Origin of the sequence: Streptomyces sp. NPDC014891, from assembly GCF_043081085.1 — a bacterium.
In the GTDB taxonomy this organism is placed as follows: Bacteria; Actinomycetota; Actinomycetes; order Streptomycetales; family Streptomycetaceae; genus Streptomyces.
Genome location: NZ_JBIBWF010000012.1, coordinates 173,015 through 228,755, shown reverse-complemented (window position 1 = coordinate 228,755; position 55,741 = coordinate 173,015). Strand labels below are relative to the sequence as shown.

Below are 55,741 nucleotides of genomic sequence, written 5' to 3'. Positions count from 1 at the left end.
CGGTCGGACTCGGCCGCGCCGAGCAGCGTCCGCAGGGCGAACTCCTCCGGATCGGCCGTCCCCGGGGACCGGACGCCGGGCCGGGCGGCCACCTCGGCGGCGAGTCCGGGCGCCGCGCCGAGGCGCTCGGCGACGGCGTACGGGTCGGCGTCCAGGTCGAAGAGGCGGCGCAGCCGGTGCACGGCGGTGGTCAGGTCGCGCAGCTCGGTGAGGTGGATCCGGGCCTCCAGCCAGCGCCCGGCGGAGCGCTCGTCGACGGAGACGATCCCGGTGCCGTACGGGAGGCGGAGGGTCCGCCGGTAGGTGCGGGCGCCGGCGGCGCCGACGACCTCCTCCACCCGGGGCAGGGCCTCGGCCGCGAGCAGGTCGAAGACCTCGCCCGCGGCGTACGGGCCGCGGTGGGCGAGCCGCAGCGGCACCCCGGCGGCGAGCGCGGTGCGGGCTCCGGTTCCGCTGCCCGCCTCGGCGCGCAGTGCGCTGGGGGTGCGGGCGTACACGGTGCGGATCGTCTCGTTGAACTGGCGGACGCTGGCGAAGCCGGCCGCGAAGGCGATCTCGGTCACCGGCAGCCCGGTGGTCTGGAGGAGCAGTCGCGCGGTGTGGGCGCGCTGGGCGCGGGCGAGCGCGACGGGCCCGGCGCCGAGCTCGGCGTTGAGCTGGCGCTGCACCTGGCGGGTGCTGTAGCCGAGGCGTCCGGCGAGGCCGGGGACGCCCTCGCGGTCGACGACGCCGTCGCCGATCATGCGCATGGCGCGCCCCACGACGTCGGCGCGCACGTCCCAGGCCGCGGAGCCGGGCACCGCGTCGGGGCGGCAGCGGCGGCAGGCCCGGAAGCCGTGGCCCTGGGCCGCCGCCGCGGTGGGGAAGAAGGCGACGTTCTGCCGTTTGGGGGTGACGGCGGGGCAGCTGGGACGGCAGTAGATGCCGGTGGTGCGGACGGCGAAGAAGAACTCTCCGTCGAACCGCGCGTCCCTGCTGCTGACCGCCTCGTAGCGGGTGTCGTCGTCCTTCACGTCTCCAGTGTGCGACGGCCGGCGACCCCCGGCTCGCGGTTTTCGGACACGGCGCTCGCGCGGGGAGGGCGGGGAGGGCGGCCCTCCCCGCCCTCCCCGCCCTCGCTCCGGCTACCGGATGCGTCCTCGCTTCATCTCCATGGCCTGGCGGCCCTCGGCGCCCTTGCGCTTCCAGTCCTTGAGGATCTCGCTGCGTACCCGGGCGTCGGTCTTGGCGACGATCCGCTGGTTCTCGCGGAGCAGCTTGCGGTAGCTCTCCAGTCGGCGCACCGGCAGTGAGCCGTCCTCGATCGCCGCGGCCACCGCGCAGCCGGGCTCGGACTCGTGGGCGCAGTCGTGGAAGCGGCAGTCCGCGGCGAGTTCCTCGATCTCCGAGAAGACCTGGCCGACGCCGGTCTCCGCGTCCCAGAGGCCGACTCCGCGCAGCCCGGGCGTGTCGATGAGGACTCCTCCGGCCGGGAGGACGAAGAGGTTGCGGGTGGTGGTGGTGTGCCGGCCCTTGCCGTCGATGTCGCGGGCGGCCTGGACGTCCATGACGTCCTCGCCGACGAGGGCGTTGGCGAGGGTCGACTTGCCGGCGCCGGAGACGCCGAGCAGCACGGTCGTCCCGCCCGTGACGATCGCGGAGAGGACGTCGAGCCCCTCCCCCGTGGTCGAGCTCAGGGGCACGACCTGGACGCCGGGGGCGACCGTCTCGACGTCCTCGACGAGGTACGAGAGGCCGACGGGGTCGGGTACGAGGTCGGCCTTGCTGAGGACGACGGTCGGCTGGGCGCCGGACTCCCAGGCCAGGGCGAGGAAGCGCTCGACGCGGCCGAGGTCGAGTTCGACGGCGAGGGAGACGGTGATGACGGCGTGGTCGACGTTGGCCGCGAGGATCTGGCCCTCGGAGCGCTTGGAGGAGGTCGACCGCGCGAAGGCGGTACGGCGCGGCAGGCAGGCGCGCACGTAGCGGGGGTCGCTCGCTCCCTCGGGGTCGACGGCGGCCCAGTCGCCGGTGCAGACGACGCGGAGCGGGTCGTGCGGGGTCACGAAGGCGGTGTCGGCGCGGACGAGCCCGTCGGCGGTGGCGACGTCGCACTGGCCGCGGTCGACGCGGATCACCCGGCCGGGGACGAGTCCCCGGGCGGCGTACGGGGCGAACGCGGCGGCCCAGCCGGAGTCCCAGCCGTGCGCGTCGAGCGTCGGGGAGGAAGCGGAGGAGGTGACGTGGGAAAGCGGGAGAGACAAGGGGGACCCTTCACAGGGGTGGCCCCGGCGGCGCGCTCCGGGAGCGCGGAGGTCGAGCGGTTGTCAGCCGGTGGCCACGGAGGTGGTGTGGATGAACTTCTGCGTGGGGGCAAGGCCCGTCGTGACGACAGCCATCGGTCACACCTCCTGTGGGTCTTCTCGCGTGGATCTTCGCGATCTCGGGGAACACGGTAGCCGCACCGCTTCGGCGGGCGCCACCGGTTTTCTCGCCGGGTGCCGGCGGGGGCGGTCGGCCGTCCCCGCCGGCACCCGTGGGGGTCAGCAGGCCCGGTAGCGGTACGAGCCGCCCGGGGCGCTCACGTCGAGGTCGCGCTGGACGATCGAGAGCGTGCCGCCCCAGTCCGCGCACGCCCGGCCGTAGCCGGTGCCGGTGTACTCGATGACGTAGACGCGGTTCGCGTACGCCGTCGCGTACGCCTCGCACTCCTCGTACTGGCCGCACTCCTCGGCCACCGCGAAGTCGAAGCCGATCGTCCCGCGCTCGGGCAGCAGCTCCGTGGTGTTCTTCTGGCCGATGGCGAGTCCGGCGACGTGCGCCCGCTGGGCCAGGAGCCGGGCGAACGCCGCGTTGTGCTGCTTCGTCAGCCGGCCGCCCGAGCGCTCGTACGAGTCGAGGTTGTCGGGCTCCACCGCCTGGAAGCCGCTCTTCGCGCAGCCGTCGATCCATCCGCCGACGATCTTCGCCAGCCGCTCGCGGCGGTCCGCGGTCGAGGTGTCCAGCAGCACCTCGCCCCAGTCCTCGTCCTGCACGGGCGCACCGGAGCGGTCGCGGAGCAGCAGGTCCGGCTGGTTCGTCTCCCACCAGTCCAGCGCGTCCGGCTGGGTCTGGAAGGCGTTGACGTAGCAGATGTTGTAGAGCCCGGCGGCGGGCTTCGCCGTACGGTCGCGGGAGACGACCCCGACGTTCTTCGGCGGGGTGTAGGCGCCGCCGATCTGGTAGTCGAACGGCGCGTTCGCGGTGGGCAGCGCCACCTTCGCGGTCGTCGGCCCGGCGGGTGCGGTCGCCTTCGGGGCGGTCGTCGCCTTCGGGGCGGTGGTCGCCCGCCGGGTGGTGGTCGGCTTGGGAGCGGTGGTCGGTTTCGCCTGGGCGGGAGCCGCCGTCTTGGGAGCGGTGGTCGGCCTCGCCTTGGCGGGGGGCGTCGGCCCGGCCGTTGCGGGGGTCGTCACGTTCCGCGCGGCGCGCGGCCGGGTGTCGCCCGACGACGCGACGGCCTGGGTGAACAGGACACCGGCGCCGAGCGCCGCGACGACGCCCGCGGCGAGCGCCGCCCGCGTCGACTTCCTGCGGCGGAACGGGGTGGGGGCATGCTTCGGCACACGTTCTCCAGCACGAGGGGGGAAAGGATGTCCGTAGCCTCCTCGTTCGATCGTGAGGAATTCATGAGGCGCCCGCCCGCGCGTGCCGGGCCTGGCCCGCCGGTCCGAGCGCGAGCAGGAAGACCGCGCCTCCCCCGGGCCTCGCCCGCGCGGTGAGCGTTCCCCCGTGCGCCGCCGCGATCTCCCGGACCAGGGATAGACCGATCCCCGCCCCGCCGCCGCGCGAACGGAACCGTTCGGTCAGATCCGGCAGTTCCTCCGCCGCCACGCCCGGCCCCCGGTCCGCCACCGACACCGTGTGGCCCCGCACGCTGACGTCGATCTCCGCCCCGCCGTGCGGATCGCCCGGCGTGCGTCCGTGGCGCAGCGCGTTGTCCAGGAGGTTCCGCACGGCCACGCGCGTCAGGGCGGGATCGGCGTCCACCACCGACTCGTCGAGCCGCAGGGTGAGGGTGAGCCGACCGGGCGGCAGTTCCCCGCACGCGTCCTCCACCAGCTGGTCGAGGCGGAGCGCCACCGGGCTGAACGAGGCCGCCGAGTCCTGGAGCCGCCCCCGTGTCAGGACGTTCTCCACGACGTCGGTCAGCCGGTCGGTGGCCCGCCGGATCCGCGGCAGATGGGTGGGCAGCTTCCCCGGGTCGGTCCCCGCCACGTCCATCGAGCTCCGCATGATCGCCACCGGGGTGCGCAGTTCGTGCGCGGCGTCGGCGAGCAGCCGCTCCTGGGCTTCGAGCGCCTGCCACGCGGGCCGCAGGCTGCGCCCCGAGAGGAGGTGGCCGGTGAAGGCGGCGAGCAGGGTCAGGAGCCCGGAGCCGGTGAGGACCGCGTACGTCAGGCGGGTGTGTTCGGCCATCCGCAGTCCCGGGTCGCCGATGACGACGACGGCGCCGGTCGTCTCCTGGGTCTCGTCGTGGTAGAACGGCCGCGCCACGGCGTAGGCGGTCCGGTCCCCGGCCGGGACCTCCTCGCGCACCGTGACGTCCTCGTCCATGGCGGTACGGGCCAGGGCGGCGATCCGTTCGCCGGAGACGGGGACGGAACGGCTCCCGGAGGTGAAGACCCGGTCGAGCCCGCCGGGCCCGGCCGGACGCACCGCTCCGGTCGGACGGCCCGCACCGGGCGTGCGCGCCTCACCGCCCGCCCGTCCGGCGGCCGGTCTCCCCGTCGCGTCCTTCCCCGCGCCGTCCGCCACGCCCTTCGCGGGCGTGCCGATCCTCGTCCGGCTCAGCAGGACGGAGACCTGGTGGCGGCCCCGCGTGGACTCGTCGTCGCGCAGGCCGTCGAGCTGGACTCCCGCGTCCGTGTAGTAGATCAGCGAGGTGCTGACCGCCGCGTGCCGGAGCATCTCGTCGAACTCCGCGTTCCGCCAGGAGCGGCCGTCCGTGTGGATCACCAGCCAGGAGAGCACGCTCACCCCGACCAGCGTGGTGAGCGTGTACGCGAGGGTGAGCCGCCGTTGCAGACGGCGCAGTCGGCGGCGCGGCCCGGCGGCGCGGTCCCGGTCGGTCACGCGCCGTCCCCGGTCGGACCGCCGAGGAGGAACCCGTGGCCCCGCACGGTCCGGATGAGCTGCGGCGAGCCGAGCTTGCGGCGGAGTCCGGCCATCACGGCGTCGACCACGTTGGACACCGGGTCGGCCATCTCGTCCCAGCAGTGCTCCACGAGCGCGGTGCGGGTGACGACGTTCTCCCGGTGGACCAGGAGGTGGTGCAGGACGGCGTACTCCTTGGGCGTCAGCGAGAGCAGGACGCCGGCCCGGCGGACCTCCCGGCGGGCCGCGTCCAGCTCGATGTCCGCGTGCGCCAGGTGGACGGACAGCCGGCCCGGCGCGCGCCGGGTGAGGCTGCCGACCCGCATGACCAGTTCGACCATGGCGAAGGGTTTGGCGAGGTAGTCGTCGGCTCCCGCGCGGAAGCCCTCGACCCGGTCGGGCAGGGCGTGGAGGGCGGTCAGGCAGAGGACCGGCGTGGACCAGCCCGCGCGGCGGCGGCCGTCGAGCGCGCGCAGGGTGTCGCCGGAGGGGACCATCCGGTCCAGGACCACGCAGTCGTACTCCGTGAGGTCGAGCAGGTAGTCGGCGTGGGGCCAGTCGGCGACCGCGTCGACGGCGTACCCGGCGTCCTTGAGACCCGCCTCGATGAGCTCGCGGAGGTCGGTCTCGTCCTCGACGAGGAGTACGCGCATCTGGTGCCGCCTTGCGGTGTCGCGCCGACGCCCCGGGGGCGCGGACGGGAGGAGGGGCCCCGCGGTGGGGCGGCCTCGGCGACCGTGAGAGCGGGACGGGAAAGTCATATTAATCAGGCCAGTCGGGCGGATCCCGACGAGGAGTGGCCGGATCCGTACGGACGATCCGCCGGAGGCCGCCTCGCCGGACCTCGGGTGCCGCGTCCGATTCGTACAAGACCGGCGGAGGGCGCCCTGCCTACCGTGCCCCCATGGACACAGCACCTGACCTCAGCCCCCGTCTGGACATGATCGGCGTCGTCGTCTCCGACATGGCCGCCTCGCTCGCCTTCTACCGCCGTCTCGGCCTGGACATCCCGGACGGGGCCGAGTCGGCCCCGCACGTGGAGGCCGCGCTGCCCGGCGGGCTGCGGATCGCCTGGGACACGGAGGACGTCGTGCGCTCCCTGGACCCGGAATGGCGGCGTCCCGAGGGCGGCAACCGAATCGAGCTCGCCTTCCGGTGCGCCACGCCCCGGGCCGTGGACGCGGCGTACGAGGAGCTGGTCGCCGCCGGGTACCGGGGGCATCTGAAGCCCTGGGACGCCTTCTGGGGGCAGCGCTACGCCGTGGTCCTCGACCCGGACGGTTCCGGCGTCTCGCTGTTCGCCGATGCCGCCGCCGACGCCGTGTAGGCGCCGAGCGTCATGCCGGCCAGCGCCCTCGTCTCGCGTGCGAGGTGGGCCTGGTCGGCGCAGCCCGCGCGGACGGCCGCCTCCGCGTACGGCACCCCGGACAGCACCAGCGCGAGGGCCCGCTGGAGCCGGAGGATACGGGCGAGGGTCTTGGGGCCGTAGCCGAAGGCGTCGAGGGAGCGCCGGTGGAGCTGCCGGGCACCGAGGCCGACCGCGTCGGCCGTCTCGGCGACCGCCCGGCCGGCCGCGAGGCGGTCCGCGACGGCCCGGAGCAGCGGGTCGGGCGCGGGGAGGTCGGCGGCCCGGCGCCGGACGGCCTCGTCCAGGGCCGCGGCCGGGTCGGGGGCGTCGGTGATCCGTTCGCCGAGCCGTCGCGTCCCGGCGGCGCCCCACAGGTCGGCGAGCGGGACCCGCCGGTCGCGCAGCTCGTGGGCCGGTACGCCGAAGAAGGCGGGGGCGTCACCGGGGGCGAAGCGGACTCCCGCGTACCGTTCGGCGGACTCCGCCGGTACGTGCGCGCGTGTGTCGGGTCCGGCGACGAGGAGGTGTCCGCCGGCCCAGATCAGGTCCATGCAGCCGTCGGGCAGGACGGGCCGGGAGCCGCCCGTGCCGGGGCCGGCGGCGGTCCGGGTCCACAGGACGGCTCCGTCGAGCAGGGCGGGGCGTTCCTCGTACACGCCCCCAACGTAGCCCCACGCCGGTGGGTCAGTCCTTCTCCCAGCCGGAGTGGAGGCGGGACTTCACGTCGTCCGGGGGCAGGAACCGGGACCAGCGCTCGGGGAACTCGGACGGCATGTCGGGGTCGTCCTCGTCGACGTCCTCGGCCTCCGCGCGCACCCGGGCGACGAGTTCCGCCGCCTGGACGGCGCGGGCCCGCTCGTTGGCCTCGCGGGCCGCCGCGGTGGCGACCGAGGGCCAGACGCGGTCGATGGCGGCGTTCACCGCGGCGCCGACGAGGACGGCGAAGGCCGAGATGCCGATCCAGAGGAGGACGGCGATGGGGGCCGCGAGGGAGCCGTAGATCGTCGGCCCCTCGACCTGGCTGGTCAGGTAGATGCGGAGCAGGAAGCTGCCGAGGACCCACATCCCGAGGGCAACGAGGGCGCCCGGGATGTCCTCGATCCAGGGCGATCTGACGGGCACGGACACGTGGTAGAGCGTGGTGAGGAAGGCGATGGAGAGCAGGATGACGGCCGGCCAGTAGAGCACCGAGACGACCTCGGTGCCCCAGGGGACGAGTTCGACGACCCGGTCGGGGCCGACGACCGCGAGGGGCAGCACCACCGCGCCGATGAGCAGGGCCACGAGGTAGAGCAGGAAGGCCAGGAGGCGGGTCTTCACGATCCCGCGGTGGCCGTCGAGCCCGTACATGACGGTGATGGTGTCGATGAAGACGTTCACGGCGCGCGAGCCGGACCAGAGGGCGATGGCGAAGCCGAGGGAGATCAGGTCGGGCCGCTTGCCCTGGGTCACGTCGTCGAGGATGGGCTTGGCGATGTCCTCCACGCCCCGGTCGGAGAGGACCGTTCCGGCGGCGCGGAGGATGTTCTCCTGGATGCTCGCCACGGTGTCCGTGTTGGTCCAGTCGTCGGCGTAGCCGAGGAGGGCGATCAGGCCGAGGAGCAGCGGCGGCAGGGACAGCAGGGTGAAGAAGGCGGCTTCGGCGGCGAGGCCGAGGATCCGGTACTCGATGCACGAGTTGACGGTGTCCTTCAGGAGCAGCCAGGCCATCTTCCGCTTCGAGACGTTGCGGTAGAGGACGCGCGCGCGGTGGAGCCTGCTCCAGGGCCGCCGCTCGGGCCGTTCGGGTGTTTCGCTTGCTGCCTGCACCTGCTTACCGTATCGGCATGGCACCGCGCTCCCACACCGTGACCAACCAGCCTCCGCCCCTGGTCGGGTACGACGTCTTCACGACCGATGCCGTCCTGACGGAGGCGGTGGAACGGCACCTGGCGCCGGATCTCCACGCGGAGGTCCGGGAGGACCTCGTCGTGCTGGGCCGGGCGGCGGGTTCGGCCCAGGTCCGGGAGTGGGGGGAGCTGGCGAACGCGAACCCGCCGCGGCTGCGGACCCACGACCGGTACGGCCGCCGGATCGACGAGGTCGCGTTCGATCCGGCCTGGCACCGGCTCCTCGGCAAGTCGGTGGGGGCCGGGCTGACGGACGCGTGGGGCCGGCCGGGCGGCCATGTGCGGCGGGCCGCCGGGTTCCTGGTGGTGTCGCAGGCGGAGGCCGGGCACGGCTGCCCCGTGTCGATGACGCACGCGTCCGTGCCCGCGCTGCGCGCCGAGCCGGAGCTGGCCGAGGTGTGGGTGCCGGCGGCGACCTCGCACGTGTACGAGCGGGAGCTCCGCCCGGTGGCGGAGAAGCCCGGCGCGCTGCTCGGGATGGCCATGACGGAGAAGCAGGGCGGCAGCGACGTCCGGGCGAACACGACGGAGGCGCGGCCGCTGGCCGCCGACGGCGAGTACGTCCTGACGGGGCACAAGTGGTTCTGCTCGGCGCCCATGTCGGACGCCTTCCTGGTCCTCGCGCAGGCTCCGGCGGGGCTCACCTGTTTCCTGGTGCCCCGGGTGCTCGCGGACGGTTCGCGGAACGCCTTCGCGCTGCAGCGGCTGAAGGACAAGCTGGGCAACCGCTCGAACGCCTCCGCCGAGGTGGAGTTCGACGGGACGACCTGGGCGCGCCGGGTGGGCGCTGAGGGGCGCGGGCTCACCACGATCATGGGCATGGTCGCGGCGACCCGGGTGGACTGCGTCCTCGGCTCGGCCGCGCTGATGCGGCAGGCGGTCGCGCAGGCCGTGCACCACTGCACGTACCGCGAGGCCTTCGGCGGGCCGCTCGCCGACAAGCCGCTGATGCGGAACGTGCTCGCGGACCTCGCCCTGGAGTCGGAGGCGGCCACGGTGCTGGGCATGCGTCTCGCGGCCGCCTACGACGCGGCCGACGCGGGCGGCGACCACGCCGAGCGGGAGCGGGCCCTGCTCCGCATCACCGTTCCGGCGGCGAAGTACTGGGTCGCGAAGCGGTGCACGCCGATGGTGGCGGAGGCGCTGGAGTGCCTGGGCGGCAACGGCTACGTGGAGGAGTCCGGGATGCCCCGGCTGCTGCGGGAGTCGCCGCTCAACTCGGTCTGGGAGGGCTCGGGGAACGTGCAGGCGCTGGACGTGGTCCGGGCGCTGCGGACGGAGCCCGCCGCGCTGGACGCGTTCCTGCGGGAGGTCGGGGCGGCGCGGGGCGCGGACCACCGGCTCGACCGGGCGATCCGGGGGCTGCTCGTGGAACTGGCGGACCTGGACGGGATCGAGGCGCGGGCGCGGCGGCTCGCGGAGCGCCTCGCGCTGGTCCTCCAGGGGGCCCTGCTGGTGCGGTGGGCGCCGCCGGAGGTCGCCGACGCGTTCTGCGCGGCGCGGCTGGGCGGGGACGGGGGCGCGGCGTTCGGGACGCTGCCGCACACGCTGGACCTGCGGGCGCTGGTGGAGCGGGCGCGCGTGGAGGTCTGAGACGGCGCGGCGCGGGCGGCGCGGGCGGGCGGCGCGGCGGGGCGCGGCGGGGGAAGTCTGCCGCGCGCGCCAGGGGTGGACCCGTGAGGGTCGGCGCGCGCGGAAAAGCGGGGGTGGTGCTGCGCCGACACGGCACCACCCGCCGCTCGCACCAGCTTCACCCGGGGGGCCGGTCGCCGACCAGAGTTGCAAAGGGTTGCAGGATTACCCGAACCGGGCCTCGCGGGGCGGTTCCGAACGGCACGATGGGCACCGACACTCCGGACATCTGCCCCGTGCAGAACCGATACAGCACCCCGGGTGGCTGGGAGAGACCGATGAAGAACACGCAGCTCGACATGAAGCGGCTCGCCGCCATGGACGCCGCCCGGGCCACCCGGCTGCTCCACCGGGTCCGCGAGGAGACGCTCGCCGGGCGGACGCCCCCGATCGCGCCCCGCCCGGTGATCGACGCGTCGTGGCAGCGGATGGCCCGGCTGGGGCTCGACCCCGACCAGGGCACGAGCACGGTGCTCCTGCCTCCGGACGAGCTGGAGGAGCGGCGCAGGAGCACGCTCCTCTCCGAGGTGATGCAGACGCTGAGCGGCGGCCTCGCCGGCATCGCCGACACCTCGCTCCAGATCATGATCGTCACCGACGAGTACGGCCGGGTGCTGTGGCGGCAGGGGAACCCGGCGGTGATGCGGCAGGCGAACGGCATCTGCCTGGAGGAGGGGGCGTCCTGGGCCGAGCGCACCACCGGGACGAACGCGGTCGGCACGGCCCTCGCCATGGGCCGTGCGGTACAGGTGCACTCCGCCGAGCACTACGTCCAGGCGCTCCACAACTGGACCTGCGCCGCCGCGCCGGTGCACGACCCGCGCGACCGGCGGCTGCTCGGCATCCTGGACGTGAGCGGTCCCGCGTCCACCTTCCATCCGGCGATGCTGGCCCTGGTCGGTTCGGTGGCCCAGCTCGCCGAGGCGGAGATGCGGGAGCGGCACCACCGCTCGGTCGAGCGGCTGCGGGCGGTGGCCGCGCCGATCCTGTGCCGGGTGGGCGGCCGGGCCGTCGCGGTGGACAGCCACGGCTGGACGGCGGCGGTGACGGGGCTCGCGCCGGTGGACCGGATCGCGCTGCCGAAGTCGTTCCGCTCGGGCCGGATGTGGCTGCCCTCGCTCGGCGTCTGCGCGGTGGAACCGCTGCCCGGCGGCTGGCTGCTGCGGGTCGAGGAGGAGACGCCGTCGGAGGAGCCGGGCGCGGCGGCGGCGAGCCGGGTGGTGCTCGACCTGAGCAGACCGCGCCGGTGGACGGTGTCCGTCTCGGGGGCCGCGGGCAGCTGGCAGCAGGAGCTCAGCCCCCGGCACGCGGAGCTCCTCTACGTCCTGGCGCTGCACCGGGACGGCCGGACGGCGGCGGAGCTGGCGGACGACGTCTTCGGCGACCGCACGCGGACGGTGACGGTGCGGGCGGAGATGTCCCGGGTGCGCCGGAACCTCGCGGGGGTCCTCGCGCACCGCCCGTACCGCTTCAGCGAGGAGGTCGCGGTGGAGGTGCTCCGCCCGGAGCGCCCCGCGGACCTGCTGCCCCACTCCCTGGCGCCCGCGGTGCGGGGCCCGGGCGGGGGCGGCTGAGCCGCCGCTCGGGGATCCCGCACGACCGCGCCGGCCTCCCGCTGTCCAGCATGCGGACAGCGCCGGCGGGGGCGGGCCCCGGCCCCGCGGATGCGGACGGCGACCGGTGGGCGGGCTCCGGCCCCGCCGATGCGGACGGCGACCGGTGGGCTGGCTCCGGCCCCGCCCCCCCGGTCGCCGCGCCGGACGGGGCCGTGATGCGATGAGTCCATGCGCATCACTCTCACCACCTGGTCCCTCGAACAGACCTCGCCGTCCGATCTCCGCCCCTCCCCCGCCCCGGAGGGCGACGACATCACGGTCGCGCGGGCCGCGGTCCCGTCGCCGGAGTACAGCCGCTTCCTCTACACGGCGGTCGGCGGCGACATCCGCTGGAACGACCGGCTGTCGCTGACGTACAAGCAGTGGCAGGAGATCGTCGACAAGCCGGGCGCCGAGATCTGGGTGGCGTACGACAAGGGGACGCCCGCCGGGTACGTGGAGCTGGACCCGCAGGACGACGGCGTGGTGGAGATCGTCTACTTCGGCCTGATCCCGGCCTTCCGGGGGCGCCGGATCGGCGGCCACCTCCTCTCCTACGGGGCGGCGCGGGCCTGGGACCTGGCCGACCGCTGGCCGGGGCGGGAGACCACGCGGCGCGTCTGGCTGCACACCTGCTCGCTGGACGGCCCGCACGCGATGGCGAACTACGAGCGCCGCGGCTTCCGGCTCTTCGACACCAAGGTGGAGGAGGTCGAGGAGAGCGAGACCCCGGGCCCCTGGCCGGGCGCCCACGCCTGACGGCCGGGGACGTGACGTCCCGTGCGTCACCGGACGCGTCACGGGACGCACGGCGTCGAGGAGCGGCGAAGGGGCCCTGATCAGGGCCCCTTCCGCGTGACCCAGACCACACCGTCTCGACAAGCGAGACGGCTATGTCCGCATTCTGGACGATGCTGGACTGGGTCCAAAGTCCCGTGACACGCTTCCGTCATGTCTGGAACTGGAATTGCCTTGGTGAGTCGGCGGCACGTCGACCTGGGCCGCATGTCCAGCGCCATCTGTCCGGCGCGCTGAGAGAACCAGCACCGCCGCGATCACTTTTCAGCACGACTCTGCCCGACCCTGCTGCGCACTGACGCGCCACCCTCCGACCTGAGCGCCAGTGTGCAGGTCAGAGCCGCCCTCTCGCAGTCCCGAAGGACAAGACGCCATGGCCGCCACCCCGGAAAACCCCACTCCCGCCGCCGCACGCCGCAAGACCGGGCGCCACCGTGGCGAGGGTCAGTGGGCCGTGGGGCACTTCACCCCGCTGAACGGCAATGAGCAGTTCAAGAAGGACGACGACGGTCTCAACGTTCGGACACGTATTGAGACGGTCTACTCGAAGCGCGGATTCGACTCCATCGACCCCAACGACCTGCGCGGACGCATGCGCTGGTGGGGCCTCTACACCCAGCGCAAGCAGGGACTGGACGGCACCAAGACGGGCGTCCTGGAGCCGGAGGAGCTGGACGACGAGTACTTCATGCTCCGCGTCCGCATCGACGGCGGCCGGCTGACGACCGAGCAGCTCCGCGTGATCGGCGAGATCTCCGAGGAGTTCGCCCGGGGCACCGCCGACATCACGGACCGGCAGAACGTCCAGTACCACTGGATCCGCATCGAGGACGTCCCCGAGATCTGGAACCGCCTGGAGGCGGTCGGCCTGTCCACCACCGAGGCCTGCGGCGACACCCCGCGTGTCATCCTCGGCTCCCCGGTGGCCGGCATCGCGGCCGACGAGATCATCGACGGCACCCCCGCCATCGACGAGATCTACCGCCGCATCGTCGGCAACAAGGACTTCTCCAACCTGCCCCGCAAGTTCAAGTCCGCGGTCTCCGGCTCGCCGCAGCTCGACGTGGCGCACGAGATCAACGACATCGCCTTCGTCGGCGTGGACCACCCGGAGCACGGCCCCGGCTTCGACGTCTGGGTCGGCGGCGGCCTCTCCACCAACCCCAAGCTGGGCGTCCGCCTCGGCGCCTGGGTCTCCCTCGACGAGGTCCCGGACATCTACGAGGGCGTCATCTCGATCTTCCGCGACTACGGCTACCGCCGGCTGCGCAACCGCGCCCGCCTGAAGTTCCTCGTCGCCGACTGGGGCCCGGAGAAGTTCCGCCAGGTCCTGGAGGACGAGTACCTGCGGCGCAAGCTGACCGACGGCCCCGCTCCCGAGCAGCCCGCCGGCCAGTGGCGCGACCACATGGGCGTGCACCGGCAGAAGGACGGCCGGTTCTACATCGGCTTCGCCCCGCGCGTCGGCCGGGTCGACGGCGCCACGCTCACCAAGATCGCGGGTCTGGCCGAGCAGCACGGCTCCGGCCGGCTGCGCACCACCGCGGACCAGAAGATGATCCTCCTCGACATCGAGGAGGCCCAGCTCGACTCGGCGGTCGCCGCCCTCGAGGCCCTCGACCTGCGGGTGAACCCCACGCCCTTCCGGCGCGGCACCATGGCCTGCACCGGCATCGAGTTCTGCAAGCTCGCGATCGTCGAGACCAAGGCCCGCGGAGCCTCGCTCATCGACGAACTGGAGCGCCGCGTCCCGGACTTCGACGAGCCGCTGACGATCAACATCAACGGCTGCCCGAACGCCTGCGCCCGCATCCAGGTCGCGGACATCGGCCTCAAGGGCCAGCTGGTCCTGGACGACGAGGGCAACCGCGTCGAGGGCTACCAGGTGCACCTCGGCGGCGCACTCGGCCTGGAGGCCGGCTTCGGCCGCAAGGTCCGCGGCCTCAAGGTCACCGCGGCCGAGCTCCCCGACTACGTGGAGCGCGTCCTCAAGCGCTTCCAGGCGGAGCGCGAGACCGGCGAGCGCTTCGCCACCTGGGCCGCCCGCGCCTCCGAGGAGGCACTGTCGTGAGCGAGCGCGCCGCCCCCTTCCACTGCCCCTACTGCGGCGACGAGGACCTGCGTCCCCACGAGCAGGGCCACGGCGCCTGGGAATGCGCCGCGTGCAGCCGAGCCTTCCAGTTGAAGTTCCTGGGGCTGCTCGCCCCCGGGACTTCGGGTCGTACCCCTGGAGGGAAAGAGATATGACGCTCACTCAGCACGCCACCGCGGCCGACCTCAAGGCACTCGCCGAGCAGGCCGGCCGCGATCTGGAGGACGCCTCCGCGGTGGAGATCCTCCGCTGGGCCGTCGACACCTTCGGCGACCGCTTCTGCGTCACCTCCTCCATGGAGGACGCGGTCGTCGCCCACCTCGCCTCCCGGGTCCGGCCCGGCGTCGACGTCGTCTTCCTCGACACCGGCTACCACTTCGAGGAGACCATCGGCACCCGTGACGCCGTGGACGCCGTCATGGACGTCCACGTCATCACCCTGACCCCGCGTCAGACCGTGGCCGAGCAGGACGCCGAGTACGGACCTGAGCTACACGACCGCGACCCCGACCTGTGCTGCGCGCTGCGCAAGGTCAAGCCCCTGGAGGACGGCCTCACCGGCTACGCCGCCTGGGCCACCGGCCTGCGCCGCGACGAGTCCCCCACCCGGGCGAACACCCCGGTCGTCGGCTGGGACGAGAAGCGCCGGAAGGTCAAGGTCTCCCCCATCGCACGCTGGACGCAGGACGACGTCGACGCGTACGTCGCGGAGCACGGCGTCCTCACCAACCCGCTCCTGATGGACGGCTACGCCTCCGTCGGCTGCGCCCCCTGCACCCGCCGCGTCCTGGAGGGCGAGGACGCCCGCGCCGGACGCTGGGCGGGACGCGGCAAGACCGAATGCGGGCTGCACGGATGACGGACACTCAGGAAGTTCAGGAGAAGCACGTGACGGGTGCCACCATCTGGCTCACCGGCCTGCCGAGCGCCGGCAAGACCACCATCGCGTACGAGCTGGCCGGCCGGCTCCGCGAGGAGGGCCACCGGGTCGAGGTGCTCGACGGCGACGAGATCCGCGAGTTCCTCTCCGCGGGCCTCGGCTTCAGCCGCGAGGACCGGCACACCAACGTGCAGCGGATCGGGTTCGTCGCGGAGCTGCTCGCCTCCAACGGCGTGAAGGCCCTCGTGCCCGTCATCGCCCCGTACGAGGACAGCCGCGAGGCGGTCCGCAAGCGCCACGCCTCCGAAGGCACCCCCTACGTCGAGGTCCACGTCGCCACCCCCGTCGACGTCTGCTCCGTACGCGACGTGAAGGGCCTCTACGCCAAGCAGGCCGCGGGCGAGATCAGCGGCCTCACCGGCGTCGACGACCCGTACGACGAGCCGCGCGACCCGGATCTCCGGATCGAGTCCCACACCCAGACCGTGCAGGAGTCCGCGGCGCAGCTCCACGCGCTGCTCACCGAGAGGGGTCTGCTGTGACCACCGTCGCCCATGTCCACGACAGCACCGACAACCCGTTCGCGCTGTCGCACCTGGACTCCCTGGAGTCCGAGGCCGTCCACATCTTCCGTGAGGTGGCGGGCGAGTTCGAGCGGCCGGTGATCCTCTTCTCCGGCGGCAAGGACTCCATCGTCATGCTGCACCTGGCGCTGAAGGCCTTCGCCCCCGCGGCGATCCCCTTCACGCTGCTGCACGTCGACACCGGGCACAACTTCCCCGAGGTCCTGGAGTACCGCGACCGCACCGTCGCCGAGCACGGCCTGCGGCTGCACGTCGCGTCCGTGCAGGAGTACATCGACTCCGGCCGGCTCCGCGAGCGCCCCGACGGCACCCGCAACCCGCTGCAGACCGTGCCGCTCACCGAGGCGATCCAGCAGCACCGCTTCGACGCCGTGTTCGGCGGCGGCCGCCGCGACGAGGAGAAGGCGCGCGCCAAGGAGCGCGTGTTCTCGCTCCGCGACGAGTTCTCGCAGTGGGACCCGCGCCGCCAGCGCCCCGAGCTCTGGCAGCTCTACAACGGCCGGCACGCCCCCGGCGAGCACGTCCGTGTCTTCCCGCTGTCCAACTGGACCGAGCTGGACGTCTGGCAGTACATCCAGCGCGAGCGGATCGAGCTCCCGGCGATCTACTTCGCCCACGAGCGCGAGGTCTTCGCCCGCAACGGGATGTGGCTGACGGCCGGCGACTGGGGCGGCCCGAAGGAGTCCGAGACCACGGAGACGCGGCTGATCCGCTACCGCACCGTCGGCGACATGTCCTGCACCGGCGCCGTCGACTCCGACGCCACCACGCTGGACGCCGTCATCGCCGAGATCGCCGCCTCCCGGCTCACCGAGCGGGGCGCCACCCGCGCCGACGACAAGATGTCCGAGGCCGCGATGGAAGACCGCAAGCGCGAAGGGTACTTCTAATGAGCACGTCCACCGAGCAGCTGACCGAGCAGCTGGCGGCCACCACCCTGCTGCGCTTCGCCACCGCCGGCTCCGTCGACGACGGCAAGTCCACCCTGGTGGGCCGGCTCCTGCACGACTCCAAGTCGGTCCTGGCCGACCAGCTGGAGGCCGTGGAGCACGCCTCACGCTCCCGCGGCCAGGAGGCCCCCGACCTGGCGCTCCTCACCGACGGGCTGCGGGCCGAGCGCGAGCAGGGCATCACCATCGACGTGGCCTACCGCTACTTCGCCACGCCCCGCCGCCGCTTCATCCTCGCCGACACCCCCGGGCACGTGCAGTACACCCGGAACATGGTGACCGGCGCCTCCACCGCCGAGCTGGCCGTGGTCCTCGTCGACGCCCGCAACGGCGTCGTCGAGCAGACCCGCCGGCACGCCGCCGTCGCCGCCCTCCTCCGCGTCCCGCACGTGGTCCTGGCCGTGAACAAGATGGACCTGGTCGACTACCGGGAGCCCGTCTTCGCCGCGATCGCCGAGGAGTTCACCACGTACGCCTCCGAGCTCGGCGTCCCGGAGATCACCGCCATCCCGATCTCCGCGCTGGCCGGCGACAACGTCGTGGAGCCCTCCGCGAACATGGACTGGTACGGCGGCCCGACGGTCCTGGAGCACCTGGAGACCGTCCCGGTGAGCCACGACCTGACGGCCTGCCACGCGCGGTTCCCGGTGCAGTACGTGATCCGGCCGCAGACCGCCGAGCACCCCGACTACCGGGGCTACGCGGGCCAGATCGCCGCCGGCGCCTTCCGGGTGGGCGAGGAGATCACCGTCCTGCCCTCGGGGAAGACCTCCACGATCACCGGCATCGACGCGCTGGGCGAGTCCGTGGACATCGCCTGGGCACCGCAGTCGGTCACCATCCGGCTCGCCGACGACATCGACATCTCGCGCGGCGACCTGCTCGCCCCGAGCGGTGACGCCCCGGCGACCACACAGGACATCGAGGCGACCGTCTGCCACGTGGCGGACCGGGCGCTCGCCGTCGGCCAGCGGGTGCTGCTCAAGCACACCACCCGCACGGTCAAGGCGATCGTCAAGGAGATCCCCTCGCGGCTGACCCTGGACGACCTCTCGCAGCACCCGACCCCGGGGCAGCTGGTCGCCAACGACATCGGCCGGGTCGTGGTGCGCACCGCCGAGCCGCTCGCGCTCGACACGTACGCCGACTCGCGCCGCACCGGTTCGTTCCTGCTGATCGACCCGGCGGACGGCACCACGCTCGCGGCGGGCATGGCGGGCGACTCCTTCGCCACCGCCAAGGCCGTCGTGGTCGACGCAAGCGGCGACGGCGCCGACGACAAGGACGAGGAAGGGTGGGACTTCTGACATGAACGAGAACGTCTACGCCACCTTCGCGAAGGAAGGCGGCCGGGTGGGCTCCGGCGCCCTCGGCGCGGGCATGGGAGGCGTCGCGCGATGTGCGTGCTGACCTCGACGCGCCGCCCGTGCGGCGCGACCCCGCTCCACCCCGAACGACATAGACGCAGACTTCGAAAACGCTGAATCGAGGGGAACACCTCCCGTGCCTGCCACCACCCGTACCACCCTGCGCCGCGGCCTCGCCGCCGCCGCCGCTCTGCCGCTGCTGATCGGCGCGCTCGCCTCCTGCGGCTACGGCTCCGACGCGAAGAACGACGAGAAGAAGGTGGCAGCCGAGGGCAAGAAGCTCTCCGCCGACACCGTACGGCTCGGGTACTTCCCCAACCTCACGCACGCGACCGCGCTGATCGGCGTCAAGGACGGCCTGATCCAGAAGGAGCTGGGCGGCACCGAGCTCAAGCCGCAGACCTTCAACGCCGGCCCGTCCGAGATCGAGGCGCTCAACGGCGGCTCGCTCGACATCGGCTTCATCGGCCCGTCGCCGTCCATCAACGCGTACGTCAAGTCCAAGGGCAAGAACCTGCGGATCATCTCCGGATCCGCCTCCGGCGGCGTCAAGCTGGTCGTGAACCCGGACAAGATCAAGACCCTGGACGACCTCAAGGGCAAGCGGATCGCCACCCCCCAGAAGGGGAACACGCAGGACGTCGCGCTCCTCAACTGGATCGCGGAGAAGGGCTGGAAGGTCGACCCGGAGTCCGGCAAGGGTGACGTCTCCGTCGTCCGCACGGACAACAAGGTGACCCCGGACGCCTTCAAGTCCGGCTCCATCGACGGCGCCTGGGTGCCCGAGCCGACCGCCTCCAAGCTCGTCTCCCAGGGCGGCAAGGTCCTCCTCGACGAGACCACCCTGTGGCCCGGGAAGAAGTTCGTGATCACGAACATCATCGTGTCGCAGAAGTTCCTCACGGAGCACCCGGACGTGGTCGAGGCCGTGCTGACGGGCACGGTGAAGACCAACGAGTGGATCAACGCCAACCCGGACAAGGCCAAGGCGTCCGCCAACGCGGCGCTCAAGTCCCTCGGCGGGAAGGCGCTGGACGCCAAGGTCATCGACCCGGCGTGGCCGAGCATCGCGATCACCGACGACCCGCTGGCCGCGACGCTCAAGACCCAGTCCGAGTGGGCGGTCAAGGCTCAGCTGATCAAGCAGCCCGACCTGGCCGGCATCTACGACCTCACGCTCCTCAACAAGGTGCTGAAGGCCGCCGGCAAGCCCGAGGTCTCCGACGCCGGTCTCGGCGTCAAGTAACCGCCGAGCCGACGAACCAGACCGCGAATCCGTAACCCCAGGAGGTGACGACCATGGCCACGACGTTCGCCAAGGCTGCCGAGGGCACCGTAGCGGAGCAGACGCACGCCGCCCGGATCGAGCACGTCTCGAAGTCCTTCTCCGGCCCGGCCGGTACCCAGCTCGTCCTGGACGACGTCACCCTCGACGTCGCGCCCGGCGAGTTCGTCACCATCCTGGGGGCATCGGGGTGCGGCAAGTCCACCCTGCTGAACCTGGTCGCGGGGCTCGACCGGCCGACCCAGGGGTCCATCGAGACCCCGGGCGGCCGGCCGGCCCTGATGTTCCAGGAGCACGCCCTGTTCCCGTGGCTGACCGCGGGCAAGAACATCGAACTGGCCCTGCGGCTGCGCGGGGTGCCCAAGGCCGACCGCCGGCCGGAGGCGGAGCGGCTGCTCGAACTGGTCCGGCTCGGCGGCGCGTACGGCAAGCGGGTCCACGAGCTGTCCGGCGGCATGCGGCAGCGCGTGGCCCTCGCCCGGGCGCTCGCCCAGGACAGCCAGCTGCTGCTGATGGACGAGCCGTTCGCGGCCCTGGACGCCATCACCCGTGACGTCCTGCACGGCGAGCTGACCCGCATCTGGGAGGAGACGAACCTCTCCGTCCTGTTCGTCACCCACAACGTGCGCGAGGCCGTGCGGCTCGCCCAGCGGGTCGTGCTGCTCTCCTCCCGTCCCGGCCGGGTCGCGAAGGAGTGGACCGTGGGCATCCCGCAGCCGCGCCGCATCGAGGACGCGGACGTGGCCGAGCTGTCCCTTGAGATCACTGAACACCTGCGTGGGGAGATCCGCCGCCATGGCCAGCACTGACACCGCAGCGACGGTCAAGAAGGACGACCTCGCCGGTCTGGAGGCCGGTCTCGACGCCCTGGACGCCGTCGAGATCCGCCGCACCCCGGTCCGCGAGGTCCTGCTCCGCAAGGTCTTCCCGCCCACCCTCGCCGTCGTCCTCGTCCTCGCCGTCTGGCAGATCCTCGTCTCCGCGAAGATCGCCGACGAGACGAAGCTGCCCGCGCCGTCCGCGGTGTGGGACGGCCTGACCGAGATGTGGCTGCAGGGCACCCTGCTCGAGGTCATCTGGACCAGCGTGTCCCGCGGTCTGGCCGGCTTCCTGCTGGCCCTGGCCATCGGCACCCCGCTGGGTCTCCTGGTGGCCCGGGTGAAGTTCGTCCGCGCCGCGATCGGGCCGATCCTGTCGGGTCTGCAGTCGCTGCCCTCGGTGGCGTGGGTGCCGCCGGCCGTGCTCTGGTTCGGACTGAACGACGCGATGATGTTCACGGTGATCCTGCTGGGCGCCGTCCCGTCCATCGCCAACGGCCTGGTGTCCGGCGTGGACCAGGTCCCGCCGCTCTTCCTGCGGGCCGGCCGCACCATGGGCGCCACCGGCCTGCGGGGCACCTGGCACGTGACGCTGCCCGCCGCGCTCCCCGGCTACCTGGCCGGCCTCAAGCAGGGCTGGGCGTTCTCCTGGCGCTCGCTGATGGCCGCCGAGATCATCGCCTCCTCCCCCGACCTGGGCCTCGGCCTCGGCCAGTTGCTGGAGAACGGCCGGAACAACATCGACCTGCCCGGCGTATTCCTGGCGATCCTGCTGATCCTGGTCGTCGGCATCGCCATCGACCTGCTGATCTTCAGCCCGCTGGAGCGCTGGGTGCTCCGCAGCCGCGGCCTGCTGGTGAAGTGAGCCGATCCACCGTGAACCGACCCGTCCTCCTCGTGATCGCCCACGGCAGCCGCGACCCGCGGCACGCCGCGACCGTCCAGGCGCTGGTGCGCCGGGCCGCCGCGCTGCGGCCGGGGGCGCGCGTGGAGACGGCGTTCCTGGACTTCAACCTGCCGACGGTGCCGGGGGTCCTCGACCGGCTCGCCGCCGAGGGCGTCCGGGACGTGGTGGCGCTGCCGCTGCTGCTGACCCGGGCGTTCCACGCGAAGGCCGACATCCCGGCCGTACTGCGGCAGGCGCCGCCCTCGCTGCGGATCCGCCAGGCGGAGGTGCTCGGGCCCTCGCCGCTGCTCGTCGAGGCGGTGGAACGGCGGCTGTACGAGGCCGGGCTCGCGCCCGGCGACAAGAGCGCGACCGGGGTCGTCCTGGCCTCGGCGGGCTCCACAGACCCGGAGGCGATCGCGGTGATCGCAGAAACGGCGCGGGAGCTGCGGCGCACCGGTTGGTGCTCCGTGCGGCCCGCGTTCGCCTCCGCATCCCTTCCGCGCACGGAGGACGCCGTGCGCGCCCTGCGCGCGGAGCCGGGCGTCCGGCGCGTGGCCGTCGCACCGTACGTGATCGCCCCCGGGCGGCTCCCGGACCGCATCGCGGCGGGCGCGGCGGAGGCGGACGTCCTCGCGGATGTCCTGGGGCCGTCCCCGGAGTTGGCCCGGCTCCTGCTGGAGCGCTACGACGCCGCGCACGCGCCGCGGGTCGCCGTGGCCCACTCGGCCTGATCGGCGGGGCACCCCACGGGGGTCTGCCTTTCGGACGATTCGGCCGGTCGACGGATGCGACGAACCTCATGGGGGGAACCGTGCATCCTTCGCCCCCTTTCGAGCGTCTTCTGTGCACCGGGTCTTTTGCGGCCCGGACGACATCGGTTCCTACCAAGGGCAGAAGACTTTGATCACTTCGACACTCGGCGTGCGCAGAGCCGTGACCGTGACGGTCACGGCCTCGGCCGTGCTGGCCGGCGGCCTCTTCACCGGTCAGGCGTACGCCGCGCCGCCCACCCCGTCGATCACCGCCCAGGGCGGCTTCGTCATGAACAACGGGACGGGCGCGACGCTGTTCGGGAAGGCCGCCGACACGCGCCGGTCGACCGGCTCGACCACGAAGATCATGACCGCGAAGGTGGTGCTGGCCCAGCGCGGCCTGAACCTCGACGCCAAGGTCACCGTCCAGAAGGCCTACAGCGACTACATCGTCTCCAAGAACGCCTCGTCCGCGCGGCTCATCGTCGGGGACAAGGTGACGGTCCGGCAGCTCCTCTACGGCCTGATGCTGCCGTCGGGCTGCGACGCGGCCTACGCGCTGGCCGACAAGTTCGGCACCGGCACGACGCGGGAGGCGCGGATCAAGTCGTTCATCGGGAAGATGAACACCGAGGCGAGGAACCTCGGGATGCGCAATACCCACTTCGACTCGTTCGACGGAATAAGCAATGGGAGCAACTACTCCACGCCCCGCGACCTGACGAAGCTCGCGAGCAGTGCGATGAAGAACTCCACCTTCCGCACCGTGGTCAAGACCAAGTCCACGAAGCAGAAGGTGACCACGAAGACCGGCGGGTACCGGTACATGTCGTGGACCAACACGAACAAGCTCCTGAGCACGTACAGCGGTGCGATCGGTGTGAAGACCGGCTCGGGCCCGCAGGCCAAGTACTGCCTGGTGTTCGCGGCGACCCGCGGCAGCAAGACGGTCATCGGCGCGGTGCTCGCCTCGTCGAGCGAGGCGAACCGGGCGACCGACGTCAAGAAGCTGCTGGACTACGGCTTCGCCAGGTAGGCGACCGGTCGGACGGACCGGTCGTCGAACCGCCGGTCCTCCCGGGGCCCGTCTCCCGCTCGTCGGGAGGCGGGCCCCTTCCCGTGTCCGGCCGGCGGGCAGGACTCAGGAGAAGTCGAGGCCGCCCGTGCGGGTCCGCTTCAGCTCGAAGAGGTCCGGGTGGCCGGCCAGGACCCGGAAGGCGTCGAAGAGTTCGGCCGCGCGCTCGCCGCGCGGGACGGCCCGCAGGACCGGGCCGAACCAGACGGTGCCGTCGACGTGGAGGGTGGGGGTGCCGACGTACGCGTCGGCGTCGGGGTCCTTGCCGGCGTCGTGGCTGCGGCGGACGGCCTCGTCGTGGGCCGGGTCGTGGGCGGCCGCGGCGAGTCCGGCGGGGAGGCCGAGTTCGGCCAGCGCCTCGGCGACGACGGCGTCGAAGTCCTCCCGCTTCTGCTCGTGGATGCGGGTTCCGTACGCGGTGTAGAGCGGGCGCAGGATCTCCTCGCCGTGCTGTGCGGCGGCGGCCGCCGCGACTCTGACGGGTCCGACCGAGGCGTCGACGAGGGTGCGGTACCAGTCGGGCAGGGTGTTGCCCTCGTTGTGGAGGGCGAGGCTCATGACCCGGAAGCGGAGGTCGATGTCCCGCTCGCGCTCGACCTCCAGGATCCACCGGGAGGTGATCCAGGCGAAGGGGCAGGCGGGGTCGAAGTAGAAGTCGACGGCGGGGCGGGGGGCGGCGCGGGGCTGGAACCGGTCCTGCGGCTGGATCTCGGTGGTCGTCATGGAACGAATCTAGCCAGCCATTGGCCTGTCCCCCTGGTCCAATCGGGCGCCTTCCCCCTGGGCCATTCCGTCAGTCTCCCCGGGTCATCTCCACCAGCTTGACCACCGTGTTCCAGTTCCGGGCCGTGACCACGAGGCCCTTGACGACCTTCGCCCGCGTCAGGGCGTCGGCCAGCTTGGACCGGCCCAGGCCTTCGGGGACGTACAGGTAGACGACCCGGTCGCCGAGGGCGAAGTCCTCGGGGGCGAACGCCTCGCGGTCGATCGCGGCGAAGCGCTCGGGGTCGGCCGGGCCGGAGAGGTAGAGGGCGTGGAGCTGCTTGCCCTCCAGTTCCGCCGCCGGGAAGGGGCAGTCCTCGGCCACCGAGGCCAGGTAGTCGGCGTCGCGCACGAGGCAGTCGACGCGGAAGCCGAAGTGGTCCTCGATCGCCTGCTCGATCGCGTCGGTGAGCGCGTCCCCGTCGGCTCCGCGGCCGGTGGTGAAGACGGCGTTGCCGCTCTGCAGGTAGGTGCGGACGTCCTGGTGCCCGAGGCCTTCCAGGACGGAACGGAGCTCCGGCATGGGGACCTTGCGGTGGCCGCTGACGTTGATGCCGCGGAGCAGGAGGGCGTAGGTCTGCGTCATGGGTTCAGAGTAGGGCGGGCCACCGCGCCTCGTGGGGGGCGGCACGGTGGCCGGTTCGACCCTGTCCGATCAGGGGGAGCCGCGAGAAGACCCTTCACCCATCTGTGACTTATTCAACAAACTTTCGTAATGCCGAAGCCTCTGCGACCCCCTCATTTGCGCTGATAGCGGGCGAGCACCCGGTTGCCGTCCTCCACCAGGCGCCGGGCGAGCTCGGCACCGTCGATGGCCCCGCTGTAGTACTCCTGGAAGGCGGGGGTCGCGACCTTGTCCTTCCACTCGGGGTATCCGCGCACCGACTGCGCGGGGGCCGGCCGCAGCCGTTCGGCGAGCGCGGCCCCGGTCGCCCAGCCGTCCCGGTCCGTGCGGAGCGAGGGGTCGGCGAGCGCGGTCGTGCCGGTCGGCAGCATCCAGTCGCCGCGCGCGAGCCGCACCGTGTTCTCCGGGCGCAGGAGGAAGTCGAGGAACGCGGCCGCCTCCTTCTTGTGCGGGCTGTCCTCGGCGATGGACAGGGTCTGCGGGGAGACGCCCTGGGTGAGGCCCGCGTCGCCCGCGGGGGCGGGCAGGACCGTCCACGCGAATCCCTCGGGGGCCTGCTGGGCGATCTGCTGCCGGTAGGCGAACCCGAGCGGGACCATGGCGTACTTCCCGGCGAAGAAGCCGGGGAGCGTGTCGGAGCCGCCGCTGCCGAGCGTGGTGCGCGGGGCGGTGCGGTCGGTGACGACCTGGTCGTGGATGGTGCCGGGGACGACGGCGTCGGCCTCGGTGAAGCGGACGGTCACCCGGCCGTCGGCCGCCCGGTGGAAGAGCTGTCCGCCGGCGGAGAGTCCCAGGTTGAGGCTGACGGAGACGGGCTCCTTGAGCGGCCACGCGACGGCGTGCCGGCCGGGTCCCATGGCGCGGGTGAGGTCCTGGGTGATCCGGCGGAACTCGGTCCAGGTCCAGGGCTCCGCCGGGGTCGGGAGGCGAACGCCGGAGTCTTCGAGGATCTTCCGGTTCGCGATGATCACCCGTGGTTCCTGGAGGAACGGCACGCCGTAGACCCCCTCTCCGAAGGTGGTGGTCTCCCAGCTGCGGGCGGGGATGTCGGCGCGGAGCCGCTCGGGCAGCAGGGGGCGCAGGTCCGCGAGGTCGCCGCCGTAGGCGAAGTCCGCGAGGTCGTCGGAGGCGTCGTGGATGATGTCGGGCGCCTCGCCGCCCTCGAAGGAGGTCAGGAGCTGGTCGTGGACGGAGTCCCAGCTGCCCTGGACGTAGTCGATCTGCACGTCGGGGTGGGCGGCGTTCCACTCGCGCACCAGCTCCCGGTTGGCGTCTACGGACTCCTTCTGCCAGGCGAGCGACTGGAAGCGGAGCCGTACGGCCCCGTCCCGGGAGGTGTCGTCGCCGGCGGTGCAGCCGGTGAGGAGCAGGGCCAGGGCGGCGGTGAGGGCGAGGGTCCGTCGCCTCATGACTTCACCGCCCCGGCCAGGGTCCCGCCGGTGATCCGCCGCTGGAGGAGGGCGAAGACGACGAGGGAGGGCAGGGTGGCGAGGAAGGCCGCGGCCGCGAGCGGCCCGAGGTCGGCGACGCCCTCGGCGCCGAGGAAGTGGGTGAGGACGACCGGCAGGGTCTGCTTCTCGGGGGTCTTGAGCAGGACGAGCGCGAAGAAGAACTCGTTCCACGCGGTGACGAAGGCGAAGAGGGCGGTGGCGACGACACCGGGGGCGAGCAGCGGGGCGGTGACCGAGACCAGGGTGCGGAGCCGGCCCGCCCCGTCGACCGCGGCGGCCTCCTCCAGTTCGGCGGGGACGGCCCGGACGTACCCGGTCAGCATCCACAGGGCGAAGGGCAGCGACCAGACCACGTAGACCAGGACGAGGCCGAAGACGCTGTTCACCAGGTGCAGGTGCTTCAGGATCAGGAAGAGGGGGATGATCACGAGGACGAACGGGAACGCCTGGCTGATCACCACCCAGCCGGTCGCGGCCGAGGCGAGCCGGCCCCGGTGGCGGGCCGCCACATAGGCGAGCGGGGTCGCGACGGCCACCGCGGTGACGGCGGCGGCGACCGCGGCGACCAGGCTGTTCCCGGCGGCCCTGAGCAGCGGCTGCTCGTCGAAGGCCTGCCGGAAGTTGCCGAGGGTGGGGTCCTTCGGGATCCAGGTGGGGTGCAGCGAGGCGAGCTCGGGGGCGGGCTTGAAGGCGGTGGAGACCAGCCAGAGGAAGGGGAAGGCGAGGAAGACCAGATACGCGAGGAGGGCCGCGTACTGGCCGACCCGCGCGGCTCGGCTCGTCCGGAAGGCGCTCACCGGTCCTGGTCCCCTTTCAGCCGTCGTACGAGGGAGAGCGCGACGAGCACCGAGACGGCGGCGACCATCACGCAGCCCATCGCGGCGGCGTAGCCGAACTGTCCGTAGCGGAAGGCCTCTTCGTAGGCGAAGAGCATGGGGAGCCGGGTGCGGCCGCCCGGTCCGCCGTTGGTCAGCACGTAGACCAGGGCGAAGGAGTTGAAGTTCCAGATGAGGTTGAGGGCGGTGATGGCGAGGGCGACCGGTCGGAGCGCGGGCCAGGTGACGGTGCGGAAGCGGCGCCAGGCACCGGCCCCGTCGAGGGCGGCGGCCTCGTGGAGCTCCCGCGGGGTGTTCTGGAGTCCGGCGAGGAGGGCGACGGTGGTCTGCGGCATGCCCGCCCAGACGCCGACGACGATCACGGCGGGGAGGGCGGTGGCGAGTCCGGAGAGCCAGTCGCGGCCGTCGCCGAGGCCGAGGTTCCGGACGGTCTCGTTGAGGATGCCGGCGTCGGGGTTGTAGACGAGGCGCCACATGATGCCGACGACGACCTCCGGCATGGCCCAGGGGACGATGGCGAGGGCCCGGGCGAGCCAGCGGAGGCGGAGCTTCTGGTCGAGCAGGAGCGCGAGACCGAGGGCGAGCAGGAACTGGGGGACGGTGACCCCGACGGCCCAGACCGCGCCGATGCGGAAGGAGTCCCAGAAGAGCGTGTCGTGCAGCAGGTCCTGGAAGTTGAGCGTGCCGACCCAGCCGGTGGCCGTGGTGCGGCCCGACTGGGCGTCCGTGAAGGCGAGCGCGATGCCGTAGAGCAGGGGGCCGACGCTGAGGACCAGGATCGGGAGCAGGGCCGGGAGCACCAGGAACCAGGCGCCGAAGTCGGGGCCGCGCGGGCGTCCGTCGCGGGCGGCGCGCGGGGGGCGCTTCCGGCCGGGCCGCTTCGTCGCGGTCAGCGAGCTCACCGATCCGACCCCCGTCCGCCCGCCCCCGGCGGCCGCCGGGAACCCCGCCATGGTCCTGACGGTCCCCGGGACCGTCAAGGCGATCTGCGCGGTGAGCTGCGTGGATGGGAGACTTTGGCGCAATCACACGGGTCGCCGTCGGACGGACCGCGGCCGTACGGGTACGGGAGAGGTCGATGGACGAGGCGCGGGCGCGGGAGATCCTGGCCGCTGCGGGGCTGCCGGTCGCGGAGGCGCGGCTGCTGGCCCTGGGGGAGAACGCGGTCTTCGCCGTGGGTGGTCTCGCCGTGAAGGTGGGCCGGGACGCGGAGCTGTTCGAGCGGGCGGAGCGGGAGGTGGCGCTGGCCGGCTGGCTGGCCGAGGCGGAGGTCCCGGCGGTGCGGGCCGCCGAGGAGAAGCCGCTGCTGGTGGAGGGTCATCCGGTCACCTTCTGGCACCGGCTGCCCGACGCCGTGCGGCCGGCGGAACCGCGCGATCTGGCGCCGCTGCTCCGGCGGATCCACGCGCTGCCGGAGCCGACCGGCTTCACGCTGCCGCGCCGTGAGCTGCTGGGCGGGGTGGAGCGGTGGCTGCGGCTCGCGGGGGACGCGATCGACCCGGCGGACGCGGCCTTCCTCCGGGAGCGGCGGGACGCGTTCGCCCCGGCGGCGGCCGCGCTGACGCCGCGTCTGGCACCGGGCCCGATCCACGGCGACGCCCTCCCCCGGAACGTGCACGTGGGCCCCGACGGCCCGGTCCTGGTGGACCTGGAGACCTTCTCCTCGGATCTGCGCGAGCACGATCTGGTGGTGCTCGCCCTCTCCCGGGACCGGTACGGCCTGGACCCGGTCGCCTACGAGGCCTTCACCGAGGCGTACGGCTGGGACGTGCGGGAGTGGGAGGGATGCGCGGTGCTGCGTGGGGCGCGGGAGACCGCGAGCTGTGCGTGGGTGGCGCAGCACGCGCCGGCGAACCCGAAGGCGCTGGCCGAGTTCGAGCGGCGGGTGGCCTCGCTGCGGGACGGTGATCCCGAGGTCCGCTGGTACCCGTTCTGACGTGACGGGCCCGGCGAGGCGGGACGGGCGGGCCGGAGGACGGCTAGCCGGCCACGGCGACGGCGTCGCGCAGGGGCCAGGTGGAGTCGACGACCGCCTCCTCGTCGCCCTTGCGGCGCAGGAAGGCCTGGAAGTTCTCGGCCCAGGCGCGGTACCAGCCGATCTGGCGCTCGTGGAGCTCGGCCGGGTCGAGTTCGGCGACCTGGCGGTGCCGCTCGGCTATCGCGACGGCGACCCGGACGGCGGCGAGCGCGTCGGCGGCGGCCTGGTGGGCGGCTTCGAGCACCACCCCGTACTCCCCGCAGACCGCTTCCAGGTTCCGCTTGCCGCGCCGGTAGCGGTCGACGGCGCGGTCGATGGTGTACGGGTCGACGACGGGCCCGATGGGGACGCCGCCGATGCGCTCGCTGAGCGAGGGCAGTCCGTGCCGGCGCAGTTCGGCGGAGAGCAGCGTGAGGTCGAAGGAGGCGTTGTACGCGACGACCGGGACGCCGTCCTCCCAGTAGGCGGCGAGGGCGGTCGCGATCTCGTCGGCGACCTCGCGCGCCGGGCGGCCCTCGGCGGCCGCGCGCTCGGTGCTGATGCCGTGGATCGCGGAGGCCTGCTCCGGGATGCGGATGCCCGGGTCGGCGAGCCAGTCCCGCCGGCGCGTGACGTGTCCCCCGCCGTCGACCTCGATGATCGAGGCCGTCACGATCCGCGCCTCCAGCGGTTCGGTGCCGGTCGTCTCCAGGTCGAAGCCGACCAGCGTCTCGCCGTGCCAAGCCATCGGGTCCTCCTTACGTGATCTCCCCCGTGGTGCTGACCACCCTCGCACGCACCACTGACAACGCCTTCCGCCTCCCCCGTCGACGGGTCAGGAAACAGGCCGGGAATCGAGCCAGACGGACTCGAACTCCTCCCGGTATGTCTCGAAAAGTCCGTGATCGCCGTCACGGATGCCCTGGCCGTGGCGCACCACGTTCCGCCCGCCGCCGCGCAGGACGAGGACCGGCGCCTCCATGCCCCGGGCACGGCGCAGGTAGGACTGCACGACCCCGACGCCGTCCGGCCCGTCGCCGTCCACCAGGTAGGCGGTGAAGCGGGGCGTCTCGTCGAAGACGTGGATCTGGAAGGCCCCCGGGTCGCGGAGCTTCGAGCGGACCCGGCGCATGTGCAGGATGTTCATCTCGACCGAGCGGCTCAGCTCGCCCTTCTTCAGGCCGAGTTCCCGCTCGCGCCGCTTGACCGCGCTGCTCGCCGGGTTGAGGAAGAGGAGCCGGGTGCGGCAGCCGGACTCGGCGAGGCGCACCATGCGGCGCCCGGAGAAGTTCTGCACGAGCAGGTTCAGGCCTATGCCGGTGGCGTCGAGGCGCCGCGCCCCGCCGAAGAGGTCCTCGGCGGGCAGCTGCCGCTGGAGCCTGACCCGGTCGGGGTGGACGGAGACCACGTCCGCGTACCGGTCCCCGACGAGGTCCTCGACCGCGTCGACGGGCAGCCGGTCGGCGGAGGGCACCCCGGCGCCGCCGCCGAGGATCTCCAGGATGCGGGCCGAGGCCCGTTCGGACTGGGCGAGGACGGTCAGCGAGAGGGCCCGGTTGCGGGAGACCACGTTCCGCGTGACCTCCAGCTCGTCGAGGGCGAGCTCGACCTCCCGCCGGTCGTCGAAGTACGGCTCGAAGCACGGCCAGTGCTGCACCATCAGCTCGCGCAGCTGCGGCAGCGTGAGGAAGCTGAGGACGTTGTCGTCGGCCGGGTCCAGGAGGTAGCCCTTGCGGCGGGACACCTCGCGCACGGCGACCGCCCGCTGGACCCACTCCTGGCCCGCCGGGCCCGCCGCGGCGACCACCCAGTCCTCGCCGTGCACGGGCTCGTACACGGGCCTCAGGACGGCGGCGACGACGGCGCGCAGCCGCTGCTCGACGAGGTTGAGCCAGATGTAGGCCCGTCCGGCGCGCTGGGCGCGGGTGCGGACCTCGCTCCAGGCCTCGGCGTCCCAGTCGAGTTCCGCCCCTATCTCCACCGGCCGGGCCACGGTGACCGTGCCGGGCGGCACGGCTCCCGGCGGCGCGACCGCGCCGGACGGGGCCTCGGCGGGGCCGGCGGGACCCTTCTCCTGACCCGGATCCCCTGGGGGCAGCTCCAGACCTCCCGAGCTCACCCGCGCACCGCCTTCTGCTCCTGGACGCCCGTGTCGACCGGTCCGACAACGATCAAGGAAGGGTACTCCGCGAGCGGGAGGCGGTGCAGCAGGATCGTCAGGCTGCTTCCTCAACTCCCCAGATCGGGTTGTCCGTTCTGGGAGGCGAGTTCGGACGGAGTGAGCGGATTCATAGCGGTTACGTCCCGGGGGGCGAGCTGGAAGCCCTGCCAGTGCACCGGCATGGGCTGCTGGTCCTCGTCCCGGGCGACGTGGTGGAACCCGATGTTGACCCAGACGGTCGGCTTGGTCAGGGTCTCGCCGTTCACCCACTTGTCCACGCTGTCACCGGCGTTGGGCGCGCAGCCGCCGATGTTGTTGCTGGCGAACTTCTCGCAGGCGCGGGCCTGGGTGAAGTACACGTCGTGCTTGGTGAAGCCGCGCCCCGCGTGGGTGTCGGTGTGACCGGGCACGATCTCGTAGGAGCGGGCGTGTCCGTCGGCGTTCTTGCCGGTCCCGCTGACCACCCGCCACCAGCGCATGTTCTTCGCGTCGCCGGCGAGTTCCCTGGTGACCTGGGTGCGCACGGTCTTCACGGTGGGTCCGCCGCCGCCCGGGGCGGGCGCGGTGACGGTGGAGTCGAACTGCTCGATCCGGTCCCTGGTGGAGCCGTCGAGGCCGAAGTCGAGCTTCCAGAAGACGTTGTGGGCGTGGCTGGTGGCGTAGGAGCGGGAGCCCTTGCCGATGGGCCAGCCGCGGCCGTCGGTGGCGTTGTAGTCGACGGGCGAGAGGCTGCCGGTGGCACCGACGTTGGCCCCGATGGTGCCGTCGGCGGAGAAGCGCCATTCGGAAATGTACTCGTACCAGCCGACCTTGTTCACCGTGTAGACGAGGAGGTCCTTGGCCTGGGCCTGGTAGACCCTGCCGCCGCTGTCGCTGGCCATGCGGTAGGCGTGGCCGCGCGCCCGGGTGGTGGTGCACAGGCCGGTGATCCTCCCGACCTCGGGCACCTTGACGGTGGTGAGGGTGCCGCCGGGGCACTCGGCGGGCTTGAGGTTCTGCAGGCCCCAGCCGAAGCCGGCGCCGGTGAGGTCGTCGTACTCCGCGCCGCCGTCGTCGTAGGGCACGTGGATCTGGGCGAGCCGGGCGCTGGCGAGGACCTTGATCGGAGCGGCCGCGCCGGGCGGCTGGTACGTCACCTTGTCGAGGGTGAGCCCGGCGTCGGTGTCGTAGCGCCAGCACATGCGCCAGGTGGCGCCGCCGTCGAGCTTCTGCGTGATGCGGTAGGCGTCGGAGCAGTCGCCCTCGGGGGTGACGGGGGTGCGGGTCGGGGGCGGCGGCGGCACCGCGGGGGTGCGCGTCGGGCCGGGGGCCGGGGCGGCCGGAGCCCCGGTCGCGGGGGCGGTGGCGGCGGTCGCGGTGCCGAACAGGACGGCGGCGGCCAGGACGGCGCCCCGGGTCCGGGCGCGCCGGCCGCGCGCGGCGGTCGGGCTGAGCGGGGTGGGCATGGGGACGTACTCCCTCGTACGGAGGTCGGCCCGCCGTCCGCGCGGGCGCGGCGGGAGAGGACCGGCGGCGGTGGTCAGCCGACGCGGGTGACGGTCCTCGCGGAGAGGTCGACGATCAGGTCGCGGGTGTCGATCCAGGCCCCGTTGAGGACCTTGGTGACGAGCCGTACGCACCGGTGCTCGCCGCAACGGCTCAGCCGGGCGGGCACGTTCGCCTCGCGGTAGGGCCGGTAGACGTCACCGTTGAACCACAGTTGGGCGGTGGAGGCGAGCTCCTTGCCGGTGGCGTCCCGGTAGTCCTCCCGGACGCCCTGGCCGAGCGGGCTCGCGAGGATCAGTTCGAGGGCCTCGCGCAGCTCCTCGGGGTGGGCGGAGGGCTGGACCCCGCGCTGCGCGGCCGACTTCTCGACCGCGCCCGTGGCGAGGTTGACGGTCCGGGTGACGAGTTCGTCGCGCCCGTAGTCGTAGAAGCGGACCTCGGCGCGGCGCGTCCCGTCCCCCGGGAGAGGGTCGGCGAGGCCGGTGCCCAGGTGCTGGGGTCCCCTGCCGCCCTCGACGTCGCGCTGGGCGGACGCGCCCGGCGGGGTCAGCGCCAGCGCCTCGGCGCGGGCGAGCTCGTCGTCGGTGAGCGGATCGCTGCCCACGCCCCTCTCTCCTTCGGCGGCGGCGGGGGCCACCGCCGCCGGCGGCACGGCGCCCCGCGCCTGCCCCCCGGCTCCCGCCTCGGCCGCTCCGGCTCCCGCTCCCCCGCCGTCCGCCGCGCCGCCGCGCGCGGTGGACCCGGCGGGCCCGGGCGCGCCCTGGCCGACGGAGACGCCCGGCAGACCGACCGCCACCGCGACGGCGGTTCCCGTCACCGCCATGGCCGCCCCGGCCACCACCTTCCCCAGGTGGCGGCGCGCTATTTCGTACACACTTCCCCCTCATTCCCCCTCCGGAACCGCGGTCACCCGGTAGGACGGGGCGAAGTCCTAGGAGGTTGCGCCTCTTTCGGGCAGGATTCGGCCGAAGAACGTCCACAGGACCCGGACAGATGAGGAAGAGTCGTATCCATGCAGGTCTGGCCGGGACAGGCGTACCCCTTGGGCGCCACCTATGACGGTGCGGGAACCAACTTCGCGGTCTTCTCGGAGGCCGCCCACAGGATCGAGCTGTGTCTGCTCCACGACGACGGCTCGGAGACGGCGGTGGAGCTGCGCGAGACCGACGCGTTCGTGCGGCATGCCTATCTGCCGGGCGTGATGCCCGGCCAGCGGTACGGGTTCCGCGTGCACGGCCCGTACGCGCCGGAGCGCGGGCTGCGCTGCAACGCGGCGAAGCTGCTGCTCGACCCCTACGCGCGCGCGGTGTCGGGGCGGGTCGACTGGGGCGAGGCGGTGTACGGGTACCACTTCGGGAAGCCCGACTCGCGCAACGACCTCGACTCGGGGCCGCACACGATGGCCTCGGTCGTGGTCAACCCTTACTTCGACTGGGGCGACGACCGGAGGCCGCGGACCGAGTACCACCACACGGTGATCTACGAGGCCCATGTGAAGGGCCTCACGATGCTCCACCCGGACCTTCCGGAGGAGCTGCGCGGGACATACGCCGGGCTCGCGCACCCGTCGGTGATCGGGCACCTCAAGGAGCTGGGGGTCACGGCCCTCGAACTTATGCCCGTCCACCAGTTCGTGAACGACCACCGGCTCGTGGACGCGGGGCTCTCCAACTACTGGGGCTACAACACAATCGGCTTCTTCGCCCCGCACAACGCCTACGCATCCTGGGGCGACCGGGGCCAGCAGGTCCTGGAGTTCAAGTCGGCGGTGCGGGCACTGCACCAGGCGGGCATCGAGGTCATCCTCGACGTGGTGTACAACCACACGGCGGAGGGGAACCACCTGGGCCCGACGCTGTCCATGCGCGGCCTGGACAACCCCTCGTACTACCGGCTCGCGGACGACCCCCGCTACTACATGGACACCACGGGCACCGGGAACTCGCTGCTCATGCGGTCCCCGCACGTGCTCCAGCTGATCATGGACAGCCTGCGGTACTGGGTGACCGAGATGCACGTGGACGGCTTCCGCTTCGACCTGGCGGCCACCCTGGCCCGGCAGTTCCACGAGGTGGACCGGCTGTCCTCGTTCTTCGACCTCGTGCAGCAGGACCCGGTGGTCAGCCAGGTGAAGCTGATCGCCGAGCCCTGGGACGTCGGCGAGGGCGGCTACCAGGTGGGCAACTTCCCGCCGCTGTGGACCGAGTGGAACGGCAAGTACCGGGACTGCGTGCGGGACCTGTGGCGGGGCGAGCCGCGCACCCTGGCCGAGTTCGCCTCCCGGCTGACCGGGTCCTCCGACCTCTACCAGGACGACGGGAGGCGGCCGCTCGCCTCGGTCAACTTCGTGACCTGCCACGACGGCTTCACGCTCCGCGACCTCGTCTCGTACAACGACAAGCACAACGAGGCGAACGGCGAGGGCAACCGGGACGGCGAGAGCCACAACCGGTCCTGGAACTGCGGGGCCGAGGGCGACAGCGAGGACGTCGGCATCGCGGAGCTGCGCGCCCGTCAGATGCGCAACTTCCTGGCCACCCTGATGCTCTCGCAGGGCGTGCCGATGCTCAGCCACGGCGACGAGTTCGGGCGCACCCAGGGCGGCAACAACAACGCCTACTGCCAGGACAACGAGGTGTCCTGGGTGCGCTGGCCGAAGGAGGACAGCGAGGCGGAGGCGACGCTGCTCCGCTTCACCCGGGCGATGGTGCGGCTGCGCCGTGAGCATCCGGTCTTCCGCCGCCGCCGCTTCTTCCACGGGCGGCCGGTGGAGGGCACGCACGACGAGCTCACCGACATCGCCTGGTTCACTCCCGAGGGAGAGGAGATGACGTCCCGGGACTGGCAGGCGGCGCACGCGCAGGCGCTGACCGTCTTCCTCAACGGGAACGCGATCTCGGAGCCGGGCACCCAGGGCGAGCGGATCGCCGACGACTCCTTCCTGCTGATGTTCAACGCCTCGTCGACGGAGCTGGAGTTCGCGGTGCCGGACAGCCACGGGACCCGCTGGCGCACGGTGGTGGACACCTCCGACCCGGAGGGCATGCCGCCGCAGGAGGGGCCGGAGCTCGCGGGCGGCGAGCGGGTCACCCTCGCCCCGCTCAGCCTGACGGTTCTGCGCCGGCCGGCCTGAGGTCCCGTACGGGGCCTGCCGCCGCCGTCCGCACCGTCCAGGACAGCAGCGCGCAGGCCACGGCCGCCCCCACCGCCACCGCGAAGGCGGCGGGGGCTCCGTGGCCCTCGGCGAGCCGGCCCGACACGGCCAGCGCGAGGGCCTGCCCCGCCACGACCCCGCTGGTGAGGAAGGCCATGGACTCGGCGAGCCGGCCGGCCGGCACGGTCCGCTCGGTGAGCCCGAAGACGGTGATCAGGTGCGGGGCGTAGGCGGCGCCCAGGACGACGACGACCGCGTACAGCGCGCCGAGCGAGCCGACGAACAGCAGCGGCACGGAGAGGACGACGAGGGCCGCGGTCGCCGCGCGCCAGCGGGCCATGAGTCCGATCCGGACGGGCACCGCCGCCATGGAGAGGCCGACGGCGGCGCTCATCACCCCCATCGCCGCGTAGACGAGGCCGGCCTGGGCGGGCGCGCCGAGCTCCTCGGTGAGCGAGGTGATGCCGGCCTGCGAGGCACCGAACATGGCGCCCTGGAGGACCATCGAGCCGCGCAGGGCGTACGCGGATCCCGGCAGCCGCGTCCGTTCGGCGGCGCCCGTACGGGTGGTCGCGGACGGCTCCGGACGAGTGGCCCGCGCCGACGGGTGGAGGGCGAAGGCGGTGCCGAAGACCGCGAGGAGGAGGGCCGCGAGGAGCAGCGCCGCCGCCGGGTGGGCGAGGGCGGCGGCGAGGCCGACGAACGCCGGGCCCAGGACGAAGGACACCTCGTCGAGGGTGCCCTCGAAGGAGAGCACGGTGCCGACGGTCCGGTCGTCGGCGCCGGAGCGGCGGGCGAGGGCCACCGAGCGGGTCCTGGCGAGCGGTCCCACCTGGGGGACGGTCGCCCCGGCGAGCGCGCCGAGGACCATCAGCCAGGCGGTGGGGGCGTGGGCGAGGGCGGCCGACACCAGGGCGGTGACGGCGACGGCGTTGGCGAGGGAGGCCGCGAGGACGGTCCCGCGCTGGCCGTGCCGGTCGCTGAGCCGCCCGACGACGGGCCCTCCGAGGGTCTGCCCGGCCGCGAGCGCCCCGCCGGCCAGGCCGGCCGTGGCGAGGGAACCGCTCGTCTCGGCGACCAGGAGCAGACTGCCGAGCTGGCACATGGCGGTGGGCAGCCGGCCGAGGAAGGAGAGGACCGGCAGCGCGGGGCCGAGCAGGGAGAGGGTGTCGCGATACGTCCGGAGCATCGGGCGAACGTAACGCGATGCACACGAACGGGTGCATGAGGCGATGACACAGAAGCCCTCCGGCGGGGTACGTACGTTCGCATGACCTCCCTCCCGTCCGGCTCCGCCCAGCCCCTTCCCGCGCTCCCCACCGCCACCTACCGGCTCCAGCTCCAGCCGGACTTCCCCTTCGCGGCGGCCGAACGGGCCGCCCCGTACCTCGCGGACCTCGGGGTCTCGCACCTCCACCTCTCCCCCGTCCTGGAGGCCGTCCCCGGCTCGGCCCACGGGTACGACGTCACGGACCACCGGTCCGTGCGCGCCGAGCTGGGCGGCGAGGAGGGGCTGCGGTCCCTCGCCGCGACGGCCGGGGCGCACGGACTCGGCCTCGTCGTCGACCTGGTGCCCAACCACATGGCGGCCTCCGCCCGGCACAACCACGCGCTGCGGGCCGTGCTCCGCGACGGCCCGGACTCGCCGTACGCCCGCTGGTTCGACGTGGACCGGTCCGCGGGGGACGGCCGGCTGCTGCTGCCGGTGCTTCCCGCGCGGCTCCCCGAGGTGCGGGACCGGCTGCGGGTGGGTAACGGCTCGCTGCGTCTGGACGGGCAGGACTTCCCGCTGCGGCCGGGCACGGAGGGGCTGCCGATCGACGAGCTGCTGGACGCCCAGTGGTACCGGCTCGCCTGGTGGCGGCTGGCCCGCACCGAGCTCAACTACCGCCGGTTCTTCACCATCTCGGAGCTGATCGGGGTGCGGGTCGAGGACCCCGAGGTGTTCACGGCGACCCACGCGAAGATCGTGGAGCTGGTCGGGGACGGGGTGATCCAGGGGCTGCGGATCGACCACCCGGACGGACTGGCCGATCCGCAGGGCTACCTGGAGCGGCTCGCCGCGGCCACCGGCGGGCGCTGCTGGACGGTGGTCGAGAAGATCCTCACCGGCCCGGAGGTGCTGCCCGACGCCTGGCCGGTGGCCGGCACCACCGGGTACGACGCCCTGCGGCACGTCGACGGGGTGTTCACCGATCCCGTCGGCGCGGACGAACTGGCCGACCTGTACCGGGAGTCCGTGTCCCGGGCCGGTGACCGGGGCGGCCGCTGGGAGGCCACCGAACGGCGGGCCGCGTACGAGGTGGTCGGCCACGACCTGGCCGCGGAGACGGCCGTCCTGACCCGGATCGCGGAGCGGATCTGCGCCGCCGACCCCGCCCTGCGGGACCACGCGCCCTGGGCGCTGCGCACGGCCGTCCGCGAGCTCCTGGTCCGGGTCCCGGTGTACCGGTCGTACCGCACCGGGGGCGAGGAGGTGCTGACCCCGGAGGCGGCGCGGGGCGCGAAGGCGGCGTTCGCGGTGCCGGAGGAGGCGGCCGCGGTGGACACCGTGCGGGCCCTGGCGCTCGGGACGCTCGGCGACGGGCCCGAGCACCTGGCGTTCCGGGCCCGGTTCGCCCAGACCTCCTCGGCCCTGCGGGCCAAGTCCGTGGAGGACACGGCGTTCTACCGGTACACCCCGCTGCTCTCGGCGAACGAGGTGGGCGGCGACGCGGGGCGACCGGCCGTGTCGGTGGAGGAGTTCCACGCGTTCTGCCGGCGGATCTCCCGGGACTGGCCGGGCACCGGCACCGTGCTGTCCACGCACGACACCAAGCGCAGCGCGGACGTCCGCGCGGCGATCGCGGTCCTCTCGCAGTGCCCCCAGGTGTGGGCGGACCTCCTGGGGGAGGTCGCGGGGGTGTCGGCGCCGGATCCGCACGTGGCCTGGACGGCCTGGCAGACCGCCTTCGGCTTCGGCGCGCCGGACGCGGACCGGCTCGGGCCCGCGATCCTCAAGTCCGTGCGGGAGGCGGGGCTGCGGACCAGCTGGACGGAGCCGGACGCGGAGTACGAGCGGGCGGTGGAGGAGTTCGCGGCGGCCGGTCCGGGCCGGATCCCGCTGCGGTCGGCCTCGGAGGCGGCCTTCGCGCTGGAGCCGCACATCCGGGCGCACGCGCTGGGCGCGCTGCTCGCGCAGCTGACGATGCCGGGGGTGCCGGAGCTGTACCAGAACACGGAGCGCGAGTACCGGGCGCTGGTCGATCCGGACAACCGGGCTCCGTTCGCCGTCGGCGCGGACGACGACCACACGGCCCTGGTGCGGGCGGCGCTGCGGCTGCGCCGTGAGCGTCCGGCGGCCTTCGGGGCGCGCGGCGGGTACGCCCCGCTGGCGGCCGAGGGGCCGACCGCGGCGCACTGCCTGGCCTTCGTGCGGTCGGACGAGGTGATCACCGCGGCGACCCGGCTGCCGCTGCGCCTCGCGGAGGCGGGCGGCTGGCAGGACACGGAGCTGGTCCTGCCGGAGGGCCGGTGGGCCGACGCCCTGGACGGGGTGCGGGAGTTCATCGGCGGTCCGGCGACGGAGCTGAAGCTGGCGGAGCTGTTCGCGGAGCGTCCGGTGGCGCTGCTGGCGCGCGTCCGCGACTGAGGGCCCCGGGGGGTGTCCCCGGGGCCCTCTCCGAGGATCAGGAGCGGGAGGCTCGCGAGACCTCGCACTTGGTGTACTCGGAACCGTCGCCGGAGCCCGGGTAGGGGGTGCTCAGTTCGACGCTCTGGGAGGCGCCGGAGGCGACCGCGACGGCGGTCTTCGTCGCGGTCGCCGGGATCGCGGTGCCGCCCGCGTCGCCCTTGAACTTCATGGTGACGCTGTAGTCGTAGTCGAGGGCGCCGTCGTTCTTGACGGTGATCCGGGCGACGAGGTTCTTCGTCGCCGGGTCGAACTTGCACTCGTTGATGGTCACGTCGCGGACGGCCTTGTCGGCGCTGCTGGAGCCGCCGGGGAGGGAGCCGCCGGACGTGCCGCCGGAGGTGCTGTCGTTGTCGCTGTTGTGGTTACTGCTGCTGGAACCGCCGGAACCGCTGCTGCCGCCGCAGCTGCCGCCGTGCGAGCCGCGGGCACCGGTCAGGGCGACGACCGCGATGCCGAAGACGGCGATCGCGCGGACATGACGCATCTTCACGTTTGAATCCCCGTTGAAAGTGGTACTGAAAAGGGCGCTTCTTGACGAGCGCACGTCACCCTAGCAGCGGTCGGCGGTGTCGTTCAGCCGCCCGGACGGACGATCAGACTCCGCGGCGCCCGGGTGATGAGCCCGGTCCACACGGGCCGGAAGCCGTCGGCGAGCCGGAGTCGCGGCATGGCCGTGAACAAGGCCCGCAGGGCGTACTCGGCTTCCAGGCCGGCCAGGATCACGGCCGGGCAGAAGCCGCTGCCGTAGGTGAGTTGGCCCGGGTCGTCGCGGAACGGATCGAAGCGGTCCGGCTCGCGGAAGCGCTCCGGGTCGCGGCCGGCCGAGCCGACCAGCAGGGCGACGGAGGCGCCCGCGGGGACGGTGCCGCCGCCGACCGCGACCTCGGCGGAGGTGCGGCGCACGGCGATCTGCACGGGCGGGTCGCGGCGCAGCGACTCCGCCCAGGCCCGGCTTACGAGTCCGGCGGGGGCGTCGCGGAGGGCGGCCACCTGGTCCGGGTCCGACAGGACGTTGCCGAGGAAGGAGGCGAGGGCCTTCTCCCGTACGGCGATCTGTCCGCCGCACTCGCCCGCGAGGGCGCCCGCGGCCCGGCCGCGGACGAGCCGCATCATGTCGCGGTAGGGGACCCCGACGGCGGCGGCGACGGTCCCGGCGGGCAGCCAGTGGCAGAACTCGGCGACCAGGTCGGCCTGCGGGCGCTCGGCGATCCGGCGGGCCAGGACGTACGCCGTCCGCTCGGTGACCGCGCGCAGGGCCGCCACGTCGACGTCGACGTGGGCCCGGGCGCAGGGCGGGTCGCCGGGGCGGTGCCCGTGGGTGAACCGGCTGTCGGTCAGGGCGGTGGCCACGTCCGCGTACCGGCTGAGGACCCAGGCCCGCAGCAGCGGGTCGTACGTGAGCGGGAACTGTTCGCGCAGGGTCCGGTGGATCCCGTGCGGGTCCCGCGAGGCACCGGGGTCGAGGGGGCTCGGCGCGACGACCCCGGCCCCGGCCGGGCCGCCGGTCCGGTGCGCGGTGGGCACGCGGCCGGGAAGGGACGCGGGGCCGGTGCGCAGCACGCCGCCCGTCCGTCCCGCGGTCGCGCGGCCGTCGGCCGGGGGCGTCGCCGGTGCCATGGACGGCAGGCGGGTCCAGGGGTCCGCGGGCGGTGCCTCCGGCAGGTCGTCGCCCGTGCCCCGGCCCGGCTCGCGGTGCTGCTCGTGGCTCATCGCGCCCCCTGTCGTTCGGCGGTGGGTGCCGCGGCCGAAGACGGTGGCGCGCGTCCCCCCAGCCCACCACCGCCCGCGCCACGCCGCCCGCCGCATACCGCCGAACGGGTGGTACGTGGACGGGCGGCGTGCGGGGCGACGGAGACTCGGCGGGCTCGGCCGCGCAGCCGGAAAGGGCTGCCGCTAGGGCCTAGCCGTGCGAGAGGCGGAAGGACATCTGGCCGAAGCCGACCACGTCGCCGGAGCGGACGACCACCGCGCCCGTGACCCGCCGTCCGTTGACGGTGGTGCCGTTCGTGGAGCCGAGGTCGCGGAGGACCCACATGCCGCTCTGCATCGACAGCTCGGCGTGCAGCCGGGAGGCCGTCTCGTGGCTGAGGCGGAGGCCGTTGACCGGGTCGCGGCCGATGCGCAGCGGGTGCGGGCCCGGCAGGGGGAGCAGCAGCTTCGGCAGCCGCTCCGCGGACCAGGCGCGTCCCAGCCTGGCCGTGAACGCCGACATCCGCTCGACCGCGCCCACCACCCGGCGGGTCCAGGTGCCCTCGGTCCTCAGGTCGGCGGTGAGCAGGGCGAGTTCGTCGGGGCGCCGGGCCTGGAGCGCGCGCTCCATCCGGTAGACGAACGTGTCGTGCGAGAGGCGGCCCTGGGCGGCGCCCTCACGGAGCAGCACCAGCGCGCGGTCCCGCTCGGCGTCGGTCAGCCGAGGGGTGTTCGCCGGAAGCTCGAAAGGGGTCGTCACCTCTTGATTGTCCTTCCGCCGGGGCCGCAGTGTCCAGAAGGGCCCCGGCGGAGGAAACTCCGTACCCCGTCGGCGGTGCCCGCTGCTACGGTCTGCCGTCTCCACCGCACCGATTCCCCAGGGGGGAAACACGACGTGACCACGTCTCCTTCGAGCACCACCAGCACCACCAGTACCACCAGCGGCACCGGGACGACCGGCACCGCCGACGGCACGGTCCTCCTGCCCGGGCTCGTCGTGCGGCCGCTCGCCGGGCCCGAGGAGCTCGACCTGTTCCTCCGCCTCACCTACTCGCTCGACCACGAGGTCGCCGACGACCTCGCCACCGGCCGTCGCGTCCCCGGGTGGATGTGGGTCGCCCTCGACGGCGACCGGCTCCTCGGCCGGCTCTCCTGGTGGACGAACGCGGCCGGCGGCCGGCCGCAGGCCCTCGACTTCCTGGACCTCGCCCCGGAGCTGCCGGAGGCCGAGCGCGCCGAGGTCGGCCGGCGGCTCCTGGAGACCGCCACCGCCGCCGTCGTCCCCGCGGGGACGCGGCCCCCCGAGTTCGGCCGCTTCATGCCGGCGGACTGGCGCGAGCGGCCGGAGACCCGCTCCCTCCTGGAGTCCGTCTTCGGTGTCCTGGTGGAGGCGGGCGCCCGTCCGCTCGTGGAGCGGCTGCGCCTGGAGTGGCGCCCCGGCGCCCCCGTGCCGGAGCCGGACGGCCGCCTGGAGTTCCGCCCGGTCCGGGACCGCGAGGACCTGGTGACGCTGATGACTCCGGTCATGGAGGGCACGCTCGACGCGCACGGTCGCGCCGATCTGGCCTCCGGTCTCTCCGCCCGCGAGGCCGCGGAGCAGCACTACGACGAGGAGCTGGCGCACTACGCCTCGCCGCGGGAGTGGTGGCGGGTGGCGCAGCTCCCGGGGACGGGCGAACCGGTCGGCTTCGTGGTGCCCGCGCGGAACAACTACCACCACACGATCGCGTACATCGGCGTGCTGCCCGCGCACCGCGGCCACGGGTACGTCGACGACGTCCTGGCGGAGGGCACGCGCGTCCTCGCCGCCGCCGACGTCCCGCGGATCCGGGCGGCGACGGACCTCGGCAACGTCCCGATGGCGGCCGCGTTCGCCCGGGCGGGCTACGTCACCTTCGAGCGCGCCGTCAACTACGTGTGGGACACACCGGGCGTGGCGGGGTCCTGACTGCCAGGATGGTCGCGGTAGCCGGCCGTGCCGCGGCCGGTCCGTCGACGAGGGGATCCCCGTGCTCTTCGAGGTGTGGGCGCCGAGCGCCCGTGACCGGGTGACGCTGGAGCTGAACGGCTCCTCGCACCCCCTGGAGCGGGACGCCGAGCGGGAGGGCTGGTGGACGGGCGTCGTCGCCGCCGAGGACGGCGACCGGTACGGCTTCGCGCTCGACGGCGGGCCCCTGCTGCCCGACCCGCGCTCGCGCCGGCAGCCCGACGGTCCGGACGGGCTGAGCGCGGTCGTCGACCACTCCGCGTACGTCTGGCGGAACGAGTCCCCGAAGCTGCGGCTCCGCGGCGCCGTCCTGTACGAGCTGCACGTCGGCACGTACACCCCGGAGGGCACCCTGGACGCGGCGGCCGCGCGCCTCGGGGAGCTCGCCGGCCTCGGCATCACCCATGTGGAGCTGATGCCGCTGTGCCCGTTCCCCGGGGTGCGGGGCTGGGGGTACGACGGGGTGGCGCCGTGGGCGGTGCACGAACCGTACGGCGGTCCCGAGGCGCTGAAGCGGTTCGTGGACACGGCGCACGGCCTCGGCATGGGTGTCGTCCTGGACGTCGTGCACAACCACCTCGGTCCCGACGGCAACCATCTCCCTTTCTTCGGGCCGTACTTCACGGAGACCCATCACACGCCGTGGGGCGCGGCGGTGAACCTGGACGCGCCCGGCTCGGACGAGGTCCGCGCCTACTTCCGGGGCAGCGCGCTCGCCTGGCTGCGTGACCACCGGATCGACGGGCTGCGGCTGGACGCCGTGCACGCGCTGGCCGACACCCGGGCGCTGACCTTCCTGGAGGAGCTGTCGGCGGCCGTCGACGAGCTGGCGAGGGAGCAGGGCCGGCCGCACTTCCTGATCGCCGAGTCCGACCAGGGCGACCCGCGGACGACGACGCCGCGGGCACTCGGCGGGCTCGGGGTGCACGCCCAGTGGAACGACGACTTCCACCACTCGCTGCACACGGCGCTGACGGGTGAGTCCCAGGGCTACTACGCGGACTTCGCGCGTGCCCCGATGGCCGCCCTCGCGAAGACCCTCACCCATGTCTTCTTCCACGACGGCACCTGGTCGGCGTTCCGGGGGCGCCGGCACGGGCGTCCGGTGGACCGCGAGCGGACCCCCGCCCACCGCTTCCTCGGGTACGCGCAGACCCACGACCAGATCGGCAACCGGGCGCTGGGCGACCGGCTTTCGGCCTCCCTCTCCCCCGGGCTGCTGGCCTGCGCGGCGACGCTGGTCCTCACCGGGCCCTCGGTGCCGATGCTCTTCATGGGCGAGGAGTGGGGGGCGTCCACCCCCTGGCAGTACTTCACCGACCACACCGACCCGGAGCTGGCGGAGGCCGTACGGCGGGGCAGGCGGCGGGAGTTCGCGGAGCACGGCTGGGACGAGAACGAGGTGCCCGACCCGCAGGAGGCCGCCACCCGTGACCGTTCGGTCCTCGACCGGTCCGAGCGGGAGCGGGATCCGCACCGCCGCCTGCTCACCTGGCACCGCGAGCTCATCGCGCTCCGCCGCACCCTGCCGGACCTGACGGACCCGGACCTGGCGGGGGTCAAGGCCGCCTTCGACGAGGAGGCCCGCTGGCTGGTCTTCCGGCGCGGTGTGCTGCGGGTCGCGGTCAACCTGGGCAAGGAGCCGGCCGCGATCCCGCTCGGCACCAACGGCCGCGACCGGGTGCTGGCCGCCTGGGAGCCGGTCGAGCCCCCGGCGGCGGACGGGGTCCTGCGGCTCCCCGGCGAGTCGGCCGTCGTCCTGACGGACGGCTGACCGGGCCTGCCACTGCGGCTACGGCTACGGCTACTCGACGATCGCCATGGCGTGCGGGGTGTTGTTGAAGCGGCGCCCCCCGCCGTCCTCCGTCGCCGTGACGATGTCCTCGATGCGGACGCCGAAGCGGCCGGGGAGGTAGACGCCGGGCTCGATGGAGAAGCACATGCCCGGCACGATCGGCAGTTCCTCGCCCTCGATCATGTACGGCGGTTCGTGGGTGGTGACGCCGATGCCGTGACCGGTGCGGTGGATGAAGTACTCGCCGTAGCCGGCGTCCGTGATGACCTTGCGGGCCGCCCGGTCGACCTCCTGGCAGGCGGCCCCGGGCCGTACGGCCTCGAAACCGGCCTGCTGGGCCTCCCGGACGAGGTCGTGGATCCGCCGCTCCTCGTCGGTGGGCTCGCCGACGTGGACGGTGCGGGTCGTGTCGGAGCCGTACCCGTGCTTGAGACCGCCGAAGTCGAGGACCACCATGTCGCCGCGCTCGATGACCCGGTCGCCCGCCTCGTGGTGCGGGTTGGCGCCGTTGGGGCCCGAGCCGACGACGGTGAAGTCGACCTGGGAGTGCCCGAAGCGCAGCAGCAGGGCGGCCAGGTCGGCGGCGACGTCGGTCTCCCGGCGTCCGGCGAAGCGGACCCCGAGGATCTCGCCGTACGCCCGGTCGGCGGCGGCTCCGGCGGCCGCGATCCGGGCCAGCTCGTGGGCGTCCTTGACGCCCCGGAGCATCGGCAGGGCCTCGGTGAGGGAGACGTACGAGGTCCCCGGCAGGGCCTGCTGGAGCCCCAGGAGGTGCATGGCCCAGGCGTTGTCGCTGACGCCGAACCGGCCGTCGGCGTCGAGGAGGGGCGCGGTGACGGCGTACGGGTCCTTGCCGTCGGTCCAGTCCCGCAGGGTGAGCGCGGCGGCCCCGGCGACCTTCTCGGCGTCGGGCGCCTCCAGGGTCGGGACGACGAGGACGGGGTCCCGGCCGGGGGCGACGACGAGGGCGGTGAGCCGCTCGGTGATCGCGGTGGGCTGGTAGCCGGTCAGGTAGACGAGGTCGGGGCCGGGGGCGACGATCACGCCCGCGAGTCCGGCGTCGGCGGCGGACGCGGCGGCGCGGGCCATGCGGGCCCGGTAGTCGTCCGCGGTGAACGGCACGGGGGTGTCGCCCCGCTCGTCGGCCGCTTCGGGGGCGGGGCTGCTGGGCATCGGGGTCTCCTTCTGGGCGTCCGCGGCGTCCTCGGCGTACCGCAATCCTGCCGGGGGAGGCCCCCGTCCGCGACCGCTCAGCGGAGGTCGGGGCCCTGCGCGATCAGCCGTTCCAGGAGTTCCTGGAAGTCGTCGCCGACGACGATCCGCAGGTCTCCGCGCTCCTCGTCGTGCTCGCTGAGCTGGGTGAGGGTGCCGCCGCGCCACCAGAAGACGTACGGGCTGATGGCGCCCGGCGTGTCCTCGTACCCGGAGGCGGCGAAGGAGGCCATCGCGCCGAGGGCCGGGATGATCGAGGTGTCGCGGATGGGGTGGAAGGCGAGCTGGTGACGGAAGGGCATCGCGACGAGGGCGCCGTGCTCGCCGAGCGGCAGCCCGGTGACCCGCCGGGCCACGCCCTCCAGGTCGAGGACGCGGCTCGCGGTGTAGAAGGAGTCGCCGAGGATGATCTCGAAGCACATGCCGTCGGCGTCGCGGACGGTCTCGTGCTCCTCGACGGGCAGCCCGCGCAGGTTGCGCAGGGCCCGGTCGCGCAGCTGGGCGTGGTCGCCGAGCCGTTCCAGCGCCTCGTCGGTGAGCATCATGACGCTCTCCGGCAGGTCGAGGGCGAGGATCTCGTACAGGCCGGGGCCGACGGTCCGCGCGTACCCGAAGGCGGCGGCGTCGATGCCGTCGCCGCTGACGACCCGGGGGTACAGCTGGGAGCGGATCTGCTCGGGCGGCAGGGTGTCGAGCGCGGAGGGGCCGTCCATGGCGCGGACGACCAGTCCGATGTGGCGGTTGATCATGCCGGGCCAGACGCGGGGCCCGCGCCGGTCCTGGTGGCAGACGGCGGCGAGGTTCCCGAGGCCGAAGCGGCGGCCCTTGTCGTCGACGACGTGGTCGGCGTAGACGCTGACCTCCAGGCCCAGCTCGGCGAAGGTCTCCCGGACGCGTCCCCGGAAGAGCGCGGCCTCACGCTGCGAGAAGTACGTGAACCCGGGGTCCCTCGGTGCGTCGTCGCCGTCCCGCCTGGGTCCTCGTCGCAACCACGCCACGCCCGCCCGCCTTCCGTCGCCGTTGCGCACAGGGTAGCGACTACGGGTGTCGGCTCTTGAGCCGTCGGGTGAACTCGGCGAGCGGGCTTCCGGGTTCGGCCGGCGGGCCGGTCGGGAGGAGGAGTTCGGTGCGGTGGACGAGCCGCGGTGCCACCAGGGGGACGGCGCGGGCGCCGGGGACGTCGGCCGCCGTCGGCGCGGGCAGCAGGGCGAGGCCGTGGCCTCCGGCGGCCAGGGCGGCGAGGGCGCGGGGGTCGCCGCCCTCGTAGCGCAGGGCGGTGCGGAACCCGCGTCCGGCCGGCCCGCCGTGGACGGCCCGCAGCCGGCCGAGGGGGAGCCCGGCGCAGGGCGCGTCGAGCCAGCGGGCGTCGACGAGGTCGTCGAGGCGGAGTCCGGGGCGTCCGGCGAGCGGGTGGGAGGCGGGCAGGACGACGACGAGCGGTTCCTCGGCGACGCCGGTCGCGGCGAGCGGGGCGACGTCGGGGAGGGGCAGCGGGTCGCTGGGGGCCGCGATGCCGTCGACGAGCCCGGCGTCGGCCTCTCCGGTGGCGACCGCGGCGGGCACCCGCTCGCGGGGCAGCGCCCGCAGGGTGGTGCCGGTGGCGGGCAGGGCGGCGAGGACGCGGGCGTGCAGGGCGAGCGGGGAGGCGGCGACGCCGAGGGTGGTGCGGGGTGCGCCCGCGAACCGGTCGAGGTCGGCGCGGGCCGCGTCGAGCCGGAGGAGCAGCCCTCCGGCGTGCTCCAGGAGCCGGGTGCCGGCGGGGGTCGGGGCGACCGGGCGGCGGGTGAGCAGCGGCAGCGCGAGGTCGGTCTCCAGCGCTGCGATGTGCTGGGAGACGGCGGACTGGGTGTAGCCCAGTTCGCGGGCGGCCGCGGAGAAGGAGCCGAGCCGGGCGACGGTGACGTACGTGCGGAGCAGGTGCGGGTCCATGGGGGCGGGTGGGCGTCAGGACCCGTCGGGGGCGGTGAGGAGGGCCTGCGCGTAGTGGGCGAGGGACCGGTTGTACCGGGGCAGCAGGGGCGCGAGGGCGCCGAGGGCGAGGGAGGCGGCCTCGCGGTCGCGGCCGGTGTCGGCGAGGGCGAGGGCGAGGAAGGCGTCGACGGCGCCGGAGAGCGCGGTCTCGTCGGCGTCGAGCCGGTCGGCGGGGATGTCCCGCTCGGCGGTGAGCAGTTCGACGCTGCGGTCGGGACGGCCGAGGTTGCGCAGGCTGCTGGCGAGCTGGATGACGGCCCGGCGGCGGCGCAGCCCGGTGAGGCCCCGGTCGAGGGCCTGACGGTAGAGGCGCACGGCCTCGTCCGGCTGCCCGGTGGAGTCGTGGGCGGCGCCCAGTTCGAAGAGGGCGGCCGCGTCGTCGGCGGGACGCTCGGCGGCGAGGGCCGCGGCCCGGGCCCGGAAGTCGGCGGGCTCGTGGGCGTCCAGCCGCTCCCACAGGGCGGCGACGCGCCGCTCCCAGTCGGACGGTTCCTGATCGGTGGTCATGGCGCCACCCTATCCAGCCCGGCATAAGCGTTCCTGATGGACCGTGCAGTGATCATCGTTGGACGTGAACCTCCGCCGGGACCAGGGTGGGTGTCCATGAACAGCACGCGCTCCCTCCCCCGCCTTCCCCGCCTCCCCCGGATCGCCCTGGTCGGCGACCGTTCCCCGCACGTCCGCTCGCACGTCCGGATCCCGGTCCTGCTCGACGCCCTCGCCGAGCACGAGGGTCTGGTCCTGGACGCGTACTGGATCCCGACGGGGGACGCGGAGGCGCCCGGCGCGGTGGCGGGCTTCGACGCGGTGTGGGTGCTGCCGGGGAGTCCGTACGCGAGCGAGGCGGGCGCCCTGGCCGCGATCCGCACGGCCCGCGAGGACGGCATCCCGTTCCTCGGCACCTGCGGCGGTTTCCAGCACGCGCTCCTGGAGTTCGCCCGGGCCGTCTGCGGTCTGACGGGTGCGGCGCACGCGGAGAACGACCCGTCGGCGGACGCCGGCGACCTGCTGATCGCCCCGCTGGCCTGCTCGCTGGTGGGTCACGAGGGGGTCGTACGGGTCACCCCGGGCTCGCTCGCCGAGCGGGCCCTGGGAGCGGAGCGCACCACCGAGCGGTACCACTGCGACTACGGCCCCGACGACCGCCGCCTGGACACGCTGAGGGCGCACGGGATGCGGTTCACCGGCGTGGACGAGGAGGGCGGTGTCCGCATCGCCGAACTCCCCTCCCATCCGTTCTTCCTGGCGACCCTGTTCCAGCCGGAACTGGCCGGTGACGGCACCCGCCCGCATGCTCTGGTCCGGGCGCTGGCGGTGGCGGCGGCCCGGCACGCGGCGGGATAGGCGGGCCCGGGGGCGGGTCCGGTCTCAGGTCATCGGGACGACGAGGTGGGCGCGGTCGCGGCCGCGGGCGACCAGGCGGGCGTTCGGCTCGTCGGAGTCGTGGACCCAGCGCTCGGCGCGGGCGCGGTCCTTGCCGAAGCGGACGTGACGGTCGACGAGCCGGGGGATGCGGTGCCGGGCGTCCAGGTCGAGGTACCAGGCCTCGTCGAGGAGTGGCAGGACACCGGCCCAGTCGCCCTCGTCGTGGAGGAGGTAGTTGCCTTCGGTGACGACGAGCGGGACCTCCGGGCCGACGGGTACGGCCCCGGCCAGCGGCTCCTCCAGCGTGCGGTCGAAGGCGGGGGCGTAGACGGTGGTGCCGGGCGCGGGGGCGCGCAGGCGGGCGAGGAGCGCGAGGTACCCCGCGGCGTCGAAGGTGTCGGGTGCGCCCTTCCTGGCCGCGCGGCCGAGGCGTTCGAGTTCGGCCTGGGCGAGGTGGAACCCGTCCATGGGGACAAGGACGGCGAGCCCGTCGAGGCGGTCGACGAGCCGGGCGGCGAGGGTGGACTTCCCGGCGCCGGGCGGGCCGGCGAGGCCCAGGACGCGGCGGGCGGTCCGGCCGTCGCCGGGGCGCCCGGCGAGGTCCCGCGCCCGGGCGGCGAGGCGGTCGAACTGCTGCGCGTCCATGCGGGGCATTCTCCCACCGCGCCCGCGGGCCCCGCGGCCTCCGGGCCCCGTCCGGCCCGGCGGCGCCCCGGGGGGCCGCGGGCAGGCCCGGCGCAGGCAGGCCGCCGTCCGGACACGACCCCCGGGCCCGGCCCTGACACCGACCCTCGCCCGGCCCTCTTCGGACCCTCGTCCGGACCCTCCCACGGCAAGGGTCGCGCACGGGCCGACACGGGTCGACGCGGATAGATTCCTGCCCCTGCCACGTATTACTTTGGGGTAATGCCGTCCATCGCACTCGTGACCCTCGTCGTCCGTGACTACGACGAGGCCATCGCCTTCTACACCGACGCCCTCGGGTTCGACCTCGTCGAGGACACCGACCGGGGCGGCGGCAACCGCTGGGTCGTCGTGCGCCCGGCCGGCGCGGGCGGCGTCGGCGGTCTCGGGAACGTGGGCCTGCTGCTGGCCCGTGCGAAGAACGACACCGAGGAGGCCTCGGTCGGCAACCAGACGGGCGGCCGGGTCGGCTTCTTCCTGCACACCGAGGACTTCGCCCGCGACCACGCGCGGATGACGGAGGCGGGCGTCACCTTCCTGGAGGACCCCCGCCACGAGCCCTATGGCTCGGTCGCCGTCTTCGAGGACCTGTACGGCAACCGCTGGGACCTCCTCCAGCCGGCCTGACCGACAAGACACCCCCTCGGGTTCGTCGCCCTAGCCGAGCAGTGCGAGCAGCCGGCCCAGGGCGTCCACCACGGGCTGGCCCACGGCGCCGACGGCGGCGGCGATCTGCGCGACCGACGCCAGCACGAGGCCGCGCTGCCGCAGGGCCGCGCGGTCGGGGGTCAGCTCGGGCAGCGCCTCGTCGACCGTCTGCGCCTGCTCCGGGGTGAGGTGCGGCCGGAGGCCCTGGAGCAGGCGGGTGAGCTCCTCGACGGCGACGCGAAGCAGGTCGTCACCGCCACCACCGACCGTGCCGTAGTTGATGCCGACGTTGCCTTGGCCGTCGTTCATGTTGATCATGGTTCCGTGATTGTTCGTCGTGTCGCCGCTCACAGGCTGATCCCCCTGTTGTTCCGGCCGCCGTTCATGTTGATCACGGTGCCGTAGTTGTTGTTCGTGGTGTTGAACTGCTGCACGGTCCGGCTGAACTCGGCCGCCGGGTTGTCGATCGCGTGGGCGATCAGTCCGGCGATCTCCCTCAGTTCCTCCATGCTCGGCAGCGTCACGACCACCGCGGAGCCGCTGGACATCTCGACCAGCAGCACCGGCTTCGCCGCCGCGAACAGCTCCCTGCCGAGGTAGACCGCCAGGGCGATCAGGACGACGAAGAGCAGCGGGCCGAACTCCCCGACGGCCGCGTCGCCGTCGCTCACGCCGTTGAGCACCGCGTAGATCACGAGGGCGACGACCAGCCACTTCAGGAAGCGGAGCAGGGCCGCGCCACGGTCGGGCTTGAGCCGGAAGGCCTCCACCCGGGTGATGTTGTGCAGCGGGAGGGCGGCGGCGCCCACCCACAGCATCCGGCGGCTGACCCGCAGCTGAAGGACCCCTCCCCAGCCGTCGCCCGGCGGCGGCACCGGGGGCGGCTCCGGCGGATCGGACGAGGCTCCGGACGGCGGCCCGACCGGCGGGCCCGACGGCGGATCGGACGGCGGCCCGACCGGCGGGCCCGACGGCGGATCGGACGGCGGCCTGGGCGGCGGCGGTCCGGGGTCTCCGGTGACGGTCATGCGTTCCCCCGTGTTCTCGTCACTTCCTCCCGCACCCTGCGGGAGCACCATTAAGCGCCCGGAGACGATTCCCAGGCAGAGGAGATACGGCCAATCAGACGGCTCTGGCCGAGAATTGACTGTTCATCAGCATCACGGCCCGCTCTCCGGTCGCCGTTCCGCGGGCTCCGGGAAAACCACTGTCGCGCCGCCCGCCCGCCTCCCTACACTCACGTCTCGCGGCGCACCGACCGATGCGCCGCCCGACGTCCGACCGAGGGGAGACGACCGTGCGCCGCCACAACGCCGCCGCCGTGTCGTCCGCCCGTGCCCGGTACGACGTGATCCTCGCCTCTCCCTCCGGCCGGTGGCGGCTGCGCGCCCGCCATCGCCGCCCCGTGACGCCCCCTCCGTCCTCCTGACGGCCCGCGTACGCGAATCGCGCTGCCCTGTCACGTTCCAGCAGCAGCGAAAGGCACGACACCGTGCGTACCCACCCCGTCGACCGCGTCCGCAACCTCGGCATCCTGGCCCACGTCGACGCCGGCAAGACCACCGTCACCGAGCGGATCCTGTACCTCACCGGCGCCACCCACCGGCGCGGCGAGGTCCACGACGGCACCACCGTCACCGACTTCGACCCGCAGGAGCGGGACCGCGGCATCACGATCTTCGCCGCGGCCGTCAGCTGCGACTGGGCCGGGCACCGGGTCAACCTGATCGACACGCCCGGGCACGTCGACTTCTCCGACGAGGTCGAGCGCTCGCTGCGCGTCCTCGACGGCGCGGTCGTCGTCTTCGACGCCGTCGCGGGCGTCGAGCCGCAGAGCGAGACGGTGTGGCGGCAGGCCGACCGGCACGGCGTCCCCCGCATCGCGTTCGTCAACAAGCTGGACCGCGCGGGCGCGGACCTCGACGGCGCCGTGGAGTCGATCCGGACCCGACTCGGCACCGTCCCGCTGCCCGTCCAGCTCCCCGTCGGCCGCGAGGACGGCTTCACGGGCGTCGTGGACCTGGTCAGGATGCGGGCGTACGTGTGGGCCGACGGCGCCGACACGTACACCGACCTGCCGGTCCCCGACGACCTCGGGGACGAGGCCCGGCGGCGGAGGCGGCACCTGGAGGAGACCGTCGCGGAGCTGCATCCGGGCGCCCTGGAGGAGTTCTGCGGCGAGGACGCGCTCTCGGCGGACACCCTCACGGGTGCGCTCCGCGACCTGACCCTCACGGGCGAGGCCGTCGTCGTCCTCTGCGGCTCGGCCTACCGCAACCGCGGGGTCGAACCGCTGCTCGACGCCGTGGTCGCCTACCTCCCGGCGCCCTCGGACATGCCTCCGGTCCGCGGGGAGGTGCCGGCGGACCCGGAGGCGCCGTTCACCGCCCTCGCGTTCAAGGTGAACGCGACGGCCACCGGCCGGATGACCTACGTCCGCGTCTACGCGGGCACGATCGGAAAGGGGGACACCGTGCTCGACACCGTCGGCGGACGCACCGAGCGGATCGCCCGCATCCTCCGGGTCCAGGCGGACCGGGCGACCGAGGTCGACACGGCGCGCGCCGGGGACATCGTCGCCGTCGTGGGACCCAAGGGCGCCCGCGCCGGGGCGACCCTGTGCGCCCGGGACGCGCCGATCGTCCTCGAACCGCCGACGACCGCCGACCCGGTGGTCTCGGTCGCGGTCGAGGCGCGCCGGAGCACGGACACCGGCCGTCTGGCGACGGCCCTCGCGCGGCTCTCCGAGGAGGACCCGTCGCTCGTCGTGCGCTCCGACCCGGAGACGGGCCAGACCGTCCTGTCGGGTCTGGGCGAACTGCACCTGGAGGTCGCGGTGGAGAAGCTGCGGCGGGACCGGGGCCTGGAGGTCGCCGTCGGCCGTCCCCAGGTCGCGTACCGGGAGACCGTGGCGAAGGGCGTCACCGGCCTGCTCCACCGCCACGTCAAACAGGACGGCGGCGCGGGCCAGTTCGCCCACGTCGTCATCGACGTCGAGCCGCTCGCGGACGCGCAGGACGCGGAGTTCGCGTTCGCGTCGACGGTCACGGGCGGCCGGGTCCCGCAGGAGTACGTCCGCGCGGTCGAGGCCGGCTGCCGGGACGCCCTCCTGGAGGGCCCCCTCGGCGGCCATCCGGTGACGGGCGTCCGGGTCACGCTCACGGACGGCGCGACGCATCCGAAGGACTCCTCGGAGATGGCGTTCCGCACGGCGGGCAGGTTCGCGCTGCGCGAGGCGCTCCGCGCGAGCGTCATGACGCTCCTGGAGCCGGTGGCCGACGTGACGGTCACCGTCCCCGCGGAGTCCGTCGGCGCGGTCCTCGGCGACCTCGCGGCCCGCCGCGGCCGGGTCACGGACCAGACGACCCGCTCCGGTACGGCCGTGGTGGCGGCGACGGTGCCGCTGGCCGAGCTCTTCGGCTATGCGTCCCGCCTGCGCGGCCGCACCCAGGGCCGGGGCACCTTCACGACCCGCCCGGCGGGCTACGCCCCGGCGCCGGGCGGCCGGACCGGCTGAGTGCGGGGTGTCCGGCCCGTGGCGACCCCACGGGCCGGACACCCGGTCAGGAGCCGAGGTCGAGCTCGGCCCGTACGGTCTTCCCGACCGGTACGCGGTCGAGCACCGACCACCGGGAGGCCAGCGCCTCGACGAGCAGCAGGCCGCGGCCGCCCTCGTCGAGGGCCACCGGGGCGGTGGCGGCGGGCCTCCGCTCGCCCCGGGTGTCAGAGACGTCGATCCGCAGCAGCAGCCCGGGGGTGTACGAGAGCGTCAGCTCGAAGTCCCGCCCGGACACGCGGCCGTGGGTGACGGCGTTGGCGGCGAGCTCGGCGACGAGCAGGGCGACGGTGTCGGAGGTCTCGGAGCCGTAGGGGACGCGCCACCGGTCGAGCTGGTGGAGGGCGAGCCGACGCGCGAGGCGCGCTCCGCGCGGGGTCGAGCTGAAGCGCTGGGTGAACACACGTACGGTGACGGCGGCTTGGCGGGTCGCGGGGGTGGTCATGGGGCCAATGTGGCGTCCCACGAGGAGGGTTGCCAGGTCAGAAACCCGTACGCTCTCGCAGCGTACGGGTTCACACTCTGGACGGTACCGGTAACTACTGGTGAGCATGGATGCGTTCAGGTGAGCGCACGGGTGCGGGAGGTGGCCGGGGTGATGGATGAGGTTCCGGACGAGGTTCACGGCGGCAGCGAACCGGAGGCGTCGGACAGCCTGAAGGCCTTCGGGGAGGTGGTCAAGGCCTTCCGCAAGCGGGCAGGCCTCACGCAGGAGCGCTTCGCGCCGATGGTGGGGTACTCCGTGCCGACGGTCGCCTCCATCGAACAGGGACGCCGTTTACCGCCTGCGGCCTTCGTGAACCGGGCAGAGGAGGTACTCGACGCCTTCGGAGCGATCAAGGGAACGGCGAAGCACGTGGCGCGGAAACCGGGCCTGGCGAAGTGGTTCCGCCACTGGGCGAAGCTGGAGCTGACAGCGGCGACGCTGTACACGTACGAGAATCGGCTGGTGCCGGGGTTGCTTCAGACGCCCGCGTACGCGAGGACGCTGTTCGAGGAGCAGATCCCAGCGCTGGGTGACGACGAGATCGAGTCGCAGCTCGCGGCTCGTGTCGAGCGGACGAAGCTGCTCACCGAACGCCCCCACACGATCTACAGCTTCATCGTCGAGGAACACGTGCTGCGCCGTCAGACGGGCGGGCCGGTGATCATGCGGGAGCAGATCGACCACATCCTCGACATCTGCCTTCGGCGCAACATCGACCTCCAGATCATGGCGCAGTCACGCGGGCACCACGCAGGTCTGGGCGGGCCACTGCAGCTCTTGGAGACCCAGGAGAACAAGTGGTACGCCTATTGCGAGGGGCAGCGTGCCGCCCACCTCATCGCGGACGCGAAAGAGATCAGCATCCTTCAGAAGCGGTATGCCAGGATGCGGGCACAGGCTCTGTCCTTCGAGGAGTCCGTGAGTCTGTTGCGGGAGATGCGAGGAGCACCATGAGCACCACAGACCTGGCCTGGTTCAAGAGCAGCTACAGCAGCAGCGGCGACGGAGACTGCGTCGAAGTCGCCACCCGCCCCTCCACCGTCCACGTCCGTGACTCCAAGAACCCCGCCGGGCCGCAGCTCGTCGTCTCCCCCGCCACCTGGACGGAGTTCGTCGCCGACCTGGGCTGACCCGCGTCTGACAGGATGCGTGTACCCGCCCTCCACCGCACGCGGAC

Annotated in this window: 54 protein-coding genes (1 of these 54 only partly in view); 26 read left to right on the top strand and 28 right to left on the bottom strand. The window is 73.6% G+C overall.

Annotated elements, in window-relative coordinates; translation table 11 throughout:
• The 5 genes from ACF09E_RS30505 to ACF09E_RS30485 form a co-directional block, all read right to left on the bottom strand.
• Positions 1-1,013 carry the 5' portion of a bifunctional transcriptional activator/DNA repair enzyme AdaA gene (locus ACF09E_RS30505; RefSeq protein ID WP_392208781.1) on the bottom strand. Its footprint begins 379 nt before the window's first position, so 1,013 of the gene's 1,392 nt are visible here — the first part of the coding sequence; it begins with the start codon at positions 1,011-1,013; its stop codon lies beyond the left edge, outside the window.
• A gap of 111 nt (positions 1,014-1,124) precedes the next feature.
• Complete coding sequence (rsgA, locus tag ACF09E_RS30500) at positions 1,125-2,243, bottom strand: ribosome small subunit-dependent GTPase A (protein WP_392208779.1); 1,119 nt, start codon at positions 2,241-2,243, stop codon at positions 1,125-1,127.
• A 279-nt stretch (positions 2,244-2,522) separates the two neighbouring features.
• The gene (locus tag ACF09E_RS30495; protein ID WP_392208777.1) at positions 2,523-3,581 is read right to left on the bottom strand and encodes an endo alpha-1,4 polygalactosaminidase; all 1,059 of its coding nucleotides are present in this window, start codon (positions 3,579-3,581) and stop codon (positions 2,523-2,525) included.
• Positions 3,582-3,642: 61 nt separating this feature from the next.
• Positions 3,643-5,091, bottom strand: a complete 1,449-nt coding sequence (locus ACF09E_RS30490) for a sensor histidine kinase (RefSeq protein ID WP_392208775.1) — start codon at positions 5,089-5,091, stop codon at positions 3,643-3,645.
• A complete protein-coding gene (locus ACF09E_RS30485) occupies positions 5,088-5,765 on the bottom strand; it encodes a response regulator transcription factor (RefSeq protein ID WP_392208773.1) in 678 nt (225 codons plus the stop codon). Before ACF09E_RS30485 ends, ACF09E_RS30490 begins: the two co-directional genes overlap by 4 nt.
• Before the next feature lie 251 nt (positions 5,766-6,016).
• On the opposite strand from ACF09E_RS30485, the gene ACF09E_RS30480 reads away from it, so the two are divergent.
• A complete protein-coding gene (locus ACF09E_RS30480) occupies positions 6,017-6,439 on the top strand; it encodes a VOC family protein (RefSeq protein WP_392208771.1) in 423 nt (140 codons plus the stop codon).
• Here ACF09E_RS30480 and ACF09E_RS30475 read toward each other — a convergent pair.
• Both ACF09E_RS30475 and ACF09E_RS30470 read right to left on the bottom strand, forming a co-directional pair.
• Positions 6,367-7,116 carry a helix-turn-helix domain-containing protein gene (locus ACF09E_RS30475; protein ID WP_392208769.1) on the bottom strand — a complete coding sequence of 250 codons (750 nt, stop codon included), beginning with the start codon at positions 7,114-7,116 and terminating at the stop codon, positions 6,367-6,369. The two genes, ACF09E_RS30480 and ACF09E_RS30475, sit on opposite strands and share 73 nt — an antisense overlap.
• A 28-nt stretch (positions 7,117-7,144) precedes the next feature.
• Positions 7,145-8,269, bottom strand: coding sequence for a YihY/virulence factor BrkB family protein (locus ACF09E_RS30470; RefSeq protein WP_388802910.1), 1,125 nt, complete (start codon positions 8,267-8,269; stop codon positions 7,145-7,147).
• 17 nt (positions 8,270-8,286) lie between these two features.
• On the opposite strand from ACF09E_RS30470, the gene ACF09E_RS30465 reads away from it, so the two are divergent.
• The 15 genes from ACF09E_RS30465 to ACF09E_RS30395 all read left to right on the top strand — a co-directional run bounded on the left by ACF09E_RS30465 (position 8,287) and on the right by ACF09E_RS30395 (position 23,027).
• Positions 8,287-9,942 (top strand): acyl-CoA dehydrogenase family protein, encoded by a 1,656-nt coding sequence (locus tag ACF09E_RS30465; protein WP_392208767.1) that lies wholly within the window; start codon positions 8,287-8,289, stop codon positions 9,940-9,942.
• A 317-nt stretch (positions 9,943-10,259) separates the two neighbouring features.
• Complete coding sequence (locus ACF09E_RS30460) at positions 10,260-11,555, top strand: GAF domain-containing protein (protein WP_392208765.1); 1,296 nt, start codon at positions 10,260-10,262, stop codon at positions 11,553-11,555.
• 210 nt (positions 11,556-11,765) lie between these two features.
• Positions 11,766-12,335 (top strand): GNAT family N-acetyltransferase, encoded by a 570-nt coding sequence (locus ACF09E_RS30455; RefSeq protein ID WP_388802919.1) that lies wholly within the window; start codon positions 11,766-11,768, stop codon positions 12,333-12,335.
• Between the two features lie 192 nt (positions 12,336-12,527).
• Positions 12,528-12,611, top strand: a complete 84-nt coding sequence (locus ACF09E_RS30450) for a putative leader peptide (protein ID WP_310591794.1) — start codon at positions 12,528-12,530, stop codon at positions 12,609-12,611.
• A 136-nt stretch (positions 12,612-12,747) separates the two neighbouring features.
• Complete coding sequence (locus tag ACF09E_RS30445; RefSeq protein WP_392208763.1) at positions 12,748-14,445, top strand: nitrite/sulfite reductase; 1,698 nt, start codon at positions 12,748-12,750, stop codon at positions 14,443-14,445.
• On the top strand, positions 14,442-14,621 hold the full coding sequence (locus ACF09E_RS30440; RefSeq protein WP_361853461.1) for a hypothetical protein: 180 nt from the start codon (positions 14,442-14,444) through the stop codon (positions 14,619-14,621). The genes ACF09E_RS30445 and ACF09E_RS30440 overlap by 4 nt, the downstream gene beginning before the upstream one ends.
• Positions 14,618-15,325, top strand: coding sequence for a phosphoadenylyl-sulfate reductase (locus tag ACF09E_RS30435; protein WP_392208761.1), 708 nt, complete (start codon positions 14,618-14,620; stop codon positions 15,323-15,325). The genes ACF09E_RS30440 and ACF09E_RS30435 overlap by 4 nt, the downstream gene beginning before the upstream one ends.
• On the top strand, positions 15,307-15,888 hold the full coding sequence (cysC, locus tag ACF09E_RS30430) for an adenylyl-sulfate kinase (RefSeq protein WP_383587603.1): 582 nt from the start codon (positions 15,307-15,309) through the stop codon (positions 15,886-15,888). The genes ACF09E_RS30435 and cysC overlap by 19 nt, the downstream gene beginning before the upstream one ends.
• The gene (gene cysD, locus ACF09E_RS30425; RefSeq protein ID WP_392208759.1) at positions 15,885-16,820 is read left to right on the top strand and encodes a sulfate adenylyltransferase subunit CysD; all 936 of its coding nucleotides are present in this window, start codon (positions 15,885-15,887) and stop codon (positions 16,818-16,820) included. Before cysC ends, cysD begins: the two co-directional genes overlap by 4 nt.
• Positions 16,820-18,187, top strand: a complete 1,368-nt coding sequence (locus ACF09E_RS30420) for a sulfate adenylyltransferase subunit 1 (RefSeq protein ID WP_392208757.1) — start codon at positions 16,820-16,822, stop codon at positions 18,185-18,187. The genes cysD and ACF09E_RS30420 overlap by 1 nt, the downstream gene beginning before the upstream one ends.
• A gap of 196 nt (positions 18,188-18,383) precedes the next feature.
• Entirely contained in the window at positions 18,384-19,493 is a 1,110-nt protein-coding gene (locus ACF09E_RS30415; RefSeq protein ID WP_388802933.1) for an aliphatic sulfonate ABC transporter substrate-binding protein, read from the top strand.
• A gap of 53 nt (positions 19,494-19,546) precedes the next feature.
• Positions 19,547-20,341, top strand: a complete 795-nt coding sequence (locus tag ACF09E_RS30410; RefSeq protein ID WP_392208755.1) for an ABC transporter ATP-binding protein — start codon at positions 19,547-19,549, stop codon at positions 20,339-20,341.
• On the top strand, positions 20,328-21,215 hold the full coding sequence (locus tag ACF09E_RS30405) for an ABC transporter permease (RefSeq protein WP_392208753.1): 888 nt from the start codon (positions 20,328-20,330) through the stop codon (positions 21,213-21,215). The genes ACF09E_RS30410 and ACF09E_RS30405 overlap by 14 nt, the downstream gene beginning before the upstream one ends.
• Positions 21,216-21,226: 11 nt before the next feature.
• Complete coding sequence (locus tag ACF09E_RS30400; RefSeq protein WP_392208751.1) at positions 21,227-21,970, top strand: sirohydrochlorin chelatase; 744 nt, start codon at positions 21,227-21,229, stop codon at positions 21,968-21,970.
• Between the two features lie 190 nt (positions 21,971-22,160).
• On the top strand, positions 22,161-23,027 hold the full coding sequence (locus ACF09E_RS30395; protein ID WP_388802945.1) for a D-alanyl-D-alanine carboxypeptidase family protein: 867 nt from the start codon (positions 22,161-22,163) through the stop codon (positions 23,025-23,027).
• 105 nt (positions 23,028-23,132) lie between these two features.
• Here ACF09E_RS30395 and ACF09E_RS30390 read toward each other — a convergent pair whose 3' ends face one another.
• The 5 genes from ACF09E_RS30390 to ACF09E_RS30370 form a co-directional block, all read right to left on the bottom strand.
• Entirely contained in the window at positions 23,133-23,789 is a 657-nt protein-coding gene (locus tag ACF09E_RS30390) for a DsbA family protein (RefSeq protein ID WP_392208750.1), read from the bottom strand.
• Between the two features lie 70 nt (positions 23,790-23,859).
• Positions 23,860-24,414, bottom strand: coding sequence for a DUF1697 domain-containing protein (locus tag ACF09E_RS30385; protein WP_392208748.1), 555 nt, complete (start codon positions 24,412-24,414; stop codon positions 23,860-23,862).
• A gap of 152 nt (positions 24,415-24,566) precedes the next feature.
• Positions 24,567-25,862 carry an extracellular solute-binding protein gene (locus ACF09E_RS30380; RefSeq protein WP_392208746.1) on the bottom strand — a complete coding sequence of 432 codons (1,296 nt, stop codon included), beginning with the start codon at positions 25,860-25,862 and terminating at the stop codon, positions 24,567-24,569.
• Entirely contained in the window at positions 25,859-26,701 is an 843-nt protein-coding gene (locus ACF09E_RS30375; protein ID WP_392208744.1) for a carbohydrate ABC transporter permease, read from the bottom strand. The genes ACF09E_RS30380 and ACF09E_RS30375 overlap by 4 nt, the downstream gene beginning before the upstream one ends.
• Complete coding sequence (locus ACF09E_RS30370) at positions 26,698-27,693, bottom strand: carbohydrate ABC transporter permease (RefSeq protein ID WP_392208742.1); 996 nt, start codon at positions 27,691-27,693, stop codon at positions 26,698-26,700. Before ACF09E_RS30370 ends, ACF09E_RS30375 begins: the two co-directional genes overlap by 4 nt.
• A 125-nt stretch (positions 27,694-27,818) precedes the next feature.
• Between ACF09E_RS30370 and ACF09E_RS30365 the strand changes: the two genes are divergently transcribed.
• Positions 27,819-28,676 (top strand): phosphotransferase enzyme family protein, encoded by an 858-nt coding sequence (locus tag ACF09E_RS30365; protein ID WP_392208740.1) that lies wholly within the window; start codon positions 27,819-27,821, stop codon positions 28,674-28,676.
• A 43-nt stretch (positions 28,677-28,719) separates the two neighbouring features.
• Here the strand turns inward: ACF09E_RS30365 and ACF09E_RS30360 are convergent, their stop codons facing one another.
• The 4 genes from ACF09E_RS30360 to ACF09E_RS30345 form a co-directional block, all read right to left on the bottom strand.
• Positions 28,720-29,445, bottom strand: a complete 726-nt coding sequence (locus tag ACF09E_RS30360) for a 3'-5' exonuclease (RefSeq protein WP_392208738.1) — start codon at positions 29,443-29,445, stop codon at positions 28,720-28,722.
• Positions 29,446-29,532: 87 nt separating this feature from the next.
• Positions 29,533-30,816 carry an SAV2148 family HEPN domain-containing protein gene (locus ACF09E_RS30355; RefSeq protein ID WP_361853411.1) on the bottom strand — a complete coding sequence of 428 codons (1,284 nt, stop codon included), beginning with the start codon at positions 30,814-30,816 and terminating at the stop codon, positions 29,533-29,535.
• 110 nt (positions 30,817-30,926) lie between these two features.
• Positions 30,927-32,303 carry a copper amine oxidase gene (locus ACF09E_RS30350; RefSeq protein WP_392208736.1) on the bottom strand — a complete coding sequence of 459 codons (1,377 nt, stop codon included), beginning with the start codon at positions 32,301-32,303 and terminating at the stop codon, positions 30,927-30,929.
• A 74-nt stretch (positions 32,304-32,377) separates the two neighbouring features.
• Positions 32,378-33,166, bottom strand: coding sequence for a Tat pathway signal sequence domain protein (locus ACF09E_RS30345; protein ID WP_392208822.1), 789 nt, complete (start codon positions 33,164-33,166; stop codon positions 32,378-32,380).
• Positions 33,167-33,355: 189 nt separating this feature from the next.
• On the opposite strand from ACF09E_RS30345, the gene glgX reads away from it, so the two are divergent.
• Positions 33,356-35,476, top strand: coding sequence for a glycogen debranching protein GlgX (gene glgX, locus ACF09E_RS30340; protein WP_361854796.1), 2,121 nt, complete (start codon positions 33,356-33,358; stop codon positions 35,474-35,476).
• Here the strand turns inward: glgX and ACF09E_RS30335 are convergent.
• Positions 35,445-36,686: an MFS transporter gene (locus ACF09E_RS30335; protein ID WP_392208734.1), complete on the bottom strand. Its 1,242-nt coding sequence runs from the start codon at positions 36,684-36,686 to the stop codon at positions 35,445-35,447. The two genes, glgX and ACF09E_RS30335, sit on opposite strands and share 32 nt — an antisense overlap.
• Before the next feature lie 81 nt (positions 36,687-36,767).
• Between ACF09E_RS30335 and treY the strand changes: the two genes are divergently transcribed.
• Entirely contained in the window at positions 36,768-39,128 is a 2,361-nt protein-coding gene (gene treY / locus ACF09E_RS30330; RefSeq protein WP_392208732.1) for a malto-oligosyltrehalose synthase, read from the top strand.
• A 37-nt stretch (positions 39,129-39,165) separates the two neighbouring features.
• Here the strand turns inward: treY and ACF09E_RS30325 are convergent, their stop codons facing one another.
• The 3 genes from ACF09E_RS30325 to ACF09E_RS30315 form a co-directional block, all read right to left on the bottom strand.
• On the bottom strand, positions 39,166-39,654 hold the full coding sequence (locus ACF09E_RS30325; protein WP_392208820.1) for a hypothetical protein: 489 nt from the start codon (positions 39,652-39,654) through the stop codon (positions 39,166-39,168).
• Between the two features lie 89 nt (positions 39,655-39,743).
• Positions 39,744-40,880 carry a cytochrome P450 gene (locus ACF09E_RS30320; RefSeq protein WP_392208730.1) on the bottom strand — a complete coding sequence of 379 codons (1,137 nt, stop codon included), beginning with the start codon at positions 40,878-40,880 and terminating at the stop codon, positions 39,744-39,746.
• A 190-nt stretch (positions 40,881-41,070) separates the two neighbouring features.
• Positions 41,071-41,619, bottom strand: coding sequence for a DUF1707 and FHA domain-containing protein (locus tag ACF09E_RS30315; RefSeq protein WP_361854784.1), 549 nt, complete (start codon positions 41,617-41,619; stop codon positions 41,071-41,073).
• A gap of 222 nt (positions 41,620-41,841) precedes the next feature.
• Between ACF09E_RS30315 and ACF09E_RS30310 the strand changes: the two genes are divergently transcribed.
• Positions 41,842-42,807, top strand: a complete 966-nt coding sequence (locus ACF09E_RS30310; RefSeq protein WP_392208818.1) for a GNAT family N-acetyltransferase — start codon at positions 41,842-41,844, stop codon at positions 42,805-42,807.
• Between the two features lie 61 nt (positions 42,808-42,868).
• On the top strand, positions 42,869-44,620 hold the full coding sequence (treZ, locus tag ACF09E_RS30305) for a malto-oligosyltrehalose trehalohydrolase (protein WP_392208728.1): 1,752 nt from the start codon (positions 42,869-42,871) through the stop codon (positions 44,618-44,620).
• Positions 44,621-44,650: 30 nt separating this feature from the next.
• Here treZ and ACF09E_RS30300 read toward each other — a convergent pair whose 3' ends face one another.
• The 4 genes from ACF09E_RS30300 to ACF09E_RS30285 all read right to left on the bottom strand — a co-directional run bounded on the left by ACF09E_RS30300 (position 44,651) and on the right by ACF09E_RS30285 (position 48,331).
• Complete coding sequence (locus tag ACF09E_RS30300) at positions 44,651-45,814, bottom strand: aminopeptidase P family protein (RefSeq protein WP_392208726.1); 1,164 nt, start codon at positions 45,812-45,814, stop codon at positions 44,651-44,653.
• Between the two features lie 77 nt (positions 45,815-45,891).
• Positions 45,892-46,851 carry a hypothetical protein gene (locus ACF09E_RS30295; RefSeq protein WP_388802988.1) on the bottom strand — a complete coding sequence of 320 codons (960 nt, stop codon included), beginning with the start codon at positions 46,849-46,851 and terminating at the stop codon, positions 45,892-45,894.
• Between the two features lie 40 nt (positions 46,852-46,891).
• Positions 46,892-47,782, bottom strand: coding sequence for a LysR family transcriptional regulator (locus tag ACF09E_RS30290; RefSeq protein WP_392208724.1), 891 nt, complete (start codon positions 47,780-47,782; stop codon positions 46,892-46,894).
• Positions 47,783-47,797: 15 nt separating this feature from the next.
• Complete coding sequence (locus ACF09E_RS30285) at positions 47,798-48,331, bottom strand: tetratricopeptide repeat protein (RefSeq protein ID WP_392208722.1); 534 nt, start codon at positions 48,329-48,331, stop codon at positions 47,798-47,800.
• 96 nt (positions 48,332-48,427) lie between these two features.
• On the opposite strand from ACF09E_RS30285, the gene ACF09E_RS30280 reads away from it, so the two are divergent.
• Complete coding sequence (locus ACF09E_RS30280; protein WP_392208720.1) at positions 48,428-49,168, top strand: hypothetical protein; 741 nt, start codon at positions 48,428-48,430, stop codon at positions 49,166-49,168.
• Positions 49,169-49,192: 24 nt separating this feature from the next.
• Here ACF09E_RS30280 and ACF09E_RS30275 read toward each other — a convergent pair whose 3' ends face one another.
• A complete protein-coding gene (locus ACF09E_RS30275) occupies positions 49,193-49,834 on the bottom strand; it encodes a nucleoside/nucleotide kinase family protein (RefSeq protein WP_392208719.1) in 642 nt (213 codons plus the stop codon).
• A 261-nt stretch (positions 49,835-50,095) separates the two neighbouring features.
• Here ACF09E_RS30275 and ACF09E_RS30270 point away from each other — a divergent pair, with 261 nt between their 5' ends.
• The gene (locus ACF09E_RS30270) at positions 50,096-50,500 is read left to right on the top strand and encodes a VOC family protein (RefSeq protein WP_392208717.1); all 405 of its coding nucleotides are present in this window, start codon (positions 50,096-50,098) and stop codon (positions 50,498-50,500) included.
• A gap of 30 nt (positions 50,501-50,530) precedes the next feature.
• Here ACF09E_RS30270 and ACF09E_RS30265 read toward each other — a convergent pair whose 3' ends face one another.
• Together ACF09E_RS30265 and ACF09E_RS30260 are read right to left on the bottom strand one after the other, a co-directional pair.
• Positions 50,531-50,830 carry a hypothetical protein gene (locus ACF09E_RS30265; protein ID WP_392045481.1) on the bottom strand — a complete coding sequence of 100 codons (300 nt, stop codon included), beginning with the start codon at positions 50,828-50,830 and terminating at the stop codon, positions 50,531-50,533.
• A gap of 38 nt (positions 50,831-50,868) precedes the next feature.
• Positions 50,869-51,549 carry a DUF6232 family protein gene (locus ACF09E_RS30260; RefSeq protein WP_392208715.1) on the bottom strand — a complete coding sequence of 227 codons (681 nt, stop codon included), beginning with the start codon at positions 51,547-51,549 and terminating at the stop codon, positions 50,869-50,871.
• A 464-nt stretch (positions 51,550-52,013) separates the two neighbouring features.
• Between ACF09E_RS30260 and fusA the strand changes: the two genes are divergently transcribed.
• On the top strand, positions 52,014-54,038 hold the full coding sequence (gene fusA / locus ACF09E_RS30255) for an elongation factor G (protein ID WP_392208713.1): 2,025 nt from the start codon (positions 52,014-52,016) through the stop codon (positions 54,036-54,038).
• A 46-nt stretch (positions 54,039-54,084) separates the two neighbouring features.
• Here fusA and ACF09E_RS30250 read toward each other — a convergent pair whose 3' ends face one another.
• Positions 54,085-54,522: an ATP-binding protein gene (locus tag ACF09E_RS30250; RefSeq protein ID WP_392208711.1), complete on the bottom strand. Its 438-nt coding sequence runs from the start codon at positions 54,520-54,522 to the stop codon at positions 54,085-54,087.
• Between the two features lie 153 nt (positions 54,523-54,675).
• Between ACF09E_RS30250 and ACF09E_RS30245 the strand changes: the two genes are divergently transcribed.
• Positions 54,676-55,518 (top strand): helix-turn-helix domain-containing protein, encoded by an 843-nt coding sequence (locus ACF09E_RS30245; RefSeq protein ID WP_392208816.1) that lies wholly within the window; start codon positions 54,676-54,678, stop codon positions 55,516-55,518.
• Entirely contained in the window at positions 55,515-55,694 is a 180-nt protein-coding gene (locus ACF09E_RS30240) for a DUF397 domain-containing protein (RefSeq protein WP_392208709.1), read from the top strand. Before ACF09E_RS30245 ends, ACF09E_RS30240 begins: the two co-directional genes overlap by 4 nt.
• The last annotated feature ends 47 nt before the right edge of the window (positions 55,695-55,741 follow it).

Coding starts and splice junctions, on each gene's coding strand:
- ACF09E_RS30485 (WP_392208773.1), bottom strand. CDS start 5,765: ATGCGCGTACTCCTCGTCGAGGACGAGACCGACCTCCGCGAGCTCATC.
- ACF09E_RS30480 (WP_392208771.1), top strand. CDS start 6,017: ATGGACACAGCACCTGACCTCAGCCCCCGTCTGGACATGATCGGCGTC.
- ACF09E_RS30465 (WP_392208767.1), top strand. CDS start 8,287: ATGGCACCGCGCTCCCACACCGTGACCAACCAGCCTCCGCCCCTGGTC.
- ACF09E_RS30460 (WP_392208765.1), top strand. CDS start 10,260: ATGAAGAACACGCAGCTCGACATGAAGCGGCTCGCCGCCATGGACGCC.
- ACF09E_RS30455 (WP_388802919.1), top strand. CDS start 11,766: ATGCGCATCACTCTCACCACCTGGTCCCTCGAACAGACCTCGCCGTCC.
- ACF09E_RS30450 (WP_310591794.1), top strand. CDS start 12,528: ATGTCTGGAACTGGAATTGCCTTGGTGAGTCGGCGGCACGTCGACCTG.
- ACF09E_RS30445 (WP_392208763.1), top strand. CDS start 12,748: ATGGCCGCCACCCCGGAAAACCCCACTCCCGCCGCCGCACGCCGCAAG.
- ACF09E_RS30435 (WP_392208761.1), top strand. CDS start 14,618: ATGACGCTCACTCAGCACGCCACCGCGGCCGACCTCAAGGCACTCGCC.
- cysC (WP_383587603.1), top strand. CDS start 15,307: ATGCGGGCTGCACGGATGACGGACACTCAGGAAGTTCAGGAGAAGCAC.
- ACF09E_RS30420 (WP_392208757.1), top strand. CDS start 16,820: ATGAGCACGTCCACCGAGCAGCTGACCGAGCAGCTGGCGGCCACCACC.
- ACF09E_RS30410 (WP_392208755.1), top strand. CDS start 19,547: ATGGCCACGACGTTCGCCAAGGCTGCCGAGGGCACCGTAGCGGAGCAG.
- ACF09E_RS30405 (WP_392208753.1), top strand. CDS start 20,328: ATGGCCAGCACTGACACCGCAGCGACGGTCAAGAAGGACGACCTCGCC.
- ACF09E_RS30390 (WP_392208750.1), bottom strand. CDS start 23,789: ATGACGACCACCGAGATCCAGCCGCAGGACCGGTTCCAGCCCCGCGCC.
- ACF09E_RS30385 (WP_392208748.1), bottom strand. CDS start 24,414: ATGACGCAGACCTACGCCCTCCTGCTCCGCGGCATCAACGTCAGCGGC.
- ACF09E_RS30380 (WP_392208746.1), bottom strand. CDS start 25,862: ATGAGGCGACGGACCCTCGCCCTCACCGCCGCCCTGGCCCTGCTCCTC.
- ACF09E_RS30370 (WP_392208742.1), bottom strand. CDS start 27,693: ATGGCGGGGTTCCCGGCGGCCGCCGGGGGCGGGCGGACGGGGGTCGGA.
- ACF09E_RS30365 (WP_392208740.1), top strand. CDS start 27,819: ATGGACGAGGCGCGGGCGCGGGAGATCCTGGCCGCTGCGGGGCTGCCG.
- ACF09E_RS30360 (WP_392208738.1), bottom strand. CDS start 29,445: ATGGCTTGGCACGGCGAGACGCTGGTCGGCTTCGACCTGGAGACGACC.
- ACF09E_RS30350 (WP_392208736.1), bottom strand. CDS start 32,303: ATGCCCACCCCGCTCAGCCCGACCGCCGCGCGCGGCCGGCGCGCCCGG.
- ACF09E_RS30345 (WP_392208822.1), bottom strand. CDS start 33,166: ATGGCGGTGACGGGAACCGCCGTCGCGGTGGCGGTCGGTCTGCCGGGC.
- glgX (WP_361854796.1), top strand. CDS start 33,356: ATGCAGGTCTGGCCGGGACAGGCGTACCCCTTGGGCGCCACCTATGAC.
- ACF09E_RS30335 (WP_392208734.1), bottom strand. CDS start 36,686: ATGCTCCGGACGTATCGCGACACCCTCTCCCTGCTCGGCCCCGCGCTG.
- treY (WP_392208732.1), top strand. CDS start 36,768: ATGACCTCCCTCCCGTCCGGCTCCGCCCAGCCCCTTCCCGCGCTCCCC.
- ACF09E_RS30325 (WP_392208820.1), bottom strand. CDS start 39,654: ATGCGTCATGTCCGCGCGATCGCCGTCTTCGGCATCGCGGTCGTCGCC.
- ACF09E_RS30320 (WP_392208730.1), bottom strand. CDS start 40,880: ATGAGCCACGAGCAGCACCGCGAGCCGGGCCGGGGCACGGGCGACGAC.
- ACF09E_RS30300 (WP_392208726.1), bottom strand. CDS start 45,814: ATGCCCAGCAGCCCCGCCCCCGAAGCGGCCGACGAGCGGGGCGACACC.
- ACF09E_RS30290 (WP_392208724.1), bottom strand. CDS start 47,782: ATGGACCCGCACCTGCTCCGCACGTACGTCACCGTCGCCCGGCTCGGC.
- ACF09E_RS30285 (WP_392208722.1), bottom strand. CDS start 48,331: ATGACCACCGATCAGGAACCGTCCGACTGGGAGCGGCGCGTCGCCGCC.
- ACF09E_RS30280 (WP_392208720.1), top strand. CDS start 48,428: ATGAACAGCACGCGCTCCCTCCCCCGCCTTCCCCGCCTCCCCCGGATC.
- ACF09E_RS30275 (WP_392208719.1), bottom strand. CDS start 49,834: ATGGACGCGCAGCAGTTCGACCGCCTCGCCGCCCGGGCGCGGGACCTC.
- ACF09E_RS30270 (WP_392208717.1), top strand. CDS start 50,096: ATGCCGTCCATCGCACTCGTGACCCTCGTCGTCCGTGACTACGACGAG.
- ACF09E_RS30265 (WP_392045481.1), bottom strand. CDS start 50,830: ATGAACGACGGCCAAGGCAACGTCGGCATCAACTACGGCACGGTCGGT.
- ACF09E_RS30260 (WP_392208715.1), bottom strand. CDS start 51,549: ATGACCGTCACCGGAGACCCCGGACCGCCGCCGCCCAGGCCGCCGTCC.
- ACF09E_RS30250 (WP_392208711.1), bottom strand. CDS start 54,522: ATGACCACCCCCGCGACCCGCCAAGCCGCCGTCACCGTACGTGTGTTC.
- ACF09E_RS30245 (WP_392208816.1), top strand. CDS start 54,676: ATGGATGAGGTTCCGGACGAGGTTCACGGCGGCAGCGAACCGGAGGCG.
- ACF09E_RS30240 (WP_392208709.1), top strand. CDS start 55,515: ATGAGCACCACAGACCTGGCCTGGTTCAAGAGCAGCTACAGCAGCAGC.